The sequence below is a fragment of the Ensifer sp. Root31 genome, assembly GCF_001424825.1.
GTDB classification, from domain to species: domain Bacteria; phylum Pseudomonadota; class Alphaproteobacteria; order Rhizobiales; family Rhizobiaceae; genus Ensifer; species Ensifer canadensis.
The window spans coordinates 1-57,671 of the sequence record NZ_LMCO01000065.1 but is presented as its reverse complement, the minus strand read 5'-3'; the positions used below and the strand labels follow the sequence as shown (position 1 = coordinate 57,671).

At 61.8% G+C, this 57,671-nt stretch carries 46 protein-coding genes and 1 pseudogene (1 of these 47 running past the window's edge); 21 read left to right on the top strand and 26 right to left on the bottom strand.

The features are described from left to right. The 10 genes from hutI to ASD00_RS33225 form a co-directional block, all read right to left on the bottom strand. Positions 1 to 394, bottom strand: the 5' portion of a protein-coding gene (hutI, locus tag ASD00_RS33270; RefSeq protein ID WP_057211229.1) for an imidazolonepropionase. The gene continues 851 nt to the left of window position 1, outside the view; the window shows 394 of its 1,245 coding nt (coding positions 1-394); the start codon lies at positions 392 to 394; its stop codon lies beyond the left edge, outside the window. Positions 395 to 587: 193 nt separating this feature from the next. Next, positions 588 to 1,175 (bottom strand): phosphonate metabolism protein/1,5-bisphosphokinase (PRPP-forming) PhnN, encoded by a 588-nt coding sequence (gene phnN / locus ASD00_RS33265; RefSeq protein ID WP_057211228.1) that lies wholly within the window; start codon positions 1,173 to 1,175, stop codon positions 588 to 590. Beyond that, positions 1,172 to 2,311, bottom strand: a complete 1,140-nt coding sequence (locus ASD00_RS33260; RefSeq protein ID WP_025428669.1) for an alpha-D-ribose 1-methylphosphonate 5-triphosphate diphosphatase — start codon at positions 2,309 to 2,311, stop codon at positions 1,172 to 1,174. Before ASD00_RS33260 ends, phnN begins: the two co-directional genes overlap by 4 nt. A gap of 1 nt (position 2,312) precedes the next feature. Next, positions 2,313 to 3,020, bottom strand: a complete 708-nt coding sequence (locus ASD00_RS33255) for a DUF1045 domain-containing protein (RefSeq protein ID WP_025428670.1) — start codon at positions 3,018 to 3,020, stop codon at positions 2,313 to 2,315. 126 nt (positions 3,021 to 3,146) lie between these two features. Beyond that, positions 3,147 to 4,664 carry a phosphonate ABC transporter, permease protein PhnE gene (phnE, locus tag ASD00_RS33250; RefSeq protein WP_025428671.1) on the bottom strand — a complete coding sequence of 506 codons (1,518 nt, stop codon included), beginning with the start codon at positions 4,662 to 4,664 and terminating at the stop codon, positions 3,147 to 3,149. Positions 4,665 to 4,673: 9 nt separating this feature from the next. Further along, entirely contained in the window at positions 4,674 to 5,636 is a 963-nt protein-coding gene (phnE, locus tag ASD00_RS33245) for a phosphonate ABC transporter, permease protein PhnE (protein ID WP_025428672.1), read from the bottom strand. A gap of 107 nt (positions 5,637 to 5,743) precedes the next feature. Beyond that, a complete protein-coding gene (gene phnD, locus ASD00_RS33240) occupies positions 5,744 to 6,649 on the bottom strand; it encodes a phosphonate ABC transporter substrate-binding protein (RefSeq protein ID WP_025428673.1) in 906 nt (301 codons plus the stop codon). An 86-nt stretch (positions 6,650 to 6,735) separates the two neighbouring features. Continuing rightward, positions 6,736 to 7,578, bottom strand: coding sequence for a phosphonate ABC transporter ATP-binding protein (gene phnC, locus ASD00_RS33235; protein WP_025428674.1), 843 nt, complete (start codon positions 7,576 to 7,578; stop codon positions 6,736 to 6,738). A 168-nt stretch (positions 7,579 to 7,746) separates the two neighbouring features. Continuing rightward, the gene (locus ASD00_RS33230) at positions 7,747 to 8,874 is read right to left on the bottom strand and encodes an FAD-binding oxidoreductase (protein ID WP_057211226.1); all 1,128 of its coding nucleotides are present in this window, start codon (positions 8,872 to 8,874) and stop codon (positions 7,747 to 7,749) included. A gap of 80 nt (positions 8,875 to 8,954) precedes the next feature. Next, entirely contained in the window at positions 8,955 to 9,911 is a 957-nt protein-coding gene (locus ASD00_RS33225) for a LysR family transcriptional regulator (protein WP_025428676.1), read from the bottom strand. A 300-nt stretch (positions 9,912 to 10,211) separates the two neighbouring features. Here ASD00_RS33225 and ASD00_RS33220 point away from each other — a divergent pair, with 300 nt between their 5' ends. Continuing rightward, entirely contained in the window at positions 10,212 to 11,399 is a 1,188-nt protein-coding gene (locus tag ASD00_RS33220; RefSeq protein WP_025428677.1) for an acyl-CoA dehydrogenase, read from the top strand. 10 nt (positions 11,400 to 11,409) lie between these two features. Continuing rightward, entirely contained in the window at positions 11,410 to 12,603 is a 1,194-nt protein-coding gene (locus tag ASD00_RS33215) for a CaiB/BaiF CoA-transferase family protein (RefSeq protein ID WP_025428678.1), read from the top strand. Between the two features lie 59 nt (positions 12,604 to 12,662). On the opposite strand, the gene htpG is transcribed toward ASD00_RS33215, so the two are convergent. From htpG to ASD00_RS33200, 3 genes are all read right to left on the bottom strand, one after another. Continuing rightward, entirely contained in the window at positions 12,663 to 14,552 is a 1,890-nt protein-coding gene (gene htpG / locus ASD00_RS33210) for a molecular chaperone HtpG (protein ID WP_057211223.1), read from the bottom strand. 178 nt (positions 14,553 to 14,730) lie between these two features. Then, positions 14,731 to 16,206, bottom strand: coding sequence for an NAD-dependent succinate-semialdehyde dehydrogenase (locus tag ASD00_RS33205; RefSeq protein ID WP_025428680.1), 1,476 nt, complete (start codon positions 16,204 to 16,206; stop codon positions 14,731 to 14,733). A 137-nt stretch (positions 16,207 to 16,343) separates the two neighbouring features. After that, positions 16,344 to 17,612: a 4-aminobutyrate--2-oxoglutarate transaminase gene (locus ASD00_RS33200; RefSeq protein ID WP_057211377.1), complete on the bottom strand. Its 1,269-nt coding sequence runs from the start codon at positions 17,610 to 17,612 to the stop codon at positions 16,344 to 16,346. Between the two features lie 230 nt (positions 17,613 to 17,842). Between ASD00_RS33200 and ASD00_RS33195 the strand changes: the two genes are divergently transcribed. From ASD00_RS33195 to ASD00_RS33175, 5 genes are all read left to right on the top strand, one after another. Then, positions 17,843 to 18,655: a cupin domain-containing protein gene (locus tag ASD00_RS33195; protein WP_025428682.1), complete on the top strand. Its 813-nt coding sequence runs from the start codon at positions 17,843 to 17,845 to the stop codon at positions 18,653 to 18,655. 321 nt (positions 18,656 to 18,976) lie between these two features. Next, positions 18,977 to 20,176: an acyltransferase gene (locus tag ASD00_RS33190; RefSeq protein WP_025428683.1), complete on the top strand. Its 1,200-nt coding sequence runs from the start codon at positions 18,977 to 18,979 to the stop codon at positions 20,174 to 20,176. 15 nt (positions 20,177 to 20,191) lie between these two features. Then, positions 20,192 to 21,295 carry a glycosyltransferase family A protein gene (locus ASD00_RS33185; protein ID WP_025428684.1) on the top strand — a complete coding sequence of 368 codons (1,104 nt, stop codon included), beginning with the start codon at positions 20,192 to 20,194 and terminating at the stop codon, positions 21,293 to 21,295. 1 nt (position 21,296) lies between these two features. Beyond that, positions 21,297 to 22,325: a glycosyltransferase family A protein gene (locus ASD00_RS33180; RefSeq protein WP_025428685.1), complete on the top strand. Its 1,029-nt coding sequence runs from the start codon at positions 21,297 to 21,299 to the stop codon at positions 22,323 to 22,325. An 11-nt stretch (positions 22,326 to 22,336) separates the two neighbouring features. Continuing rightward, positions 22,337 to 24,130: an ABC transporter ATP-binding protein gene (locus ASD00_RS33175; protein WP_025428686.1), complete on the top strand. Its 1,794-nt coding sequence runs from the start codon at positions 22,337 to 22,339 to the stop codon at positions 24,128 to 24,130. A gap of 202 nt (positions 24,131 to 24,332) precedes the next feature. Here ASD00_RS33175 and fba read toward each other — a convergent pair whose 3' ends face one another. Continuing rightward, on the bottom strand, positions 24,333 to 25,376 hold the full coding sequence (fba, locus tag ASD00_RS33170; RefSeq protein ID WP_057211221.1) for a class II fructose-bisphosphate aldolase: 1,044 nt from the start codon (positions 25,374 to 25,376) through the stop codon (positions 24,333 to 24,335). A gap of 752 nt (positions 25,377 to 26,128) precedes the next feature. On the opposite strand from fba, the gene ASD00_RS33160 reads away from it, so the two are divergent. From ASD00_RS33160 to ASD00_RS33145, 4 genes are read left to right on the top strand one after another with little or no spacing between them, the layout of a single operon-like run. After that, a complete protein-coding gene (locus tag ASD00_RS33160) occupies positions 26,129 to 27,727 on the top strand; it encodes a peptide ABC transporter substrate-binding protein (RefSeq protein ID WP_025428689.1) in 1,599 nt (532 codons plus the stop codon). Positions 27,728 to 27,781: 54 nt separating this feature from the next. After that, positions 27,782 to 28,705, top strand: coding sequence for an oligopeptide ABC transporter permease OppB (gene oppB, locus ASD00_RS33155; protein ID WP_025428690.1), 924 nt, complete (start codon positions 27,782 to 27,784; stop codon positions 28,703 to 28,705). Next, positions 28,698 to 29,828 (top strand): ABC transporter permease subunit, encoded by a 1,131-nt coding sequence (locus ASD00_RS33150; RefSeq protein WP_025428691.1) that lies wholly within the window; start codon positions 28,698 to 28,700, stop codon positions 29,826 to 29,828. The genes oppB and ASD00_RS33150 overlap by 8 nt, the downstream gene beginning before the upstream one ends. 1 nt (position 29,829) lies before the next feature. Then, positions 29,830 to 31,431 (top strand): ABC transporter ATP-binding protein, encoded by a 1,602-nt coding sequence (locus ASD00_RS33145; protein WP_025428692.1) that lies wholly within the window; start codon positions 29,830 to 29,832, stop codon positions 31,429 to 31,431. Positions 31,432 to 31,576: 145 nt separating this feature from the next. Here ASD00_RS33145 and ASD00_RS33140 read toward each other — a convergent pair whose 3' ends face one another. Then, positions 31,577 to 32,944 carry a sigma-54 dependent transcriptional regulator gene (locus ASD00_RS33140; RefSeq protein WP_025428693.1) on the bottom strand — a complete coding sequence of 456 codons (1,368 nt, stop codon included), beginning with the start codon at positions 32,942 to 32,944 and terminating at the stop codon, positions 31,577 to 31,579. Then, the gene (locus ASD00_RS33135) at positions 32,941 to 34,767 is read right to left on the bottom strand and encodes a sensor histidine kinase (RefSeq protein ID WP_025428694.1); all 1,827 of its coding nucleotides are present in this window, start codon (positions 34,765 to 34,767) and stop codon (positions 32,941 to 32,943) included. Before ASD00_RS33135 ends, ASD00_RS33140 begins: the two co-directional genes overlap by 4 nt. A 250-nt stretch (positions 34,768 to 35,017) precedes the next feature. On the opposite strand from ASD00_RS33135, the gene ASD00_RS33130 reads away from it, so the two are divergent. After that, positions 35,018 to 35,950 carry a VOC family protein gene (locus ASD00_RS33130; RefSeq protein WP_025428695.1) on the top strand — a complete coding sequence of 311 codons (933 nt, stop codon included), beginning with the start codon at positions 35,018 to 35,020 and terminating at the stop codon, positions 35,948 to 35,950. A 74-nt stretch (positions 35,951 to 36,024) separates the two neighbouring features. Continuing rightward, complete coding sequence (locus ASD00_RS33125; RefSeq protein WP_025428696.1) at positions 36,025 to 36,627, top strand: alpha/beta hydrolase; 603 nt, start codon at positions 36,025 to 36,027, stop codon at positions 36,625 to 36,627. 3 nt (positions 36,628 to 36,630) lie between these two features. Here ASD00_RS33125 and ASD00_RS33120 read toward each other — a convergent pair whose 3' ends face one another. From ASD00_RS33120 to ASD00_RS33085, 8 genes are all read right to left on the bottom strand, one after another. After that, the gene (locus ASD00_RS33120; RefSeq protein WP_025428697.1) at positions 36,631 to 37,743 is read right to left on the bottom strand and encodes an ABC transporter permease; all 1,113 of its coding nucleotides are present in this window, start codon (positions 37,741 to 37,743) and stop codon (positions 36,631 to 36,633) included. Position 37,744: 1 nt separating this feature from the next. After that, positions 37,745 to 38,893, bottom strand: a complete 1,149-nt coding sequence (locus ASD00_RS33115) for an ABC transporter permease (protein WP_025428698.1) — start codon at positions 38,891 to 38,893, stop codon at positions 37,745 to 37,747. Continuing rightward, a complete protein-coding gene (locus ASD00_RS33110; RefSeq protein ID WP_025428699.1) occupies positions 38,890 to 40,626 on the bottom strand; it encodes an ATP-binding cassette domain-containing protein in 1,737 nt (578 codons plus the stop codon). The genes ASD00_RS33115 and ASD00_RS33110 overlap by 4 nt, the downstream gene beginning before the upstream one ends. Next, a complete protein-coding gene (gene hlyD / locus ASD00_RS33105; RefSeq protein ID WP_025428700.1) occupies positions 40,623 to 41,633 on the bottom strand; it encodes a secretion protein HlyD in 1,011 nt (336 codons plus the stop codon). Before hlyD ends, ASD00_RS33110 begins: the two co-directional genes overlap by 4 nt. Next, entirely contained in the window at positions 41,630 to 42,331 is a 702-nt protein-coding gene (locus tag ASD00_RS33100; RefSeq protein WP_107027242.1) for a CerR family C-terminal domain-containing protein, read from the bottom strand. The genes hlyD and ASD00_RS33100 overlap by 4 nt, the downstream gene beginning before the upstream one ends. 141 nt (positions 42,332 to 42,472) lie before the next feature. Further along, on the bottom strand, positions 42,473 to 43,636 hold the full coding sequence (locus ASD00_RS33095; protein ID WP_057211219.1) for an HPP family protein: 1,164 nt from the start codon (positions 43,634 to 43,636) through the stop codon (positions 42,473 to 42,475). Positions 43,637 to 43,796: 160 nt separating this feature from the next. Continuing rightward, on the bottom strand, positions 43,797 to 45,161 hold the full coding sequence (locus ASD00_RS33090; protein WP_025428703.1) for a HAMP domain-containing sensor histidine kinase: 1,365 nt from the start codon (positions 45,159 to 45,161) through the stop codon (positions 43,797 to 43,799). Continuing rightward, positions 45,158 to 45,832 carry a response regulator transcription factor gene (locus ASD00_RS33085; RefSeq protein ID WP_025428704.1) on the bottom strand — a complete coding sequence of 225 codons (675 nt, stop codon included), beginning with the start codon at positions 45,830 to 45,832 and terminating at the stop codon, positions 45,158 to 45,160. The genes ASD00_RS33090 and ASD00_RS33085 overlap by 4 nt, the downstream gene beginning before the upstream one ends. Positions 45,833 to 46,110: 278 nt before the next feature. Between ASD00_RS33085 and ASD00_RS33080 the strand changes: the two genes are divergently transcribed. The 4 genes from ASD00_RS33080 to ASD00_RS33065 all read left to right on the top strand — a co-directional run bounded on the left by ASD00_RS33080 (position 46,111) and on the right by ASD00_RS33065 (position 50,069). Beyond that, complete coding sequence (locus ASD00_RS33080; RefSeq protein WP_025428705.1) at positions 46,111 to 47,841, top strand: phosphoethanolamine--lipid A transferase; 1,731 nt, start codon at positions 46,111 to 46,113, stop codon at positions 47,839 to 47,841. Positions 47,842 to 48,023: 182 nt separating this feature from the next. Next, complete coding sequence (locus ASD00_RS33075; RefSeq protein WP_025428706.1) at positions 48,024 to 48,401, top strand: hypothetical protein; 378 nt, start codon at positions 48,024 to 48,026, stop codon at positions 48,399 to 48,401. A gap of 197 nt (positions 48,402 to 48,598) precedes the next feature. Next, positions 48,599 to 49,267, top strand: coding sequence for a metallophosphoesterase family protein (locus tag ASD00_RS33070; protein ID WP_025428707.1), 669 nt, complete (start codon positions 48,599 to 48,601; stop codon positions 49,265 to 49,267). A gap of 127 nt (positions 49,268 to 49,394) precedes the next feature. Further along, a complete protein-coding gene (locus ASD00_RS33065) occupies positions 49,395 to 50,069 on the top strand; it encodes an HAD family hydrolase (RefSeq protein ID WP_057211217.1) in 675 nt (224 codons plus the stop codon). Positions 50,070 to 50,269: 200 nt separating this feature from the next. Here the strand turns inward: ASD00_RS33065 and ASD00_RS33060 are convergent, their stop codons facing one another. After that, the gene (locus ASD00_RS33060) at positions 50,270 to 51,859 is read right to left on the bottom strand and encodes an ABC transporter substrate-binding protein (protein WP_057211215.1); all 1,590 of its coding nucleotides are present in this window, start codon (positions 51,857 to 51,859) and stop codon (positions 50,270 to 50,272) included. A gap of 748 nt (positions 51,860 to 52,607) precedes the next feature. Here ASD00_RS33060 and ASD00_RS33055 point away from each other — a divergent pair. From ASD00_RS33055 to ASD00_RS33040, 4 genes are all read left to right on the top strand, one after another. Then, positions 52,608 to 53,636 carry an amino acid ABC transporter substrate-binding protein gene (locus ASD00_RS33055; protein WP_057211213.1) on the top strand — a complete coding sequence of 343 codons (1,029 nt, stop codon included), beginning with the start codon at positions 52,608 to 52,610 and terminating at the stop codon, positions 53,634 to 53,636. 74 nt (positions 53,637 to 53,710) lie between these two features. After that, positions 53,711 to 54,859, top strand: a complete 1,149-nt coding sequence (locus ASD00_RS33050) for an ABC transporter permease subunit (RefSeq protein ID WP_057211210.1) — start codon at positions 53,711 to 53,713, stop codon at positions 54,857 to 54,859. A gap of 3 nt (positions 54,860 to 54,862) precedes the next feature. Next, positions 54,863 to 55,969, top strand: a complete 1,107-nt coding sequence (locus tag ASD00_RS33045; protein WP_198956823.1) for an amino acid ABC transporter permease — start codon at positions 54,863 to 54,865, stop codon at positions 55,967 to 55,969. Continuing rightward, positions 55,962 to 57,404, top strand: coding sequence for an amidohydrolase family protein (locus ASD00_RS33040; protein ID WP_057211208.1), 1,443 nt, complete (start codon positions 55,962 to 55,964; stop codon positions 57,402 to 57,404). The genes ASD00_RS33045 and ASD00_RS33040 overlap by 8 nt, the downstream gene beginning before the upstream one ends. A gap of 64 nt (positions 57,405 to 57,468) precedes the next feature. Here the strand turns inward: ASD00_RS33040 and ASD00_RS42185 are convergent. After that, positions 57,469 to 57,671 (bottom strand): annotated as a pseudogene (locus ASD00_RS42185) (sulfate ABC transporter ATP-binding protein); the annotation flags it as partial.

Sequence of the window (57,671 nt, the reverse complement as noted above, 5' to 3'; positions counted from 1 at the left end):
GCAGAGCGCTTTTCACGAGCGCGTCGACTGAGAGTGCATTGGTTGCCTTGACCGAGGAGACGATACCGCCACCGGCGCGGGCGATTTCCTCATAGGACGCACCTTCGAGCCGCATCTGGAACTCGCGAGCGCGGTTGCCGCCGTGGACGAGGTGCGTATGGCAATCGATGAAGGCGGGCGTCATCACCCGGCCGTTGCAATTCGTTGCTTCAAGTGTGCGGGATAGATCGGCGGGAAGGTCGCTCTCGGCGCCGGCAAAGGCAATGTGTCCGTCGACGACAGCCACTGCGCCCTTTTCCACCATGCCGAGGCCGTCTTGATCGGGTCGCAACGTCGCAAGGCGAAGATTGCGCCAGATGCCGGACGCGTTTGCGTTGGTCGAAAATTGACTCATCAGCCGATCCCCTCTCGTTGGATATAATGTATATACATAATAATCGTCTCGACAAGAGGAAAATTGACTTTCTGAAGGAAAAGGGAAGGAGACGGCGCACGGAATTGCCGCCGGGCGATGGCATTCAAATGCAAAAGACCCCGGAGCGGTTGCTCCAGGGTCTTAAAAAACGGCGCCTGGGAAAACGCGACACTTAGGCCGGATGGGCGGCACTCATGCGCAATCGCTCGACGAGGTCGACGAAGTGACGCCCGGCACTCTCAAGGCGACCGCTGTTGTCGATGATCGTGACATCCGGTCCCGATGTGACGTCGGGCACCTGTCGCGAGAGCCGGCGCAACACGTCCTCTTCGCTTTCGCGTCCGCGCTCGGCAAGACGCTTGGCGAGCGCGGCGGGCTCGGCCGTGATGACCGCGACGGCGATGTTGCCGAAGGCGGCGCGGAACGCCGGCAGGGCGCTTCGGCTGCCGTTGACGATTGCCGTGGTGCCGTGTTCGACATTGCGGCGAACGTCTTCGGGAATGCCGTATTTCAGGCCGTGCGCGTCCCAGGACACAGCGAAGGCGCCTGCCTGCTCCATGTCGACGAATTCGGCGACTGAAACGCTTTCATGCACCTCGCCTCCGGCGTCCGACGGCCGCGTGATCACGCGGCGAACGAAGTGGACATCGGAGCAGTCGCAGAAGTGTCGGGCGGCAAAGCCCATGACGCTATCCTTGCCGGCCCCGCTCGGGCCGACGACGACGACAAGCGCGCCACGCCTAAGTTCGAGCTGGCTCATGCGACACGCCGACCTTCGCGCCAGACCGAACGCACCACTGGAATACCTTCCTGCCTGTGGACACGCGCGATGTCGGCGCGCAAGCCGACGGCAATCCGGCCACGATCGTCGAGGCCGACGGTGCGGGCAGGGGTGGTGCTGACCATGGCGATCGCCTTCGGCAGGTCGATGGCTTCAAGCTCATCGGCGAGCACGAACGGCGCGTGGATCAGGCTGAAGGGCACATAATCGGACGAAAGCACGTCGAGCACGCCGCGGTCGGCAAGGTCACGGGCGGCGATATTGCCCGAATGCGACTTGCCGCGCACGATGTTGGGCGCGCCCATCAGCACACTAAGACCGGCGCGATGGGAGGCTTCCGCCGCTTCGAAGCTGGTCGGGAACTCGGCGAGCTTGATGCCGTAGCTGATAGATTCGTCGACATGGGCGATCGTGGCGTCGTCGTGGCTGGCGATGGTAATGCCGCGCTCAGCACAGGCCTTGGCGAGCGCATCGCGGTGCGGGCCGGCATACTTCGCCGAAAGCGCCTGCTGACGTTCAACGAATTTTCCGAATTCGGCGTCCGACAGGCCGCGCTTGGATTTGTAGTAGAGCGTGTACTGGTCCATCGTCTGGAACTGGCGCTGCCCCGGCGCGTGGTCCATCAGCGAGACGAGCTTGACCTGCGGATCGTTCTGGAAGTCCTCGTAGTGATCGAGCACGTCCGATGTCGAAACCTCGCAGCGCAGGTGGATCAGATGGTCGGCGCGCAGGCGGCCTTCCTGCTTGGCCTGGGCCAGCGCGTCCGCCATGCTGCGCATTTCGCCCTTCTGGAAACCGCCGTCTTCGTCCGAACCAAGGCGCAGGCAGTCGAATACGGTGGTGATGCCAGACGTGACGACCTGTGCGTCGTGTGCCTGGATCGCGGCGATCTTCAACCAGCGAACGCCGGGCCGCGGCGAGTAATGTGCCTCAAGGTGGTCGGTGTGCAGCTCGATGAGGCCAGGCAGAAGGTAGTCGCCTTCGAAGTCTTCACCAGTGTTGGTCGTGCCATGAGAGATATCGGCGATCTTGCCGTCGCGGATCAGCACCGAGCCGTCGAGGATACTGTCCTCGAGAACGATGCGGGCATTGGTCAGGACTTGTTCTTTGCTCATCTCATGCGATCTTTCGTTGTGTCGCGCCGCGGAGCGGCAGCAGGGAATGGACCAGGAACGGTGCGCCACGGTGCGGCTCGACGAAGAGCGCAACTGACGTGACGTGAAGCGGCTTGCCGATGTGATCAGCAAAGGTGCTCTCAAGCACGGTCCGCATTGGTTTCGCTGTCTCGCCGGGTACCGGCCCGGTCAGCGTCAGGTGAAACTGAAATTCTTCGAAAACATAGGGGTATCCCCACTTTCTCAAGTATTCCCTCTGCCGCTCCGGAAGCTTGTCCGGGTTGCGTCGCGCCATGTCCACGTCCGACAACGGCGCCCGAAACGGCTCGAAGGTTTGCACGGCCTGCGCCGCGAATTCCTGCAACGCCTCGCAGTGGGTCGCGGAAACCAGCGCGAAGAACGGGCCAAGCTGAAGGAGCGTGAGTTGAGGGATCTCGAAGGGTTCAACATTGTCGGCAAACGTTTCGAAGGCTGCGACCAGCTCGGCTTCGCTGCGGTCTTCGGCAAGTGTGAAGGGGGCCTTGAGAGTGCCGTGAAAGCCGTAGCGTCGCGGGTCGGCAGTCAGTGCATGTCGCGTGGCGGCATCAAGGCTGCCTAACGCTGAAAGTTCATTGGTCTCGCCGGTAAAGGCATCACGGCCGAGCCAACGGGCCGCCGTCTGCGACAGCCGGTCGTCTGCCGGCGGCGCGAAGTAGATTGCATAACGCACGGTCTTCACTTTCTTGTATCGACCGGCCCGCCGGAACGGCGGGTCGATTGTTCGCGGGATGCGATGCGCAGCTAGCCGATTTCCATGACAACATCATGATGGCCGCGGTGCAAAAAATTCTTCTCGTCAATGAGCCTTCTGCCCCATCAGTCGCGAGCGGCAGGCGTTCGAGATGCTGTCGAAAATAAACACGACCAGCAAGATGAGAAGCACCATATAAGCGACATTTTCCCAATCGGAGTTGGTACGCATCGCTTCCCAGAGTTTCAGGCCGATGCCACCGGCGCCGACAGCGCCGATGATCGTTGCCGAACGCGTGTTGGATTCCCAGAAATAGAGCGCCTGGCTGGCGAATACCGGCAGGACCTGCGGCAGGACGCCGAAGCGTTGCACGGCAAGCGGGGTGGCGCCGACGGATTTTACGCCTTCGCGCTGCTTGTCGTCGATGTTCTCCAAAGCCTCGGAGTAGAGCTTGCCCAAGGTGCCGGTGTCGGTGAAGAAAATTGCGGACATGCCGGCAAGCGGTCCCGGGCCAAAGGCGCGCGTGAAGAACAATGCCCAGATGAACATGTCCACCGAACGCAGGAAATCGAAGAAGCGCTTGGCGAGCTGGTTCGTCAGGAAATTCGGGGTGATGTTGCGCGCCGCCAGGAAGCAGAGCGGGAACGCGACCAGCGAGGCAAAAAGCGTGCCGACGAAGGCCATGACCACGGTCTGCAGCAGTTTGGTCCACACATCCAGATGCTGCCATTCGGCGTTGTAGAGGATGTTGTTCCAGGCAAGCGACAGGTTCGAGCGCGTGGGTTCGATGCGCTCGCCGCTCGTGATCAACGAAAATATATCGCCATAGCCCTTGCCGAAGAACGGTGAGTGGACGTCGAAGAGGAAATTGGCCCAGCCGAAGAAGCGATTGCGGATCGAGATGTCGTCACCTTCGACGTCGGCCCAACCAGTTGCACCAAAGGCGAGCGTGATCTTCTCGCCCGGGCGTTTCTGCGTGGCCCAGGCGGGGAGGGCACCCTGAGGGGTTACCGTGTCCTGGCCATCGACGGCCATCGTCAGCGTCTCGCCACGATGGGTTGCCTTGACGAGTCCGTCGGCAATTTCGATCTTCGTCGACCTGTCATAGGTGATGACGGCCCTGGTGATGATTTCCTCGGTCCGCATTTCGACGCGGTTCTGCTCACTTGGCGTATTGGCCGCGCCGAGCGCTGAACCCGGCGCCATGAAGCTGAAGGATGACGTCGTCTTGGGCTTTGCAGTCTGTGCGGTTGCAGCGGGTAATTCGACTTTTCGGGTCACGGTTTCCTTGTCGAGTTCCACCCATGCCGGATTCGGATTTGGCCCAAGCGGCGAGTTGCGCTGGTAATCGAGCGTCATCGTCTTGTCGCGGGCGATCTTGATCTCGGGCCGAACCTCGTAGGAGACCCAATCCGCGAGATAGGTCCCGGCAATGCCCCAATTGGCGTTGCCCAGAACATGCCCGATCGAAAAGAACCACCAGCTGAAGATGAGGTAAGCGACGAGGCCGACACTGATGACAATCGTGCGCAGGCGCTTGTTCGAGGAGCCCTGCAGCAAGTGCGGGTGACGCGATGCGATCGCATCCATTTCGAGAGCGCTTAATCTGGTCGTGGAGGTCATGATGCGCACCTACTGGGCAAGCTGGAAGGCCTGGTCGCCGACGAGGCGACGGCGCAGCCATGCGGAAAACTGGTCGACGGCGAAGATCGTTGCAAACAGCAGGATGACGATCGCCAGTGTCTTTGCCTGATGGCCCTGGCCGATCGACAGACGCAGCAACTCGCCGATCCCGCCGCCGCCAACTGCGCCGATGATGGTCGAGGCGCGTACGTTGATCTCGAGGCGAAGCAGGAAATAGCTGGCGAAGTTGGGCAGCACCTGCGGCACCATGCCGAACCAGACGCGTTCGATCCAGTTGCCACCGGCGGCGCGCAGGCCCTCGTCCGGTTTCATGTCGGCGTTCTCGACCACCTCGAAGAACAGCTTGCCGAGTGCGCCGACCGTGTGGATCGAAACCGCGGCGATCGCGGGTATCGGCCCGAGCGAGAGGATTGCCAGGAAGAAGCCGGCGATGACCACTTCGGGAAAGGCGCGTAGGATCTCCATCAGCCGGCGCACGACACCACGAACCCACGGATTGGGCATCAGGTTGCGGGCGGCAAGGAAACAGAAGATGAAGCCGAAGAACGTGCCGATGACGGTGGAGAAGATCGCGATGTTCACGGTCTCCAGCATCTTGTGCACATACTCAGGAATGTAGAAGCTCTCGGTCAGGTAGAGCCGACCCTCGGGATAATTGTACTTGAAGCTGCCGTCGTCGTAGGGCGAAGGCAGATCGAACATGGCGCGGAAGATTTCCAGGCCATCACGCGGCGCGAGATCGCCGACGAAATCGAAGAAGTGCGGCAGGCGGTCGAAGAATTTGCCGGCATTGGAATCGTTGGCAAACCAGAGCGAGCCGGAAAGGGCGAGCACCAGCACGGCGAAGCCGAGCCAGGAGTAAAGCCGGCGACGCGAGTTCAACTCCTGCCAGTGGCGCTCGACCAGCGCGCCGTTTTCACTCAGATGCCTCGGGAGCATGGAAGTTGCCATGAATGTTCCGGCAATGCCGGCCTCTGTCGACAGGCGCTCCAGGCGCCCCAGCAAAAAGGCGAACGCTGGCCGTTTTGGCGGCCAGCGTCCTTGAATGATCAGGAAAATCAGCCGCCGATCGTTGCCTTGCGGGCGTCGATGATCGGCTTGTAGAAGTCGGCGTTGACTTCGGTGAAGCCAGTGAAATCGCCACCCTGGATGGCGGAGAAGCAGGCGGCATCGGTCTTCGGCAGGTCGAGCATGAACTGCTTGAACTTGGCCTTCATGTCATCGTTCATCGTCGAACGGACGACGATCGGGCCGTTCGGGATCAACGGCGACTTCCAGAGTTCGACCAGGTCATTCATGTCGAGGATGCCCTTGTCGACCATCTTCTTCAGGTTGCCCGAAGTGTAGCCGTCCTTGAATTCGCCGACGCCCGAACCGAAGGTCGTGCCGGCATCGAACGTGCCCTTGACGACTTCGAGAACCAGGTTTTCGTGACCGCCGCCGAAGCCGGTTTCACCGAAGAATTCCTTGACCGGCGCGCCGATCGATTCCGGCAGGGTGACGAGCGGGATGAGGTAGCCAGAGGTCGAGTCCGGATCGGCAAAGCCGAGCTTCTTGCCCTTCAGGTCTTCGAGCTTGGTGATGCCGGAGTCCTTGCGGGCGACCATGATCGAGTGGTAGCCGGTCGAACCGTCGGTCTGGACGGTCGTCAGGATCGGCTCGACCGCGTCGGCCTTGGCGAGGTAGATCTTGGCAAAGCCCGAAGCGCCGAGTTCGGCGTAGTCGAGCGTGCCGCCGAGCAGGCCCTGGATGACGCCGTCATAGTCGGCGGCCGGGAACAGCGAAACCTTTTCGACGCCGATTGCAGCCGGCAGCTTGTCGACGATACACTGGAAGTTGCGCAGGCGGTCGGCTTCGTTTTCGCCGCCGATGATACCGACGCGGAATTCCTTGAGGTCTTCGGCCTGAGCGTGGCCGACGAGGGCGAGCAGGGCGACAGCGCCCAGAAGAGCTTTCTTCAGCATAAGGTTCTCCCGTTTCTCCGGCTTTGCCGGATGATATTCGGTTTCAAAGAGGTGCCCTTGACGTGGGCCTTCGATCCTGGCGGGCGTCAGATGCCGGCCAGTGCCAGCGGCTGGAGGCCGGCAGATGCCGTTTGTTCCTGCGGAATGGCCGCCGGAATGTTGATGCTTGTCGAGGTCATCGATTCCTCGATGCCCGTATCGGCGCCGTAGATCTCGGCGACGGCGGCCGCCGTCAGGTCCTTCGGCTGGCCGTCGAAGACGACGCGGCCGTGCGCCATACCGATGATCCGCTCGCAGTAGTTGCGCGCCGTGTCGAGCGTGTGGAGATTGGTGATTACGGTGATGCCGTCGCGCTCGTTGATGTCGCGCAGCGCGTCCATGACGATCTTGGCGTTGAGCGGGTCGAGCGAGGCGATTGGCTCGTCAGCGAGCAGAACCTTCGGCTGCTGCATCAATGCGCGGGCGATGGCCACGCGCTGCTGCTGGCCGCCGGAAAGCGTGCCCGCCGCCTGCAGCGCCGTCTGCTCGATGCCGAGGCGCTCCAGCGCGCCGATCGCCATGATGCGCTCTTCGCGGGTAAACATGTTGAGGATGCTCAGAACCGTCGAACGATGGTTCAGGCGACCCAGCAGCACATTGGTCAGAACGTCGAGGCGCGGCACCAGATTGAACTGCTGGAAGATCATCGCGCAGTCGCGCTGCCAGTTGCGCAGTGCGGCACCGCGCAGTGACGAGACTTCCGTGCCGGCGAACTCGATCGAGCCGGACGACAGGTCGACCAGGCGATTGATCATGCGAAGCAGCGTCGACTTGCCAGCGCCGGAGCGGCCGATCACGCCGACCATCTGGCCCTGGGGAATGTCGAAGGTAACCGAGCTCACGGCTGTCTTCTTGCCGAACTGGCGGGTTACATTCTTCAACTGAAACATTTCTAGCAGGTCCTCTTTCGGGGAGACCGGTCATCGGTATGACACCTGCCATATCGGCGCTTCATGAAAGCGAAATGTCAGTTTCTTGTAGTTTATGTTACAGTTCACAGCCTCGCCGACATCCTTAACGGAATGTGACAATCGCAGCGGGATGGAGGTGCGTTGTCGCTACCTCAGGAAGCGCTCGGGGTTGAAACCGACTGGGTCAAGGCCGTTTGCGGCGAAGCTTTCGGGCGCCGGTAGGCCAATCAGCAGGTTTGCGGCAAGCGCGCCTAGTGCCGGCGACGTCAGAATGCCGTAGCCGCCCTGGCCGGCAAGCCAGAAGAAATCCGGACGATCCTTGGCGTGACCGATCACCGGCAGCTTGTCCGGTGAAAAGCTGCGCAAGCCAGCCCAGCTCTTGAAGATGCGGCGGACCGGGACGGTCGTCGCCTCTTCCACGTAGTGGGCGCCCCAGGCGACATCGATCTCCTCGGGCTGCACGTCCGTCGGTTCGCACGGCGTGGCGTCGGCAGGAGAGGCAAGCAGCCGCCCGCCTTCGGGCTTCATATAGAAGTCCTCGTCGATCTCGTTGATCTCGGGCATTGTCAGGGCATCGATCTCCGCGGGAAGGTCCACCGTGATCGCGCTGCGGCGATGCGGCACGATGCCGACCGGCGTCACGCCGAAGAGGCTTGCGACCGGGTCGGCCCAGCCGCCAGCCGCATTGACGATGACCTGGGCATGGATCTCGCCGGCATTCGTCGAAAGCACCCAGCCATTTGCCTCGCGGCGCGGAGCCACGATGTCGCTGCGCTCAATCACCTCGGCGCCATGGCGACGTGCGCCGCGCAGGTAACCCTGCAGCAGGTTCTCGACCTCGATGTCCCAGAAATTCGGGTCATAAAATGCGGCCGCCACATAGTCGCGCCGAAGAATCGGTACGCGGGTGATTGCTTCGTCGACAGTCAGCCTTCGCAGGTCGGGATTGACAGCGCTTTCCTCGGCTAACACCGCCTCAAGCCGTGCCACTTTCTCCGCATTGGCGATCATGACGCCGCCACGCTGCTTCAACAGCGGTACGTCGGAAAAGCCTTCGGGAGGCTGATCGAAGAAAGTCTTGGAGATCGCCGCGAGCTTGCACACTTCAGGGGCGTTGTACCGCAGAACGAATTCGGCGGCGGAGCGCCCGGTGCTGTGATAACCGAGCCCGTCTTCCCGCTCGATGACGGCAACGGAGCGGTGCGGTGCCAGAAAAAAGGCCAGCGAAAGGCCGGCAATGCCGCCACCAACGATTGCCACATCAAATTCACGCATGTCCCGACCCCGCTCCTGATTTGGTGGGACCATAGGCAGCGCGTGTTACGCGTTCAAATTTATAACGGGAAATGTCGCTATCAATTCTGCTGATGATCAAGGCAGTGATCAAGCGGCGCGGTATCGGCCACATGCGCAAGGAAGGCGGCCTCGGCCGGATTGAGAATCGAGTTCGGGTTGGAGATGCGAAACACATCCGTCGTTGGCAGGTTGTGGTAGGGCGGCAGTTGCCAAAGTCGTCCGCCGGCGACGGCGGGCGCTGCCAGATGATCCGGCAGCATGCCGATGCCGACGTTGGAGGCGATCAGCCGCATCACTTCCTCGACATTGCAGGAGACGGCCCGAACCTGCTGGCCAAACGAGCCAATGGCGCGCACTGCCGTCACGGAGTTCATATGCTGTCCGCCGAGCACATCGGCGATGAAGGCGATGTAGGCATTGCCGCGAAGATCGTTGAAATCAACACCCTCGACACCGAACAGGGGATGCTCGCGGCCGCAGTAAAGCGCATAGCGCTCACGCACGTGGAAGCTCTTGTTCAGCCAGGCGGGGATGTTGCCGTCGCAAAGACCCATCGTCGCGATGTTGCGTTCGACTGCGCTCAGAACGTCCACAGTCGTGGCGACCGTCACCGAAATCGTTACCTTCGGATGCTGGATAAAGAAGCTCTCGAGCTTCCGGTCCCAGGCCGGGTTGTGGGCATGGCTGACGACATGAATGTTGAGGTGGCCGGTGATTTCCTCGCCCGCCGTTTCAAGGACGTTGGGAAGCCGGATGACGGCCGCGAAGATGTCGCGGCACTGCGCGTGCAATCGGGCGCCGGCATCGGTCAGGTCGAAGCGGCCCGGGCGGCGGTCGATGAGCTTTTGCCCAACGGTCTGTTCGAGCCGCTTGAGAGCCATGCTGACGGCCGGCTGCTGCAGCAGGAGCCTGTTGGCCGCAGCGGTGATGCTGCCTTCCTCCACCACGACGACGAATGTGCGCAGCAAGTTCCAGTCGAGATTGTGAGCAAAGCGTTCTAAGCGGTCGTTGGCCATTGGCGGGTACGAGCATGGACCTTTAGCGTGGCACTGGCGCGGCGCGGTGACGACGAGCGCCGCCAAGTGAACCCGACCCTTGTCGCCATATTTCGACGGATTTGCAACATGAACGGCACCTGGCGACCGGTGGCACGCCCAATGTGTAGCGCGCAAGGAGTCCGGCGGCACTTCACAGCCGATTGTGTGGCGCTCAGCGAGGCCATTCCGCAGACGCATGAGGCGGTGCCTCAATTTCGTTTGAAAGCCTTGGTTCTGCTTGCCATAACCGCAAGTGGAAAAATCCGATGGGAGAGAAACATGGCCGGCAAGACGCAATTTCAATGGGACGACGCGTTCCTCCTCGAAGATCAGTTGACCGAGGACGAGCGCATGATCCGCGACACGGCACGAGCCTATGCACAGGATCGCCTACAGCCGCGGGTCATCGCTGCCTATCGCGAAGAATCGACTGATCCCGAAATCTTCCGGGAAATGGGCGAACTTGGTCTGCTCGGCGCGACCGTATCGGAGACCTACGGCGGTGTCGGCGCTTCCTATGTCGCCTATGGTCTTGTCGCCCGCGAAGTCGAGCGCGTCGATTCCGGCTACCGATCGATGATGAGCGTGCAATCCTCGCTGGTCATCTACCCGATCTACGCCTACGGCTCGGAGGAGCAGAAGCAGAAGTATCTGCCGAAGCTGATCAGCGGCGAATGGATCGGCTGCTTCGGCCTGACGGAGCCTGACGCCGGTTCCGACCCCGGCGGCATGAAGACCCGTGCCATCAAGACGGAGAACGGCTACCGTCTCGTCGGCTCGAAGATGTGGATCTCCAATGCGCCGATCGCCGATGTCTTTGTCGTCTGGGCAAAGTCCGAAGCCCATGGCAATGCCATTCGCGGCTTCGTGCTCGACAAGGGCATGAAGCGCCTCTCGGCGCCGAAGATTGCCGGCAAGCTGTCGCTGCGCGCCTCGATCACCGGCGAAATCGTCATGGACAATGTCGAGGTCGGCGAAGATGCGCTGCTGCCGAATGTCGAGGGGCTCAAGGGCCCGTTCGGCTGCCTCAACCGCGCCCGCTACGGCATTTCCTGGGGTGCGCTTGGCGCGGCCGAGTTCTGCTGGCACGCCGCTCGTCAATACGGTCTCGACCGCAAGCAGTTCAACCGCCCGCTCGCTCAGACGCAGCTCTTCCAGAAGAAGCTCGCAGACATGCAGACGGAGATCTCGCTCGGACTTCAGGGTTCGCTGCGCGTCGGTCGCCTGATGGATGAAGGCCGCATGGCGCCGGAAATGATCTCGATCGTCAAGCGCAACAATTGCGGCAAGGCACTCGACATCGCCCGCATGGCCCGCGACATGCACGGCGGCAATGGCATCTCCGAGGAATACCAGGTGATGCGCCACATGGTGAACCTCGAGACGGTCAACACCTATGAGGGCACGCACGACGTTCATGCGCTGATCCTCGGCCGCGCCCAGACCGGCCTCCAGGCCTTCTTCTGAGCGGCCGATCATGGAAGCGCCACTGAAGGGTATTCGCGTTCTTGAGCTTGCCCGCATTCTCGCCGGTCCCTGGATCGGCCAGACGCTCGCCGATCTCGGCGCCGACGTCATCAAGGTGGAGAGCCCGGCGGGTGACGACACCCGCACCTGGGGCCCCCCATTCGTCGCCGGCGAGGAGGGGGAGAAGCTCGACGCGGCCTATTTCCACGCCTGCAATCGCGGCAAGCGCTCGGTGGTGCTCGATTTCACCACCGAGGAAGGGCAGGAGGCGGTGCGCCGGCTGGTGGCACAATCCGACGTCCTGCTGGAAAACTTCAAGGTCGGCGGCCTCGAGAAATATGGTCTCGACTACGCGAGCCTGAAGAAGGTCAATCCGCGCCTGATCTATTGCTCGGTCACGGGCTTCGGTCAGGATGGACCCTATGCGCATCGCGCCGGTTACGATTACATCGTCCAGGGCATGAGCGGGATCATGGATCTGACCGGCGAGCCGGATCGTGAGCCGCAGAAGATCGGCGTCGCCTTTGCCGATATTTTCACCGGGCTTTATGGCGTCATCGCCGTCCAGGCGGCATTGGCGCAGCGCGAGCGAACCGGTAAGGGCCAGCAGATCGACATGGCCTTGCTTGATTGCATGACCGGCGTGCTCGCCAATCAGGCGCTCAATTTTCTCGTCTCGGGAAAGGCGCCGCGCCGCCTTGGCAACGCCCACCCGAACATCGCACCCTACCAGGTGTTCCCGACGGCGGACGGGCACCTGATCGTCGCCGTCGGCAACGACCGCCAGTTCGTCAAGTTCTGCAACCTGCTTGGCCGCGGCGATCTGGCAACGGACGAGCGCTATCTGACCAATGCCTCCCGCGTCCAGAATCGCGAGAGCCTGACACCGGCGCTTAGCGCCGAAACGGCAAGGTACGAACGGGACGCGCTTTTGACATTGCTGGAAGAGGCAGGCGTGCCGGGCGGTCCGATCAACACGGTCGCCGACGTCTTTGCCGATCCGCAGGTCGTGCATCGGCAGATGCAGATCGACACACCGCATTCCGGTGCGGCCAGCGGGACCTCGCCGGGCGTCCGTACGCCGATCCGTTTTTCCGATGCCTCGCTGGTGCTCGACCGCGGTGTTCCGCGTCTCGGCGAGCATACGGCGGAGGTATTGGCGGAGATCGGCATGGAAGCGGCGCCCGAAAAAGCGAAAGGGTGAGAGGGATTTCTCCCTCTCACCCTTTCATCGCTGCAATTACAGGTGCTTGAACCGGTGCGTTAAACCTTGAGCGCCCGGTTGAAGACGCGTGACAGGCGCTCGGCGAATGCGCGTGGATCCTGCGGCTTGTCGCCATCGAGGACGCGCGCCTGGTCGAGCAGAAGCTGAACGGCGTCAGTCCGAAACGCGCTGTCATCGGCCGGGCAGGCGGCGATTGCGGCAATCAGCGCATGGCCGGGATTGATCTCTAGGATCGGCTTTGCCGCTCCGTCGAGGCGGCCGGCGCCCTGCAGCATCTTTTCGAGCTGGCGATCGGGGCCATTCTCGGGCGCGACCAGGCATACGGCGCTTTCCGTCAGGCGATCGGACGTGCGAACTTCCGACACGGCTTCCCCGAGTGTTTCCTTGGCGAAGGCGACGAAATCCGTCACCGCCTGGCTTGCCTCTGGTGCGCTGTCGGGACTGCCTTCCGGCTTTGCGACACTGCCCAGATCGGCCGAGCCCTGCGTGATCGACTTCATCGGCTTGCCTTCGAAGTCCGGCGCCGAGGTCACCCAGAAGCTGTCGACCGGATCCGTCAGCAACAGCACTTCGATGCCGCGGGCGCGGAAGCCTTCAAGTTGCGGCGATGCCTTGAGCTGGGCGAGGTTGTCACCCGTCAGGTAGTAGATCGCCGACTGGCCGTCCTTCATGTCCTTGACGTAGTCGGCAAGGCTGCGGTGACCGTCTTCCGAGGTGGTCGTGCGGAAGCGGGAAAGCGAGATCAGCTGGGTGCGGCGTTCGAAGTCCTCGTAAATGCCTTCCTTCAGCACGCTGCCGAAGTTTTCCCAGATCTTGTCGAAGGCCCCGCGATCGCTCTCCGCCAGCTTTTCGATCGCCGTCAGCATGCGGTTGGTCAATCCCTTGCGGATGCTCGACAGCAGCGGGCTTTCCTGGATCATCTCGCGCGAGACGTTGAGCGGAAGGTCCGAGGTGTCGACCAGACCCCGCACGAAGCGCAGGTAACGCGGCAGCAATTCCGCCTCGTCGGTGATAAAGACGCGCTTGACGTAGAGCTTCATCCGGCCCTTGCGGTCCTGATCGAAGAGGTCGAAGGGCTTGGAGCCGGGCACGAAGGCAAGTGCCGTATATTCGTGCCGGCCCTCGGCGCGGAAATGCACCGTCAATGCCGGATCGTCGTACTGGCCCGAAACGCCCCGATAGAAGTCGGCGTAGTCTTCCTTGGAAATCTCGCTCTTCTGCTTGGTCCAGAGCGCCGTGCCGTCGCCGACGGAAACCGGTTCGGCACCGGGCTTCTCGACGATCGAGATCGGAACCGGAACGTGGCCGGACTGGTCCTTGACGATGCGCTCGACCGTCCAGCGCGAGGTGTAGGTCTTGGCATCTTCCATAAGATGCAGGGTGATGCGCGTGCCGCGTGCCGGCGCGTCAGCAAGATCGGCGGCTGCGACCGTGTAGCTGCCCTTGCCGTCCGACGACCAGTGCCAGGCGTGGTCCGAACCGGCGCGGCGCGAGACGACGTCGACATTGTCGGCGACCATGAAGGCGGAGTAGAAGCCGACGCCGAACTGGCCGATGAGCTGCGCGCCTTCCTTGCCCTGTGCGGCCTCGATGCGCTCCATGAAGGCGCGCGTGCCTGAACGGGCGATGGTGCCGAGCGCCTCGACGAGTTCGTCGCGGCTCATGCCGATGCCATTGTCCTCGACGATGAGGCGGTTGTTTTCCTCATCGAGCGTCAGCTTGATGCTGGGGTTCGTATCGCCTGCCAGCAGTTCCGGCGAGACGATCGCCTCGTAACGCAACTTCTCGCAGGCGTCCGCGGCGTTCGAAATCAGTTCGCGGAGGAAGACGTTCTTGTCGGAATAGACCGAGTGCACCATGAGATGGAGCAGCCTGGCTACATCGGCTTCAAAGACATGTTTCTCGACGGACATTTCAGCTTCGCTCATCGCGGTGGCAACTCCTATGGTTCCTTGGTTCCTGCCCCAATTGGCAAGCCCGCCGATCAATTTCAAGTGCTGTTTATGACAGGCCGGGTACCGGCAGGCATTGCGCCCGCCGCAGTCCACAAACATTGCGATCAGCGGCGAGGCGAGAGGTTCAAGCAGTTCACGTGGAAGGCAACGCTCAGATGTTGCCCATGCAGAGATACTTCATCTCCAGATAGTCTTCGAGCCCGTGACGGGAGCCCTCGCGGCCGATGCCGGATTGCTTGATGCCGCCGAAGGGGGCGGCCTCCGAAGACATGCGGCCGGTGTTGATGCCGACCATGCCGTATTCGAGTGCCTCGGCCACATGCCAGACGCGCTTGAGGTTCTCGGCATAGAAGTAGGCGGCGAGGCCATAGATCGTATCATTTGCCTCGGCGATCACCTGTTCGGCGGTCTCGAAGCGGATGATCGGGGCAATCGGGCCGAATGTCTCTTCCTGGGCGATGCGCATGTCGGTCGAAATGCCGGTCAGCACCGTCGGTTCGAAGAAGGTTCCTGACGTGCCGATGCGATGACCGCCGCTGCGCACCTCGGCGCCCTTGGACACGGCATCGGCGACATGGGCTTCGATCTTCTCGATCGCGTGCCGGTCGATCATCGGCCCGATCGTGACGCCGGCGGAAAAGCCGTCCCCGACCGAGAGTTCGGCCACGCGTGCGACGAATTTCTCGGCGAATGCGTCATGCACCGCCGATTGCACATAGATGCGGTTTGCCGAAACACAGGTCTGGCCGGCATTGCGGAACTTCGCCTGGACGGCGCCATCGACCGCCTCGTCGATATCGGCATCGTCGAAGACGATGAAGGGCGCGTTGCCGCCGAGTTCCAGGCTGACCTTCTTGATCTGGTCGGAGCACTGGCGCATCAGCAGGCGCCCGACTTCCGTCGAGCCGGTAAAGCTGATCTTGCGAACCTTGGGGTTACTGCAGAGTTCCCGCCCGATCGCAGCACCTTCCGAGGCGTAGAGCAGATTGACGACGCCGGCCGGGAAACCCGCCTTCTCGGCGAGGACGAACAGGGCTCCGGCAACGAGCGGCGTCTGTTCGGCAGGTTTCAGGACAATGGCGCAGCCGGCGGCGAGTGCTGGAGCGATCTTGCGGGCGACCATCGAGGCCGGGAAGTTCCACGGGGTAATCGTGCCGACGACGCCAACGGGTTGCTTGATGACCAGCATGCGGCGGTCATTGGCCGGAGCCGGAAAGGTCTCGCCGTAGATGCGCTTGGCTTCCTCGGCATACCATTCGACATAGGCGGCCGCGTGCAGCACTTCGCCTTTCGATTCTCCGACCGGCTTGCCCATTTCGGCGGTCAGGATGGCGGCGAGATCGTCGGCATGGGCGATGATCAGGTCGTGCCAACGTCGAAGCACGGCACTTCTATCCTTGGCGGGCTTTGCCGCCCAAAGGGTTTGCGCGGCGGCTGCCGCGTCGATCGCCGCACTCGCCTGTTCGATGCCCATATCCGGCAACGACGCCAGAAGCTCGCCGGTAGACGGATTGAAGACGTCGAAGGCCTCGCCCGTCCAGCTCCCGGCGAAATGCGCTATGCGGTCCAAGGCGGAAAACAGTTCGCCGTCGCGCAAGTGTTTGGTCAAAGCCGGCGTCAGGGTCATGATGGGCGTCCTCCAGCGATGCCTGTCGCACGCCGACCGACCCGCTTCCTGTTTGTTCTTGCGGGTGTCGTTCCTCCCGACACCCGGAGCCATTTCATCGGCCCGGACAACCGCGTTAGCGGTCGCCCGGCAAAGCGTCAACCGCGTGCTTCGAGGATCGATGCCTCAAGGATGTCGAGCGCCTCGGCAAAGACGTTGTCCTGGATGGTGATCGGCGCGAGGAAACGGATGACGTTGCCGTGCACGCCGCAGGTCAGCAGGATCAGACCCTTGTCGAGCGCAATCAGGCGCACCTTGTTGGCAAAGTCGGCGCTCGGCAGATTAGTCTTCACATCGTTGAATTCCACGGCGTTCATGAAGCCGGGGCCGCGGATGTCGACGATCTCGGGCGCCTGTTCGCGGATTGCGGCGAGGCGCTGCTTCAGACGACCGCCGAGCAGTTCGGCACGTTCGCAGAGGTTCTCTTCCGCGATGACGTCGAGTACGGCATGCGCGGCGGCGATGCCGAGCGGGTTGCCGCCATAGGTGCCGCCAAGGCCGCCCGGCGCCGGTGCGTCCATGATCTCGGCACGGCCGGTGACGGCAGCGAGCGGGAAGCCGCCGGCAAGGCTCTTTGCCATCGTCATCAGGTCGGGCGCGACCTCATGATGGTCCATGGCAAACATCTTGCCCGTCCGGGCAAAGCCGGTCTGAACTTCGTCGGCAATCAAGAGGATGCCGTGCTGGTCGCAGATTTCGCGCAGCGCCTTCATGAAGGTCGGCGGAGCCGGGTAGAAACCGCCTTCGCCCTGCACCGGCTCGATGATGATTGCGGCCACGCGACCCGGATCGACATCGGCGGCAAAGAGCTTCTTCAGCGCCGCCAGCGACTGGTCGACGGTGACGCCGTGCAGCTCGATCGGGAAGGGGGCGTGGAAGACGTCGCCCGGCATGGCGCCGAAGCCGACCTTGTACGGGACCACCTTGCCGGTGAGCGCCATGCCCATGAAGGTCCGGCCATGGAAGCCGCCGCCGAACGCGATCACGGCCTGGCGGCCAGTCGCCGCGCGGGCGATCTTCACTGCATTTTCAACGGCTTCCGCGCCGGTCGTGACGAAGATCGTCTTCTTGGCGAAGTCGCCGGGCGCAAGCGCATTGAGGCGTTCGGCGAGATGCACATAGGTCTCGTAGGGCACGACCTGATGGCAGGTGTGGGTGAAGCGATCGAGCTGCGCCTTGACGGCGGCGATCACCTTCGGGTGGCGGTGGCCGGTGTTGACGACTGCAATGCCCGAGGCAAAGTCGATGTAGCGGTTGCCTTCCTTGTCCCAGATTTCGGCGTTCTCCGCACGGTCGGCGTAGATCTGCGTGGTCATGCCGACGCCGCGGGAAATGGCAGCGTTCTTACGATCGGTGAGGCTAGTCATGGCGCGTGTCCTGTTGCTGGCGGAGGCAATATATTGCATTTTTTCTGCAAGATTGTCTGGGAAGTGGTACATCTTTCAAAATGGAATGCAAATCAAATTTGGTGATCGAGAGAACACCGGCGCTGATGACGCATTCTTGTAAAAGGTCATGCCCGGCAGGTAAGTTCGCCAACGCGCAGGCGCGGCGCAGATTCGCGCCGGCACCCGCGATCGAAACAGGGAAACAGAAAATGGGCGGCGTGCGCTACAAGGTTGCCGAGGCTGCACGGCTGGCGGGTGTATCCGCCTCGACGCTCCGATTGTGGGAAACCCAAGGACTGGTCGTGCCCGAGCGCTCACCGACGGGCCACCGGCAATACACCGAAGGCGATCTCGCCCGGCTGAAACGCATTTCCTGGTTCCGGGTCGAGCGCGGTCTCAATCCCGCGGCCATCAGGGAAGCGCTCGAAGCGGAAGCGGCCGGGGACGACGACGCGCCCGCACCGGGCGAAAGCGGTCTCGACAATCAGGTCGGTCGCAAGCTGCGCAGTCTGCGGCATGCCGCCGGCCAGACTCTCGAACAGGTCGCAGGCGACGTCGGCATTGCCGCTTCTGTCCTCTCGACGCTCGAGAGAACCTCGCAGGGCGTGTCTGTCGCTGTTCTGCACAACATCGCCGAATATTTCGGGTCGACGGTATCGAGCCTGTCGGGCGAAGAGGAGACCGATGGTCGAGCCGTTGTCCGTGCGGGAGAATGGCGCACCTGGCCGAAGACGACGCCCGGTGTCACCGTGCAGCTTTTGGCCGACGGTCGCAACCAGATGGATTGCCATCGCTTCGTGCTGGAGCCGGGTGCTTCGAGCGAAGGCGCCTATCGGCATGAAGGCGAGGAATTCGTCTATGTGCTTTCGGGGCGTGTCGAGTTCATTCTCGACAGCGATCAGTTTTACGACCTGAGCGCCGGCGATTCGCTCTACTTCGAAAGCAAACGCCGCCATGCCTGGTCCAACCGGCATGACGGCGAAACGGTTCTTCTCTGGATCAACACGCCGCCGACGTTCTAACCCTCGGGCTGACTGGACGACGCTCGTTTCTGAAACGAAACAAGCGCTTGCGGTGCGGTTCTGCAGCGGCGACCGAATTTGCAGGCGTGGCGTCAGCCGCCAGCCGCCGGTATATGCGCGCGCTTGCCAATCAAGCGGTCAAAGTTTGGCCCTATTCGGCCCTAAGGTTTTGGGGGCCGCCCTCAACGTGTCTTGCGACCGACCGAACCCTTCGCGCTTCTTCGAAGCAAATGGCAACCTCGCGGCAAAAATCGTAGCTGACCACGGAGTTGGCTCCACAGGAAGTTGACCGCAGCGGTCGGAACTCCGAGGGGACGTTTAATGCTGACTATGCGCGACCGGCAACTGGACGGATTGAGAGCCGTTGCCGTTTCGATGGTGCTGTACGCGCATTTCTTTGCCGCCGACGATTCCCATTGGGGGCATCTCGGCGTGCGGCTATTCTTCGTGCTCAGCGGCTTTCTGATAACGCGCCTGCTCCTCGACGCGCGTTCCGCGGCTCAGTTCGAAGCAGCGACGACCCTCAGGTCGTTCTATATTCGCCGTGCCCTGCGCATCTTCCCACCCTATTTCGGCATGCTTGGCTTCGTGTGGCTGGTCAACCTGGAAGGCTCCAGGGAAGGCTGGGCATGGCACGCGCTTTATCTCTCGAATTTTTGGTACGCGCTAAAGGATGCGTGGACGCCGTGGGTGCTCTGCCACACCTGGAGCCTGAGCATTGAAGAACAATTCTACATCGTCTGGCCGCTCCTCATTCTGCTGACGCCGCGCCACTGGATCGGGCGGCTCTGCGTCGGCGTCATCGCCTGCTCGCTGGCATACCGATTTTATTGGCCGCTCACGGGGGAGCCCTCGCTTGCACGAGACCTGCTGCCTCCGGCATCGATGGATGCGCTGGCGGCTGGTGCCCTCTTGGCTGTTCACCGATCGACGGCCACGGCCTGGCCGCGGTGGATGACAGTCAGTTGGCTGCCGTTTTCCATATTATCCCTCGTGCTGCTTTGGGGTCGATCGATGCCGGTGGGGCCGGCACTTGATTGGATCGTTTGGATCGGTCTCGAAGTTTTGCCTCTCGTCCCGCTTGTAATGTTGGTCGGCACCGCTTCCGCCGGGTTTCGTGGCGATTTCGGCAGGTTGCTGGAACTCCCGCCGCTAACGGCGCTTGGGCGTGTCAGCTATGGCGTCTACCTGTTTCATCCGGTCGTGCTGGCGCTGGTCGTCAAGGCGCAGGGGTGGATACCGGTCAACGTTTCGGAACAGGGCGTTGGGCGCTTGGTCGTCGCAGGTGCCGCCACTTTGGTCGTGGCGGCGTTCTCCTGGCTGGCGTTAGAGAGGCCGCTCAACGGCTTGAAGCGGCACTTTCCCTATCTTCGTGCCAACGGTCGGCCAAGTGCACCATCCGCGAGTGCTGGAAGCACTGTCGACTGGTTTCAGGGGCGAGGGGACGAGCGGCCGCATCCGGCTTATCGTGCGGACGCCGCTGGCCGGGCAAACGCGCTTCAAGCCTCAGATCTGCAATAGTGTTCGAGATTGTTCATGACCGTTCCGTTGGTTTCCGTCCTGCTGCCCGTTTACAACGCCGAGTCCTATCTCGCCGCGGCGCTTGAGAGCATTCTGAGGCAGGATTACCAGCGGCTGGAGATCATCGCCATCGACGATGGTTCGCGTGATCGCTCACTGGAAATCATGCGGCGTTATCAAAAGGCCGATGACCGCGTCACTATCATCTCCCGCGAGAACCGCGGTTTGATCGCGAGCTTGAACGAAGGTCTCGCTCTGGCAAAGGGCGATCTCATCGCACGGATGGATGCCGACGACATTTCCTATCCGTCACGGCTGTCGCGGCAGGTGTCGCTGTTCATGCAACAGCCACAGCTCGCGCTGTGCGGCACCGGCATCGATACGCTCATCGGCGATCGTATCGTCCGTGGCACGCCCAATCCAATCTATCGGCCGGAGAACCTGAAGGCGCTGTCGATGTTCTTCACGATCTTCATGCACTCGACCGTCGTCTACAACAGGCATGTCATACCGGAGGATATGCTCACCTATGACGCGCTTTATGTGCATGCGGAGGATTTCGATCTCTTCCGGCGCGTCACCGACCGTTTTCCGGCGATGATGATCGACGAGGCCATGGTCGCCTATCGTATCCATGGCAACAGCGTGACGAACAAGCACAAGCGCCAAATGCGCCGCACCCACTTGAAGATTGTTGCTGAAAACCTCGAGCGCGAACGTCTTTGCGACAATCCCCAGGCGCTCAATGACATCGGCCTTGCCGTCACGGCCGAGACGATCGGAAATGCTGCGAACTGCATTCTGGCGCTCGAAGACAGGATTTCCGGGTACCCGCAGCAAAGCCGCGCCGGCCATGACGAAGGCGCCTTGAACCTATTCTATTTCCTCTACCAGCTTGTCAGCGACGAGCGGCGGCCGCAGCTCACCCATGAGTTTCTGACGCAGACGGGCAAATGGGGACTTATCCGGCGCCGGGAGCGATACGGCCTCATCGCAGGCGTTCATGCGCCCTGGTGCAGCAGCATGTCGCTGGCTGCGATGAGGCGCATGGATGCCCTGTCGCGATACCTGCAGTCCGTCCCGGCAGCGAACGTCCTTCCTCGTCATGGCCCGGTTTAATATGACAGTCGAACGCCCGGCATGGGCGGCAAAGGGATGCGCGAACGCGACGGAGACGCCGTGGGTGCCGACGTCGGCCGCGCGCGAAGAGACCTTCGCAAGCTTCATCGTCTGCACGCGCAACCGCGTCGAGGCGCTCGATGCCTGTATCCGATCGATCGAGGCGGCGTGCCGCTTCCATGCCGGAGATCGATGCGAGCTTGTCGTGGTGGATAACGGCTCCACGGACGGCACGCCCGATTGCATCAGCCGTATTGCGGCCGCGTCACCCATGGCGATCACGCATGCCGTCGAGACCCGACCGGGCCTGGCTGTCGCCCGAAATACGGCAATGGCACATGCGCGCGGCAGGATCCTGATCTTCATTGATGATGACTGCGAAGTCGACGTCGGCTATCTGCGCGATCTGGAACACCACTGTGCAGGCGGCGGGGGCGGGGTCATCCGCGGCGGCCGTGTCGAGCTCGGCAACCCCGCCGACTTGCCGTTCACCATCAAACGGTCGAACGTGCGCGAACGGCTGACGCATGAGGTTCATCCAGGCGGCTTCGTGTTGGGTTGCAACATGACGATGCATCGTGAGGTCGCATTGCGCGTCGGTCCCTTCGACGAACGGTTTGGCGCCGGCGCGCCGTTGCTGTCGGCAGAGGACACCGATTATCTCGTGCGCGCTGATCGGCTTGGCATCCCCGTCGAATATGTCCCCGACATGGTCGTCTTCCATCATCACGGCCGTCGCGCACGGGCGGCAATCGAGACGCTTCATTGCAACTACAGCTTCGGCAATGGTGCGCTTTGCCTGAAGCACCTGCGCACCGCGCCGTGGCTGCTGCGGCATTTCTGTTGGACCGTCAGGTCGGCGTTCGGGGAAATCTTCGGCGGCGCCCGGTTCGACCCCGTCTTGCACCTGTCGCACTGGCCGATCGTTTTCATGAACCTGCTCGGTGCCCTCAAGTTCGTGGGCCTGTTCGTCGCGGAGCGGTCGCCAGGTCCGGTCGAGCAACGGGCCGAAGAGCAACTCCATCGCTGAGGACGGTCGCCATGTTCAGAATCTTCTTGCCGGGCCTGCAGCTATTGCGCGATGCGCTGGGCGGGCAAATGCGTCTGCTTCCGGCCGTGGTAATTCTCGGCCTTTTCAGCGCAGCACTCGAGGGCGTCGGTATCGGCCTCATCATCCCCATGCTCGGCATCATTGCCGGCGATCAGGATCCAGCGGCATTGAACGGCGTCTCCTCGCTGTTCCAACAGGTCGGATCGGGGCTGGACGACGGCGAGCGGCTGATTGTCATCGCCGGCGCGGCCTTTGCCTTGATCGCGCTCAAGAACGTCCTCGCCTTTGCCAACAGCGTGCTCGCGACCTTCATCTACGGCAAGGCAGGACACTCGATCCGCAGCGCCCTGTCGGCTCAGCTCCTGCGGGTCGGCTATCCTTTCTTCATGAAGGAGAATCCGGGGCGGCTGCTCAACATCATTTCAAATGAGTCCTGGCGGGCCTCCGATGCAATCCAGACCGTCCTTGCGGCGCTCGTGAATGGCTCGGCTGCCATCATTCTCCTGGCATTCCTCCTACTTCTGTCCTGGCAGATGACGTTGTTCGTCGCGCTCGGCCTCGTTCTCGTCCAGCTCGTGCACTACGTCCTGTCCGCAACCCTCAAGGGGCCGAGCCGCGAAGTTACCTCCTTCAACAGCGAGCTTGCGGCTCGAATGCTCCATCTTGTTCATGCCGGTCGTTTGATACGGATATTCGGCCAGGAGGCGCGGGAGAAGGCCGTGTTCGATACGGCGTCGGATGCGGTCAGACGCGCCGGGTTCTCGCTACAGGCCCGTCAGGGCGTGCTGCCGCCACTCACCGAGACGCTCCACTCCGCCCTCTTCCTGGCTGTGGTTGTCGCCGCCTGGTCTGGCGGCGTCAGCTTTCCCGTCATCGTTGCCTTCGTGGTCCTGCTCTATCGCTTGCAGCCGCACGTGCGTGCGCTGCAATTGTCCTGGAGCCAGATCCAGGGCTGGAGCGGCTCATTGGAGGAGGTGCGGTGGCTGTTGGACGCATCCGACAAGCCAAAGCCACCTGAGGGGAGGGAGCCATTCGATTGTCTGCGACAGCAGCTGAGATTTGATCGGGTGACCTTCCGATATCCGAGTTCTGGCTCGCGTGCCGTGGTGCTGCATGCCGCGACATTCAATATCCGTGGCGGCCGCTCGACGGCGGTCATCGGCCGGTCCGGTGCCGGGAAAACCACGATCGTCAATCTGTTATGCCGCTTCGTCGAACCGGACGAGGGGCAGATCCTCGTCGATGGTATCCCCCTGAACCGGATAGACCCGGTTCAGTGGCGGAACCAGATCGCGCTCGCCAGCCAGGACCTCGAATTGGTGGATGGTACGATCCTCGAGAACATCACCTATGGCCGGGAGGCGACGACCGCAGAAGTGGAGCACGCGGCCAGGATGGCCGAAGCACACGGCTTCATCGAAAGCCTGCCGCAGGGCTATCAAACCGTCGTCGGATACAGAGGCGCCAGCCTCTCGGCGGGGCAGCGGCAGCGGGTTGCCCTGGCCAGAGCCCTCGTGCGCGACCCCGAGATCCTGATCCTGGACGAAGCCACCAACGCGGTCGACGGCCTGTCCGAAGCGGCCATCGTCGAGACGCTGAAATCGAGGGCCGGGCACCGCACGACCATCGTCATCAGTCATCACCGCAGCACGATTTCATTTTGCGACGAGGTCGTCATCCTCGGCGGTGGCCGGGTGAAAAGCCAGACGCCTTTCGCTGACGTGGCCACCTTGAGCATGGATCAGCTTTACGAGCACGAAGCGGCGGGCGAGCGCCGCGCCTGAATGAGCGCTGGGGCCGAGTGAGTACTTGGATATCGCGTGGCCTGGCGTCCGCTCGCCGAACCAGCCATCGCGATCGAAACGAAATCGGCGCGCGGCCGCTTGATCACGGGCCGCGCGCCGACTGTTGTCTGTCGCCAAGCGCTCGAACAGGGCACCCCCGTTCCCGTCGTTCCATTGGGAAGAGGGGCGGCCGGTTCGCGGATCAGGCGGCTGCGTAGCGCTTTGCCATCTCCGGCAAGCGCAGGGTGCGGATCTTCGATGCCTTGCCGGCGGTGCGGAAGGCTTCGAAACGCTCCCTGCAAACCTCGGTCATGAGAGCCGTTGCTGGCTTTAGGTAGGTGCGCGGGTCGAAATTCTCCGGGTTTTCAGCGAAGTTCTTGCGGATCGTTCCGGTCATGGCCAGACGCAGGTCGGTGTCGATGTTGACCTTGCGCACGCCGAGCGGGATCGCCTTCTGGATTTCCGACACCGGAACGCCCCAGGTCGGCTTCATCTTGCCGCCATAGGTGTTGAACAGGTCCTGCAGATCCTTCGGGACCGAGGACGAGCCATGCATGACGAGGTGGGTGTTCGGCAGGCGCTTGTTGATCTTGGCGATCGTTTCGATCGACAGGATGTCGCCATCTGGCTCGCGGGTGAACTTGTAGGCGCCGTGGCTGGTGCCGATGGCAACGGCCAGCGCATCGACGCCGGTCTTGGTGACGAAGTCGAAGGCCTGTTCCGGATCGGTCAGCAGCTCCTCGCGCGACAGCTTGCCTTCGAAGCCGTGGCCGTCTTCCTTGTCGCCAGCGCCGGTTTCCAGGTTGCCGAGGCAGCCAAGTTCGCCTTCGACGGAAACGCCGGCCGCATGGGCGATCTTCACGACTTCGGCGGTGACCGCGACATTGTATTCATAGCTGGCGACGGTCTTGCCGTCTTTCTCCAGCGAGCCGTCCATCATGACGGAAGTAAAGCCATTGGTGATCGCCGAAATGCAGGTCGACGGCTGGTCGCCGTGATCGAGATGCAGACAAACGGGAATGTGCGGATATTCTTCCGCCGCACCAAGGATGAGATGGCGCAGGAACGCATCGCCCGCATAGGAGCGAGCACCGCGGCTTGCCTGCAGGATGACGGGAGAATCAGTGGCGTCAGCCGCGCGCATGACGGCCTGAATGTATTCGAGATTGTTCACATTGAACGCCGGCAGCGCGTAGTCGTTCTCCGCCGCATGGTCGAGCAGTTGCCGCAATGTGATCAATGCCATTCGATATCTCCCTTTAGTGTTTCGGCGCAGCCTGGTGCGCCACGAAAATTGGTCCGGCGAAGCGCCGCACGTGCTTGCATCGACGCAATGTCGATGGCCGGATTGTCGTGCGGCGTGACAACGCGTGCGAAATGGTCGCGCCCACCGAAGTCTGGCGCACAATAGTTCATCAAAGTGGTTTGGCAACGGTCAAGAGGGCCCCTGCGAGGGGTGCCGAAGCCGCTTCAATCGATTTTACTGTGGACTGGATGCAACACAGCGGATCTAACCGTTTCGCTTTCTAGTGGTGCGCCGCGGATGAGCGGGTAGGGAAAGGTCAATACCACTTTTCCGTGTGTCGATGGTGGGTTGCACCGAGACAGAAAACACTTATAGGGAAACACAGTGTCGCTGCTGAGTGAACGCTTTGCAAGAAGATTGCGGCAAAGGCTCTGTTTCTTTCCGCACATTACGTAAACTGCGCCTTGAATTCACGAAATTTGCATCAGGGCCGATTCTTGCCGTTCTGGGGACAGAGCGGCGCCAGCATCTAAAACGTTGCAGTAGAAACGCGTGGATTGCCGCCCGGTTGTCACACCTGCGTCGCAAAAACGACGAAAAGGACCGCAAACGAAATACAACCTGTGATTTCGTAAAATTACAACTCTATAGATAAAGATGCAGCAGGTTGCAGAATCCGCCTTGCGTTCGAGAAAGATTTGCACTTCTCTCCTGCGATCACAAACCCAAAAAAGGGGAAGGAGAGAAACAAAATGGCATCACTGAAACTCAACCTAAGCGCCGCCGCGCTGATCGGCTCGTTGCTCATCGGAGCAAGCCCGGCTCTTGCCGAAGCTGTCCTGCATCGTGGCAACGCCGGTGAGCCGCAGACGCTGGACCAGGCCCATACGTCGATCAACATCGAAGAGTTCATCCTCAAGGATCTCTACGAAGGCCTGACGATCTATGACGCCTCGGGCAAGATCGTCCCGGGTGCAGCCGAAACGTGGGAGCTTTCGGACGACGGTACGGTCTATACCTTCAAGCTGCGCGCTGACGCGAAGTGGTCCGACGGTTCACCGTTGACTGCAGAAGATTTCGTCTTCTCGTTCCGCCGTGTCGAAGACCCGAAGGTCGCGGCCGGCTACGCCAACATTCTCTTCCCGATCAAGAACGCCGAAAAGGTCAACAAGGGTGAACTGCCGACCGACCAGCTCGGCATGAAGGCTGTCGACGACAAGACGCTCGAAATCACGCTTGAGCGCCCGACCCCGTTCTTCCTCGAGCTGCTGGCGCACCAGACGGCACTTCCGGTCAGCAAGGCAAGCGTCGAAAAGAATGGCGCGGACTTCGTCAAGCCGGGCGTCATGGTTTCGAACGGTGCATTCACGCTCGCCGCGCACGTTCCGAACGACAGCCTGACCGCCGTCAAGAACCCCAACTACTGGGATGCCGCCAACGTCAAGCTCGACAAGGTCATCTTCTACCCGATCGACGACCAGGCCGCCTCGGTTCGCCGCTTCGAAGCGAAGGAAATGGATCTCGCCTACAACTTCTCGGCCGATCAGCTCGATCGTCTGCGCAAGTCCCATGGCGAACAGGTTCATGTTTCGCCGACGCTCGCGACCTACTACTACGCCTTCGATACCCGCCAGGAGCCCTATAGCGACGTTCGCGTTCGTCAGGCCCTGTCGATGGCAGTCGATCGCGACTTCCTCGCCAAGGAAATCTACGCCGGCTCGCAGCTGCCGGCCTACTCGATGGTGCCCCCGGGCATCGAGAGCTACGGTGATCCGTCCAAGGCCGAGTTCGGCACCCTGTCGCAGCTCGATCGCGAAGACAAGGCACTGGCTCTGATGAAGGAAGCCGGTTACGGCGAAGGTGGCAAGCCGCTCGAAATCGAGCTGCGCTACAACACCAACCCGAACCACGAGCGTGTTGCAACGGCCGTTGCCGACATGTGGAAGAACACCTTCGGCGCCAAGGTGTCGCTGGTGAACCTCGACGTGTCCTCGCACTATGCCTACCTGCAGGAAGGCGGCAAGTTCAACGTTGCGCGCGCCGGCTGGGTTGCCGACTACGCCGACGCCGAGAACTTCCTCGCTCTCAGCCTTAGCTCCAACAAGACCTTCAACTACGGCCACTTCGAAAACGCTGAATTCGACGCGCTGATGAAGAAGTCTTACGAGGAGCAGGATCCGGCAGCTCGCTCCAAGCTGCTGCATGAAGCTGAAGCTCTGCTGATGAAGGAACAGCCGATCGCTCCGCTTCTGACCCAGGCCGACCTGTGGCTGGTTTCCGACCGCGTCAAGGGCTGGCAGGACAACTCGCCGAACCAGCACTTGAGCCGGTTCCTGAGCGTCGCCGAATAACGAACAGGGACGACGCGCGGTGAAAATGCCGCGCGTCGCCTCCGGAGCACGTCAATGATTTCCTTCATCCTTCGCCGATTGGCGAGTGCGGTGCCGACCTTGTTTATTGTCGTCACCATTTCCTTTTTCCTGATGCGGTTTGCCCCTGGCGGCCCCTTCAACCTCGAGCGTCCTCTTCCGCCACAAACAATGGCGAACCTGATGGCGACCTATCAGCTCGATCAGCCCCTGTGGCGACAATACGTTCACTATCTCAGCAATGCGGTGACCGGCGACTTTGGCCCGAGCTATATCTACAAGGATAACAACGTCGCGCAGTTGATCGGCAAGGGCTTGCCCTATTCGATGGAGCTCGGCCTGTACGCACTGCTGTTTGCCGTGATCGGCGGCGTTACCGCCGGTACGATCGCTGCACTCCGGCAAAACAGCATCCTCGACTTCACGATCATGTCGGTCTCGACGCTCGGCGTCACCGTACCGAATTTCGTCGTTGGTCCTGTCTTGACGCTGGTCTTCGCCATCGTCCTGGCCTGGCTGCCGGCCGGCGGTTGGGGTGACGGTTCGTTGCGCTTCCTGATCCTGCCGATGATCGCGCTCGCACTGCCGCAGCTCGCGGTCTTCGCGCGGCTTACCCGCGGTTCGATGATCGAGGCGCTGCACACCGACCATATCCGAACGGCCAAGGCCTACGGCCTTCCGGCAAGGACAGTCGTCATCACCCACGCCATGCGCGGCGCGATGCTGCCGGTTGTCTCCTACCTCGCACCTTGCGCGGCGGCATTGCTCACCGGTTCGGCTGTGGTCGAGACGATCTTTACCATTCCGGGCGTCGGCCGCTACTTCGTCCTCGGGGCGATCAACCGCGACTATACGCTGGTGATGGGCACGGTCATTCTCGTCGCCATCTTCGTTATCGTTTTCAATCTTTTGGTCGACATTCTCTACGGCCTGCTCGATCCGAGGGTTCGCCATGACTGATGTCGTCCAGACGCCGGCGGTAACGCCGGAAACCAAGGGGCGCAGCCTCTTCCAGCTGGCGGCCATGCGCTTCAAGCGCAACCGCGCTGCCATGGCCGGCTGCGTCATGCTGGCCCTCATCGCAGTATTCTCGTTCCTCGGGCCACTGTTTTCGCCGCATACCTACGACCAGGTGTTCCCGTCCTACGTGAATATCGGACCAAGCCTCGAGCCGCGCCCTGACACGTCCACCCTGCAAGGGGTGATGGAAGGGATCGCAACACGCGCCCGCGTCACGCTCAAGGAGTTCAACATCGACGGTGAGACCTTCACCGCGACGATCACCTCAGAGCAGCCGATCGATGCCCGCGCGACGCGCTACTTCGATCGTGCCAACGAGTTCCGTGACACTCAGGTCGTGGCAACGGAGGACGAGGGTCGTACTCTCAAGGTGACCGGTCAGGTGAACCGCGAGTATTTCCCGTTCGGCACCGATTCGAACGGCCGCGATCTGCTGGTGCGCGTCATGCTCGGCGGCCAGATCTCGATTGCCGTCGGTCTCTTGGCAAGTCTCGTGTCGCTCGGCATCGGCGTCGTCTACGGCGCGACGTCGGGTTACATCGGCGGCCGCGTCGACAACGTCATGATGCGACTGGTGGAGATCATGTATTCTCTGCCGTTCGTCTTCCTCGTTGTCGTGCTCGTGGTCTTCTTCGGACGCTCGTTCATCCTGATCTTCCTGGTGATCGGCGCGGTCGAATGGCTGGATATGGCCCGTATCGTGCGCGGCCAGACGCTGGCGCTGAAACGGCGGGAGTTTGTCGGTGCAGCCCAGGCGCTCGGCCTGACGGACTGGCAGATCATCCGCCGGCACATCATTCCGAACACCATCGGTCCTGTCATCGTTTTCGTCACCGTCGTCGTGCCGAAGGTGATCCTGCTCGAGAGCTTCCTCTCCTTCCTCGGCCTTGGCGTTCAGGCGCCGCTGACGAGCTGGGGAGCGTTGATTTCGGAAGGTGCCAACAACATCCAGTCGGCGCCCTGGCTGCTGATCTTCCCGGCCATCTTCTTTGTTCTGACGCTGTTCTCGTTGAACTTCGTCGGCGACGGCCTGCGCGATGCGCTCGACCCGAAGGACCGCTGACATGGCTGACACAAACGAAACCATCCTGGCCGTTCGCGGCCTCAAGGTGAACTTCTCGACGCCTGACGGGACGGTCGAAGCGGTCAAGGGTATCGATCTCGACGTGCGTACCGGCGAGACTCTTGCTGTTGTCGGCGAGTCCGGCTCGGGCAAAAGCCAGACCATGATGGGCATCATGGGACTGCTCGCCAAGAACGGCACCGTTACCGGTTCTGCCCGCTATCGCGGTCAGGAGCTGGTGGGTCTTTCGCCCAAGGCGCTCAACGGCGTGCGCGGTTCCAAGATCACGATGATCTTCCAGGAGCCGATGACCTCGCTCGACCCGCTCTACACGATCGGCCGGCAGATCGCCGAACCGATCGTGCACCACCGCGGCGGCACGTTCAAGCAGGCGCGCAAGCGCGTGCTGGAACTGCTCGAACTGGTCGGCATCCCCGAGCCGGGTCGACGCATCGACAGCTATCCGCACGAGCTTTCGGGCGGCCAGCGTCAACGCGTGATGATTGCGATGGCGCTCGCCAACGAGCCTGACCTTTTGATCGCCGACGAGCCGACGACAGCGCTTGACGTGACGATCCAGGCTCAGATCCTCGATCTCCTGAAGTCGTTGCAGAAGCGCTTCGGCATGGCGATCGTGCTGATCACGCACGATCTCGGCATCGTCAAACACTTTGCCGAACGCGTCGCGGTAATGCGCCGCGGCGAAGTGGTGGAGCAGGGAACGACCGCAGACATCTTCGAGCGGCCGCAGGCCGACTATACGAAGATGCTGCTCGCGGCAGAGCCGAGCGGCCGCAAGGCACCTCCGGCGGACAGCGCACCGATCATCCTTGAAGGTCGGGACGTCTGTGTCGACTACGCGATCGGCGGTGGGTTTTTCACCCGCGGCAATGCCGTCTTCCGCGCGGTCGACAAGGTCAACCTGCGGCTTCGCGAGGGCCAGACGATCGGCGTTGTCGGTGAATCCGGCTCCGGCAAGTCGACGCTTGGGCGTGCTTTGCTGCGGCTTTTGCCGAGCAGCGGCTATTACCGCTTCGGCACGACCGACATCTCCGGCTTCGACCGCGGCCAGATGCGCCCGCTACGGCGTGCGCTGCAATTGGTGTTCCAGGATCCCTATGGCTCGCTGTCTCCGCGCAGGACCGTCGGTGAAATCATCACGGAAGGCCTGCACGTGCACGAGCCCTCGCTTAGCCGTGCCGATCGCGACCGTCGTGCCATCGAAGCGTTGAAGGAGGTCGGGCTCGATCCGGCCTCGCGCAACCGCTATCCGCACGAGTTTTCGGGTGGTCAGCGGCAGCGCATCGCGATCGCGCGTGCCATGATCCTGAAGCCGAAGGTGGTTATTCTCGACGAGCCGACATCGGCGCTCGACCGCTCCGTCCAGGGCCAGGTTATCGAGCTGCTGCGCGATCTGCAGCGCTCGCACGGCCTGTCCTACATCTTCATCAGCCACGATCTGTCGGTGGTGAAGGCAATGTCGGACTACGTGATCGTGATGAAGAACGGCAAGATCGTCGAGGAAGCCGATACCGACGGGATCTTCACTGCACCGAAGGAGCCTTACACCAAGACGCTCATCGGTGCGGCCTTCAACGTTTAAGGCGGAACCCTTACCAGGGCTTTGCAGGGGCGCGGCATCCGCGCCCCTGTTCTCGTTTTGGGTTGGGCGCAGCAGTGTCGCGGGTACGCGGTATTGCGGGGACACCATGCGCATGACGTCCGGCGTCGCCGCGTGGTCGCCGACGTTACCGCCCGTCGCTTTCGCCAGACATGTCCGTCGCAACGAGCTTCTTGTCGAGGCCAAATTTCTGCATCTTCTCGTAGAGCGTTTTCCGTGAGATGCCGAGCGACTCGTATACGGGCTTCAGGGCGCCGCCGTAGGTGGCTATGGCATTGGCAATCAGCCCCTTCTCAAACGCTGCGACCTTGTCGGCCAAACGGCCGCTGTTCGGCTCGGACGAGTTGATTTCGTTCGAGGCCGTATCCAGCCCAAGAACCAGCCTTTCGGCGGCGTTACGCAATTCGCGCACGTTGCCCGGCCAGTTGCGTTCCGCCATCTCGGCCAGCAGGTTCTGCGATACCTCGACTTCATCGCGGCCGTAACGAGCCGCGGATTCCCGTACGAGCTGCAGGAACAAGAGCGGAATGTCGGCACGACGCTGCGTCAGCGGCGGCACGCGCAGCGTCGCGACATTGAGGCGATAGAGAAGGTCGGGCCGGAAGCGGCCGGCGGCCACCTCCTGCTCGAGATCGACCTTGTTGGTAGCGATGAAGCGTACATCCAGCGGCACCACCTCGTTGGAGCCGAGCCGCGTGATCACGCGCTCCTGCAGGACGCGCAGAAACTTGGCCTGCAGATCGATCGGCATCGAGCCGATCTCGTCGAGCAGGATGGTGCCGCCGCGCCCATGTTCGAACTTGCCGTAGCGTGGACGGATCGCGCCGGGAAACGCGCCTGGCTCATGTCCGAAAAGCTCGCTCTCGATCAGGTTTTCGGGCAGGGCTGCACAGTTGATGGCGATGAAGGGATTGTTTGCCCGGCCGCTCAGATCGTGCAGGGTGCGGGCCACGACCTCCTTGCCGACGCCGGTGTCGCCGATGATCAAGGTGTCGGCATCAGAGGCGCCGATTGCGCGGACCCGATAGCGCAGATCGACCATGACCTGACTGCGGCCGGGCAGGCGTTGTTCAATGTCGTCGCGCTTGCCGGCCACCGCCTTGAGCCGCCGGTTTTCGAGTACCAGTGCGCGCCAGTCGAGCGCGCGGCGAATGGTGCCGGCAAGCATCTGTGCGGTGAAGGGCTTTTCGACGAAATCATAGGCGCCTTCGCGCATGGCACGCACGGCCAGTTGAACGTCGCCATGGCCGGTGACAAGGATCACCGGCACCTCGACGTCGATCTCGCGGATGCGCTGCAGGAATGTCATCCCGTCCATGCCCGGCATCCGGATGTCGCTGATGACGACACCGGGAAAGCTGAAGCCGATGAACTCCAGGGCGTGTTCTGCGCTCGCGAAGGTATCGACGCGGAAGCCGGCGAGTTCCAGCGCCTGCGCACTCGAATGGCGCAACTCCTCTTCGTCATCGACAAGCAGGACGCGGCTCTCGATCATTCGGCGGCCTCCTGGCCCTGCTCATTGGCGACGGGAAGTTCGATGCGGAATTCCGCACCGCCTTCGGCAAGGTTCGTGGCAGTCAGGCTGCCGCCGAAGTCCTTGACGATGTTGTAGGAAATGGACAGGCCAAGGCCTAGTCCCTTGCCGACGCCTTTGGTCGAAAAGAATGGGTCGTAGATGCGCTCGGCGATCGCCGCAGGTACGCCGGGACCGCGGTCGCTGACCGCGAGCACGACCTTGTCGCCGTCGCTCCAGGCGCGAAGCCGGATGTGGCGATCGTCCAGCCCCTCGACCGCATCGGCTGCGTTGGAGATGACATTGACCAGCACCTGTTGCAGACGGACAGAACCGGCGCGCACTACCAGCGGCGCTGGACCAAGGTCGATGTCGATGTCGGCCGCAGCCGCCTTCAGCCTGACGGCGACGATCTCCATCGTGTCGCGCACGACATCCTCGATCAACACCGGCCCCAGCTTCTCGTTGGGCTTGCGCGCAAAATTGCGCAGATGCCGGCTGATTGCCGCCATGCGGTCGACCAGGCCGGAGATGCGCCGGATGTTGTCACTCGCCTCTTCGGCCCGCCCACGCTCGATCAGCAAGGCTGCGCTGTCGGCATAGGTTTTTGCCGCCGCCAGTGGCTGGTTGAATTCGTGCGAAAGCGCCGCTGACATCTGGCCGAGGCCGGCGAGCTTACCCGCCTGGATGAGGTCCGCCTGGGTCCGACGCAATTGTTGCTCGGTCTGGCGCCGTTCGGCGACTTCTTCCTCGATCTGCACGTTGACGCGCGCAAGGTCCGCGGTGCGTTCGTCGACGCGTCGCTCGAGTTCGGCCTGGGCTTCCGCCTGCATCGAGATGCGCTCGTTGAGGCGGGAGCGGCGCTGCCAGAGAATGGCGGCGGCAAGGCCGGTGAGGCATAGAAGCAGAAGGGCAGCGATGACGGTGGTCAGCGCCTGGGTGCGGACGGATGCCGTGTCGGTCAGCACATTCACAGTCCAGTCGGCATCGGCCATGTATTGCGACAGTAGCAGGTACTCCCGGCTAGTGTCGCTGGACGCGATCGTCATCAGGTCGTGATCAGTGAGGCTGGTGCGCGCGACAGGCAGTGCGCGCAAGGTGGCATTGGCATAGCGCCTTGATGTCTCCGTGCGTGCAAGCCGCTCCGGGGTCAGCGGCAGGACTGACGCATAGAGCCATTCCGGCGTGCCGGACATGAAAATGATGCCCTCCGGGTCGGAAACGAAGATCTTGTATTCGCCTCCCTGCCAGGATGCCTCGATGCTCTCGATATCCACCTTGAAGACGATGACGCCGCGAATGTCGTCACCCACGCGGATTGGCGAGCCGAAATAGTAGCCGCGTTTCAACGATGTCGTGCCGAGTGCGTAGAAGCGGGATTGCTGCCCGCGCAGGGCTTCCTGAAAATAGGGGCGATAGCTGAAATTCTGCCCGACGAAGCTCGTCGGACCGTCATAGTTGCTGGCAGCAATCGTGTCGCCGTCCGGCGTGATCACATAGATATCGGATGAGTTGAGAAGTGCATTGATATCTTTGAGATAGGCGTTCACGGCCTCTCTCAGCCGGCGGTCGCGCGGTCGTGTCGCAAGTTCACGGATGTCGTCGTGGTCGGCGATCAAAGCGGGCAGAGCCTGGTAGCGGTTGAGGTGACCATCGAGGGCCGCCACTGCGAGCCTGAGCGCCGTATTTGCCTGCGCCGATGCTTCATCGAGATAGCTGCGCGTGGCCACAGCATTGCCTTGCCAGGCAAGCGCGGCAACCGCCAGCGGCAGCAGGATGACAGCAACAACCAGGCGGTATTTCACGGAATGTCTGGGCTCCTCCTCCCGCACGTTCCCGACAGCCACAATGTGGCCGATGCCGATCTTAAGCAGCAGCCGATCCACCCACAAGGCACGGATCGTCTGCTCGCTATTCGTTCAACGATTTTCTCCAGTCGTCAACGGTATGTTGACAATGCGTTTGGTCGCGGCCGTCTTTCGCAACGATCCGGATGGGCGCATCTATGCGTCATGACAAAGCCCGGTCTTGGCGGGCAGAGAAAGGATCACGGCAATGCTCAATCAGATCAAGGGCCTGCACCACGTTACATCGATGGCGGACGACGCGTTCACCAACAATCAGTTCTTCACGAAGACACTGGGCATGCGTCGCGTCAAGAAGACGGTGAACTTCGATTCCCCCGACGTCTATCATCTCTACTATGGTGATGAAGCCGGCACGCCCGGCACGGTGATGACCTATTTTCCTTTCCCGCAGATGCCGCGCGGACGTGCCGGCACGGGCGAAGTCGGGACCACCGTCTTTTCCGTTCCCGAGGGCGCACTCGGCTTCTGGCGCGAGCGGCTGTCGAGCCTCGGCGTCAGCGGGCTCAAGGATGAAGAGACCTTCGGTGAAAAGCGTTTGAACTTTGCAGGCCCTGATGGTGACGGCTTTGCGCTGGTCGAAGTGCGCGACGATCCGCGGTCGCCTTGGACGGATGGCGGCGTTTCGCAAGACCATGCAATCCACGGCTTCCATTCGGCCGCAATGCGGCTGCGCGACGAAGGGGCGACAGCGGAACTTCTGAAGTTCATGGGCTACGAGGAGCTGGACCGTAAGGACGGCGTCACCCGCCTGATTATGCCTGATGGCAACGGCGCGGGCCTGATCGACCTTGAGACCATGCCGAACCTCAACCGTGCCGCTCAGGGGGCGGGTTCCGTTCATCACATCGCCTTTGCCGTCGACAATCGCGAAAAGCAGCTCGAAGTCCGCAAGGCGCTGATGGACACCGGCTACCAGGTCACCCCGGTGATCGACCGCGATTACTTCTGGGCCATCTACTTCCGCACGCCGGGCGGGGTCTTGTTCGAGATCGCCACCAACGAGCCGGGCTTCAACCGTGATGAGGATCTGGCCCATCTCGGCGAGGCGCTGAAGCTGCCGCAACAGCACAAGCACCTGCGCCCGGTTCTCGAAAACCATCTGCAGAAGCTGGAAGCCTAAATCTATTGGCTGAAGCGCACGGCGGCGGGCGACGCCGCCGATGCCACATCCGGCAAGCAATAAGGAGACTTTCCATGGCAGATCACGGCTACGTCCATAAACTGAAGGCCGGCGAGCCCGGCAATCCGATCTTCTTCGTCTTCCACGGCACGGGCGGCGACGAAAACCAGTTCTTCACCTTCGGAACCCAGCTGATGCCGGAAGCGACGATCATTTCGCCGCGTGGCGACGTGTCGGAGCATGGCGCTGCCCGCTTCTTCAAGCGGACAGGCGAGGGCGTCTACGACATGGCGGACCTATCCCGTGCAACCAAAAAGATGGCCGAATTCGTCAGGGCCGTCGCAGGCGAACACCAGGCATCCGAGGTCATTGGGCTCGGCTATTCGAACGGCGCGAACATTCTTGCCAACGTGCTGATCGAGAACGGCCTATTCGACAAGGCTATCCTGATGCATCCGCTAATCCCGTTCCGCCCCAGAGACAATGCAGCGCTCGCGGGGCGTCAAGTTCTGATCACGGCCGGGGAGCGCGATCCGATTTGCCCGGCGCCTCAGACGCAGGCATTGGCGGACTATTTCAAGGCGCAGGGCACCGCCACCGAGATCGAATGGCATGCCGGTGGGCACGACATCCGCCAGAATGAAATCTCTGCGATCGAGCGTTTCATCAAGGGTTGATATTCATTCCAGCCGGCGGCGGAACAGCCATGAAGCGGCCGAGAGCGTGACAAGGGCGATGACGCAGAGCGGAATCGTCTGGCGCACGACCTCGGCCAGCGGGATGTCCTTGAGGAATACGCCCTTCACGATCACCAGGAAGTAACGCAGCGGATTGACGAGCGTGACCGGCTGCAGCCAGGCGGGCATGTTCTCGATCGGCGTGGCGAAGCCGGAGAGCAGCATTGCCGGCACCATGAACAGGAAGGCGCCGAGGATTGCCTGCTGCTGTGTCATCGACAATGCGGAAATGAACAGGCCGAGCCCGACAACGGCGGCGAGATAGAACACTGCGCTGCCGTAGAGCAGGAACAGCGAGCCACGCAGCGGCACGCCGAAGATGAAGACGGCGGCGAGAATATAGACGGTGATGTGGAACAACCCGATCATCATCGGCGGGATCAGCTTGCCGATCAGGATCTCGTGGGTGCGCAACGGCGACACCATCAACTGGTCGAAGGTGCCAAGCTCCCGTTCGCGCGCTATCGAGAGCGCCGTGACGATCAACCCGATCAACAGCGCAATGCTGGCAACCAGATTGGGCACCATGAACCATTGATAGGTGAGGTTGGGATTGAACCAGTTTCGGGCCACGACCGTGATCGCCTCGGACGACACGCGCTTGCCGGCCGGCGTATCGGCGGCGAGCGTGCCGACGATGCGTCCGAGATAGCCGGAGACGATCTGGGACGCATTCGACCGACGCCCGTCGAGAATAATCTGGACCTTGGCGGGCTGGCCAGCTTCTATGTCGCGCGAGAAGGTTGGGCCGATCTCCAGGGCGGCAATAGTGCGTTGCCTGTCGATGGCGTCGCGAACTTCATGCTGATCATCGGTGAACGCGATGCTTCGAAACGTCGGGGAGCCGTCGATCCGTTCGACCAGTTCTTGTCCCCAATGGCCGTTGTCGCGATTGAGAACCATGACGTCGACATTGGTCACCTCGAGCGTAGCCGCATAGGAAAACACCAGAAGCTGCACGATCGGCGGTCCGATCAGGATTGCGCGGCCCTTGGGGTCGCGCAGCACTGCCAGCAGTTCCTTGACGATCAGCGCCTTGAGCCGGGTCCACCACATGTCAACCAATCCTCTTGCGGGTGCTTCGGGCCGCGAGCGCGAAAAACACGCAGCCGATCAGCAGCATGACGGCGATCGCCTGCAGGAACATCGGCCAGATGTCGCCTGCCAGAAACACCGTTTGCAGGCTCGGAATGAGATAACGGGCTGGCACGATGAAGGTGATCCATTGGATGACAGTCGGCATCGAGTTGATCTCGAACAGGAATCCGGACAGCAGAAAGGCCGGCAAGAAGGCCGAGATCAGCGCAAGCTGCGAGGCCAGGAACTGGTTCTTGGTGGCCGCGGAAATCAGAAGACCCTGGCCGAGCGCCGGCATCAGGAACGTCGCCGAAAGCGCGTACAGGGCTGCAACGGAGCCGCGGAACGGGACGCCGAAAAGGAAGACCGCGAGAAGTACACAGAGCGTCATCGACGCCAGCCCGAGCAGAAAATAGGGCAACAGCTTGCCGGCGAGCAGCTCCGCTGCCGATACGGGCGTTGCCATCATCGCCTCCATCGTGCCGCGCTCCCACTCGCGCGCGACGACCAGTGAGGTCAAAAGCGTGCCGACGAGGGTCATGACGATGGCGATCGAGCCGGGCACGAGGAAGTTCCGGCTCGTCAGCTCCGGGTTGAACCAGAACCGTTGCTCCGCGGAGATTGCCGGCGGCCGGCCGGCATCCTCCTCGAGCCGTTGGCGCTCCCAGTTGGCGACTGTAGCCTGGGCATAGTTCTGCACGAAGTTGGCGGTGTTCGGATCCGAGCCATCGACGAGAACCTGTAATGCCGGGTGTCGTCCGGCGGCATGATCGGCGGCAAAGCGGGCAGGGATGATGACGATCCCACGGATACGCCCGAGCACGAGATCGTCTTCGAAATCGCGACGGTCACGGCCGAGACTGACGGAGAAGTAGCGCGATGCCTGAAAGCCTGCGGCGAGATCGCGCGTCAGGGGCATCTCCTGCTCCACCACCAGGCCGATGCGCGTTTGCGTGGTATCGAGCGATACGCCGTAGCCGAACAGGAACAAGAGGATCAGTGGCAGGACGAAGGCGATGAGGATGCTGCTCGGATCGCGGACGATCTGGTAGCTCTCCTTGCGCACAAGTGCTGCAAAGCGGCGTCCGCGTCCGGTCGTCGGCGTTTCGATTTGTGCCGACGTATTCATGCCGCGGCCTGTTTTTCTTCAGACCCCTGCACCAGGGCGATAAAGGCGTCTTCCATCGTCGGGTCGGGGTTGGCCGCATCGGCCACCTGCTTCTTCAGGTCGTCCGGCGAGCCGAGCGCGATCGAGCGCCCGCGATAGATGAGCGAGATCCGATCACAATACTCTGCCTCGTCCATGAAGTGGGTGGTGACCAGCACCGTCACGCCCTTTTCGACGAGGCCATTGATGTGGGTCCAGAACTCGCGACGGGTGATTGGATCGACGCCCGAGGTAGGCTCGTCAAGGAACAGCGCTTCCGGTTCGTGCAAAACGGCGCAGGCAAGGGCAAGGCGTTGCTTGAGGCCGAGCGGCAGGTCCTTGGCGGACATGTCGAGCAGACGGCCGAAACCGAAAATCTCGACCATCAATCGCGTCCGCTCCCGCTTGCGCTCGCCGGACAGGCCATAGACACCGGCAAAGAAATTCAGGTTCTGCGCGACGCTGAGATCGCCGTAGAGCGAGAATTTTTGAGCCATGTAGCCAAGGCGGTTGCGCGCTTCGGCGGCGTCGCGGCGCAGGTCGAAGCCGGCGACGCGTCCTTCGCCGGCGCTCGGCTTCAACAGTCCACAGAGCATCTTGAACGTCGTCGATTTTCCGGCGCCATTGGGCCCGAGAAGTCCAAAAATCTGGCCACGTGGAATCTCGAAGGTGATGTCGTCGGCAGCGGTGAAATCGCCAAAGCGCTTTGTCAGGCCATGGGCCTCGATCACTGGCCTGCCGTTCTCGTTCCTAAACGGCGTCTGCGCCTCGGCCAGTTTCGAGCGACCGCCCGGACCGCCGCCGAGCATGTCGATGAATGCATCTTCGAAACGCGGCGGCGTCACCGTCGCTTGCGGCGCGGCGTCGTTCCTCTCTGGCGATGCCGATGGCGGGGCTACCCCTGATGCCATGACAAGGCGGATAGCTTCCCCCTGGATGACACCGTCGACGACGCCGTCTTCGTCGAGATATCGCGCAAGCACCTCGCGGCGGCGTCCCGTGATGCCGGAAATCTTGAAGACACGATCGGCGACGCGCCCCGTCAACTCGGCGGGCGCGCCGGCAAAAAGCAGCTTGCCCTCGTTCAGCAGCAACACCCCGTCGCAGGCCTCCGCCTCGTCGAGATAGGCCGTGGACCAGACAACGCCGATGCCGGAGGCCGTCAGGTTTTCGACCATCTTCCAGAGGTCACGTCGGGAAATCGGGTCAACGCCGACGCCCGGCTCATCGAGCAGCAGCAGGCGTGGTTTGCGGAGCAACGCGCAGGCAAGCCCGAGCTTCTGCTTCATGCCACCGGAAAGCTTGCCCGCCAAGCGCGACGTAAAGCGCTTGAGGTCGGTGAATTCGAGCAACTCGTCGTATGTCGCAGTGCGTTCGGCGAGCGGAAGGCCGCGCAGGTCCGCATAGAGATCGAGGTTTTCCTGCACGCTCAGATCTTCATAAAGGCCGAAGCGCTGCGGCATATAGCCTATGGACGCCTGAATGCTGGCGGGATCCTTCGCGGTGTCGAAGCCCAGCACGTCCACCGTGCCCTCGTCGGGCAGCATCAGGCCGGTCATCAACCGGATCAGGGTGGTTTTTCCCGCACCGTCGGGGCCGACCAGGCCGGTGATGCGACCGCCGAGAATTTCCCCGTCGATATGATCGAGCGCGGGCGCGCGCTCGCCAAAGCGCTTTACCACGCCGGAGATCCGAACGAAGGGTTCGTCGGTCATGGCACGCGCCCTTCAGCCGGTGGCAGACGTACGGTGACGGGCATGCCCTGGCGCAGATCCTCTCCCGGTTTGGTTACCACGATACGCAGGCGGTAGACGAGATCGGTGCGCAGTTCCGGCGTTTCGACCGACTTCGGCGTGAATTCGGCAACCGGAGAAATAAAGCCTACCGTTGCCTCATAGGGCCGGTCCGGGGCCGTATCCGAGACGATCTCGACTTTCATGCCGGGATGCACACGGCCAAGGTCGGGTTCGGCGACGTAGGCGCGAACCCAGACGGGCTCATTCAGCGAAAGCACATAGGCGGTATCTGCTGGCGCAATCATCGCGCCGGGCTCGCGTACACGGGAAAGCACGATGCCGTCGCTCGGCGCCAGCAACTGCGTATCGGAAAGCGAAGTGCGCGCGCTGGCAAGCTTGGCTTCGGCAGCCTGCACCTGTGCGGTGGCAGCCGCGATGTCTTCGACCCGACTTCCTTCCTCAAGCAGTGCAAGTGCTTCGCGGGCGGAGGTGGCGCGAGCGGCCGCCGCGGCGCGAGCGGCGCTTGCTTCGTCGAGATTCGCTTGCGAAATCGTGCCATTCGGCCGCAATTGTCGGGCGCGCTTATAGGCGAGCTCGGCATTCTGGAGATCGGCGAGACGCTCCTCGTGGGCGGCGCGCGCCTGAGCGATCTCGGTCTTGCGTGCACCGGCTTTCAGCTTTTCAAGATTGGCGCGCAGCGCACCGAGGTCCGCCTCGGCCGCGTCGACCGCCTGTTGAAAAGGCGTGGCGTCGAGGCTGCCGAGGATATCGCCCGTCTTGACTGGATCTCCTTCGTCGACAGCAAGCTTGTCGATGCGCCCGCTCACGCGAAAGCCGAGAGACACCTGCCTGATATCGACATTGCCGTAAAGCACTGAGGCCGAGCGCTGTTCGGTCCATCCAAGCCGCAAGGGTAGCTCGAACCACCAGCCGGCAGCGACTGCTCCGGCGAGGAGGACGACCGGGATGAGTACTTTCCGGTTCATGGGCGGCGCTCCCCATTCTCTCCGAGCGCTTCGACGAGGCCGGCGGCATGGCGCTGCAGCATCTCCAGTTCGGCGGGGCCGACGGCCTCCCACCGCATCTGCCGTAGCAGTGCGGCATGCGCCATGCGGAAGACGAGGATGCTGCCGACGAAAGACAGCGTCTTCAGCCGGACCTGCTCCGATGCCGGGTCCTCACCAAGGATCGCGCCGACCAGTCGGCCGGCAATGCCGATCATCGGCCCCATGATGTTTTCGTAAACCCGTGCGAAGGCTTCCGTCGGCTCCATCTGCTCGCGGATGATGAACCGGGCCCAGCTCTCGGACTGCCGGCTGACGAACAGGCCGACCATGCGCTGGGCCATCTGCGTCAGCAAGGCGCGTGCCTCCGTTGGGCTCATGGCGCCACCTTCCGCATCAAGCCGTGCAAGGCGTTCCAAGATCACGGTTCGCAGATCGGCGACATGCCCGCCGATGATCGCCGCCAGATGCTCGGCTGCGGCGATGTAGAGGCCTTCCTTGCCGCCGAAGTAGTAGGGGATCGCCTGCAGGTTGACGCCGGCCGCATCTGCGAGTTTTCGAGTACTTGCCCCGTCAAAGCCATAGCGTCCAAAGACGTCGATCGAGGTCGAAAGCAGCTTCTCTTTGGTGAGGTCGCCGCGATCGGGTTTTGGTGTGGGCTGGGAGTTTTTGTTTTTCATCACGTGCGCACATTGCGGCATTCGAGTGATTAAGTCAATCGAATGAATGTGCATAAAAGCAAGCCGACGGATCGCGCGCCATTTTTCTAGAAGATGGCTTGGCAGTGTCGCCCTCGAAAGGCCCAACGCTAAAGTGCGAGACTACGCGACGTCGCGCTCGTCATTTTCCAGCCTTCGCTGGAAAAGGGCGGCGATCAGATCGGATTGCGTGATGATGCCGACCAATCGGTTGTCGGCGTCGACAACAGGCATGTGGTGCAGGCCCATGTCAGCCATCGGCGGGACGAGCTTGGCGATCATCGTTTCCGGCAGTGCCGATTGGACGCGACGCGTCATGATCTCGGAAACCAGCCGTGGTGGCTTCGGGCCGAATCCGATGACGTTGCCGAGGCGCTGCCTGAGGCCGCCGTGCTGTGCCAGCATCGTATGCTTGATGAAGTCGGTCTGGGTGACGATGCCGACGAGGCCTTCTTTTTCCGTGACCACCGGCAGGGCCTTGATGTCGTGCTCGAGCAATGTCTGCCAGGCTTTGCGCAGTGAGGTTTCCGGCGTCGCCGTCGCCACGTCGCGTGACATGACTTCGCCGCAGGTGATTTCGCCCGAGCGCCGATTGAACGCGCGGATCTGCGCCTGATGAATGAGCGCATCGAGTTCGTCCGGGCTGATATCGACAACTTCGCCATATTGCGCCAGCACCGCCTGCAAATCTTCCGGCACGATGCCGAGACGCTGCATCGGCGGCGGGTCATCGGTGCGGTGCGTGTTGCCGGCGGGCGCTAGGTGCGGATAACGGCGGCCGGTGGCGTTGTTGAACAACAGCGCGACGACGAGGATGAGCGCGGAATTGATCGCGACCGGCGACAACACGAACCAGTAGCCGGCCTCATGGATCGATGTGCCGCCAAGCACGGCGGTCAGGGCGACCGCGCCGCTCGGCGGATGAAGGCAGCCGAGCAACAGCATGATGGCGATCGCAAGTCCAACGGCAACGGCCGCCGCGACCACCGGTTCCGGAATGAGAAGCGCGCAGGTGACGCCGATCAGCGACGACACGATGTTGCCGCCGAGGATGGACCAGGGCTGTGCCAGCGGACTGGACGGCGCGGCGAACAGCAGGACCGCGGAAGCGCCCATCGGCGCGATCAGCAGGGGCAGATTGGCATCGGCACCAAGTGCCAGAGTGCTGACGAGGCCGGTCAGGAGAATGCCGACAAGCGCGCCAAGCGACGCGCGCAGCCGCTCCATATGGCTGACGGGGACGAGCGATGGGATGAAACGCTTGAGATAGGCACTGGCCTTCGACATGGCAACTCGCGGGCGGCAGAATGACTAATTGCCCAGCCCAATAGCACATGACGGAGAATTGGGCAGGAAATCCACATCCAAAAAAACGCGACGGATTAAAATATATGCACGGCGCCTGCGTCGGAAGCATCGCGGGCCTGGGCCTCCCGCGTATCGGTCGTCAGGTCTGCGACCCATCCGATCGGGCGGCAGAGAAGTCGATGGTAATCTTCGTGCCTTGATCCGATGCGGTCTCGAAGGCGATCGGGGCGGCATGCAGCTCACTGATGCGCTGGACGATTTTCAAGCCGAGGCCGAGCTGTCCCGTACGCTTGATATAGCCGAGATCTTCGTGATGTTCCGGAAGATCGACGAGCCCCTTGCCGTTGTCCTCGACGCTGACGATCGCGCCAGGGCCGCAGGTCAGCACAATGCGGGTGCCCGGCGGATTATGCTTGACCGCGTTCTCGATCAGGTTGCGCAGCATGTTTTCGACGAGCGCCGGGATAACCGTGACCGCAGGCGTTCCTTCGTCGACGAATTCCAGCGATTTGTCGTGATCAAAGACAAATGGCGCGATCGCCTCTGCGAGGCTCGCACCGATCTGCGAGAGGCTGGCCGATTGATAGGCCGAAGGGTCGACGGCATCGGCCCGGGCAAGCGAGGTCAGCTGCTCGAGAATATGCGTGAGGGCATCGAGGTCACGTTCGGCATTGCGGGCGCGAGGGTCGTTGATGTGGCTGAGTTCCATTTTTGCGATCGAAACGGGGGTGCGGATCTCGTGCGCTATGGAGGAGGAGAACAGTTTCTGGGATTGGACCAGGTCGGCGACCCGCGCCAGCATGCGGTTGACGGCACTGACCAGGCGAGCGATCTCCTCGGGCATGCGGGTGAGTGGCAGCCGAGCACCGCTATCGCGGGGATCCAACCGATCTGCCGCCGCAGCCGCCATGGCCACCGGTTTCAATGCGCTGCGGATCGACCAGATCGTCGCGCCGATGACGAGGCAGAACATCAAGGTCATCGGCACGATCATGGAATCGAACATCTCGTGCAGCAGTGCGCCGTACATGAAGCCGTTCGGGTCCCTCAGGATCGCCAGTTCGACCAGGACAGTCGCCCCGGCACGCTCGAAGGTTTGTCCGCCGGCGACGCTGAACGGTTTGCCTGGTTGAATTTCGCGTTTCCAAAAATTCGGCGCGTCGATGCTCATTGGAAGAAAATGCTCGGCGCATTCCGTCGTGCAGTTTGAATAGAGCGGCGTACCCGTCTCCGTTCGGACCCTGAGGAAGATCGAGCCATCGCGATCATGGCGGTCGATATAGCGTTCCCTCAGTTCGCGATCCGGTTCGAAACTTACAACGCCGTCGCGGACGTGGATGGCACGCGAAAGAGCCTCCGTCTCCTGTTGCAGCATGAGAACGCTGAGCTTGTCGTCGTCGAACCAGTAATCTGCAAAGACGACGCCGATCTGGATTGCCATGGCGAGTAGCGAGAACGCCACGATGCGGCGGGCAACGATGCCGATCAGCGACGAGTGCTTCATAAGGCCCGCCTGAGCAGATAGCCGATCCCGCGTACGGTCTCGATCTGGATGCCGGTCTCGTAGACCTGCAGCCGTTTGCGCACCCTGGAAACGGCCAACTCCAGCGCATTGGGGCTAATCTCCTGGCCATATTCCGAAAGTGCGGTTTCCAGCCTGCGCTTCGGAACGACCCGGCCGACCTCGCGCATCAGGATTTCGATCAGCGAGCGTTCTCGCGGCGGTAGCGGTACAACAATGCCGTCACATGTCAGGTCCGCGGTTGCAGGGTCGTAGCGTAGGGCGCCTGCCTCGAGAACCGGCTGCACCGCTTGCGGATTGCGCCGCAACATCGCTCGGCAACGCGACAAGAGCTCCCGGTGATGAAAGGGCTTGACCAGATAGTCGTCGGCGCCGGCATCCAGTCCGGCAATGCGCTCATCGACCGATCCTCGCGCCGTGATGATCAAGACGGGCAGCCCCGGATATTCCTGGCGAACGCGGCGCAGCAGTGTCAGGCCGTCGCCATCCGGCAGGCCGAGGTCAAGCAGAATCAGGTCGTGTTCCTGAGCCGCGATTGCCGCTTCAGCGTCCGAAACGCTCGAAACGGCGTCGAGCCGCCAGCCCGCATCGCGCATGGTCTCTCCGACCAGTTCTACCAGTCGCGGACTGTCTTCAACCAGGAGCAGGCGCATCGAGTCGTCTCGGCATGACCATTCTTCGTTCGACCATATGGGCTTTCTCAAGGGCTGCCAACTCCCCCGCGCACGCCAACCAAAGCGGGTGCCGCAGAGGTAATGAGCAATCTTGACGGGGTTTCGACAGCTTATGGGGCGTATCTCGACAGAGCAGGGGCAGGCTGTAGTCGAACCGGCGAGCCCGCATGACGTGGCCTCCGCCTCTACTGGATGCCCGCGACAGCATCGGCCGTAAAGCAAAATCGGCCCGGCAGTCGCAGCAGGAGAAGACTGTTTTGATGGTCACGAAAATCCGCCGGCCAGAGCTCGGCAGCATTACGCTCAGTGCAATCGTCAGCGTTTATTTGCTCGCTATCACCAACAATTCCTTCTGGACGCACGCTGCGATCTACTTCGATCACTCGCGACTGTCGCTTTTGTCCTTCGGCGCCGCAATGACGCTCGCAACCTTCGCGGGTATGATGCTGGTGTCGGCCAAGTACATCATGAAGCCGGTGTTGATCTTTCTCATAGTCGCTTCCGCGGCGGCTGCCTATTTCATCGATTACTTCGGAGTAATCATCGACAAGGACATGATCGGCAACGCTGCCGTGACGACGCAGGCCGAGGCGAGCCATCTGTTGACCGGCAGCTTGGTGCTGCATCTGTTTCTCTATGCTGTCGTTCCTTCACTGTTCGTGGTCTGGGTCAAGGTACGCCACCAGCGGGTCCTGCCCAAGACAGCAACCACTCTTGCCATTGTCATTCCCTGCGTGCTCGTCAGCGGCGGGCTGATCTATTCGGATTTTGCAAGCGTTGCCTATGTCATTCGCGAGCACAAGGATCTGATGAAGCGCTTCAATCCCACCGGGCCGGTTTCCGCTGCGTTAAAATACGCATCCTCGACCTATAAGGAGCGCAATATTGCCGTGCAGCCGTTAGGCACTGACGCCCGGCAGGGTGCGCGTGTCGCCGCGGCGGGCAAGCCGGTTGTCGTGGTCGTCGTTGCCGGTGAAACCGCCAGGGCGATGAACTTCTCGCTCAACGGTTATGGCAGGGAAACCAATCCGGAGCTCAAATCTCTCGGCGCGATCAACTATACCGACACGACGAGCTGCGGCACGGCAACGGCGATCTCGCTTCCCTGCATGTTCTCGGTCTATCCGCGCAACGAGTATACGGAGTGGAAGGCCCGCTCGACCGAAAACCTCGTGAACGTTCTGACCCGCGCCGGCGTTTCTGTGTCCTGGTGGGACAATAATACCGGCAGCAAGGGCATTGCCGACCTCATCAGCTTCGCCAGCATGACGAACCAGAAGAACAGCCCGCTGTGCAACAATGGCGAATGCCTTGACGAGATTTTCCTCGGCGAACTGGACAAGAAGCTGACGGCGACCAAGTCGAACAGCGTTATCGTGCTGCACCAGCTCGGCAGCCATGGCCCATCCTACTATCTGCGTTATCCGGAAAAGTTCCGGAAGTTCAAACCGGATTGCCGCACAGCTGAGCTGATGAAATGCTCAGTCGAAGAAATCACCAACGCCTACGACAATAGCATCCTCTACACGGACCATGTGCTGGCAAGCGTTTCCCGCCTCTTGGAGAAGCATCAGAACGACATCTCTGGCGCGATGATCTACATGTCCGACCACGGCGAATCCCTTGGCGAGAACGGTATCTATCTGCACGGCGCGCCCTATGCGATCGCGCCGCGCGAGCAGACTCAGGTTCCCTTCGTCACATGGTTCTCGAAACCGTATCAGGCGGCAATGGGCGTCGACACAAGCTGCCTTGCCAAGGAGACGGATCAGCCGAAATCGCACGATAACCTGTTTCACACCGTGCTTGGCATGATGGATGTCGAGACGAAGGTCTACAATCGCGAGCTTGATGCCTTCGCCAACTGCACCCGGCAGGATCCGCCCGGCAAATCGAACGGTTCCGCCTTCCAGGCCGCCGATACGGCAAAAGACCTGCCGGCGCCGATTGTCCCGGCAACGATCATGCCGGGTGCGAAGGCGCTCTAAACGATCGGTCCGACCGCGGATCCGGTACAAATCTGATCGACCGGTGGAACAAAGCAACCATCTGCGCACTTCCCTGAATGGACACTCGTTTGCGCCACAGTGCGGCAATGCAAACGAAGGGTGGCAAAGACGCCAGCGCCAATCGGCGCCGGCGATCCATGCTTTTGCAGAGGGAGAGACTGATGCAGGTCGTCGGAATACAGGTTTCCGCTGAACGCGCCGGCAAGGCCGGCTTCACGGTCGAGTTCGTTGGCGCCGAGGGCGAGGTCGTCACGGTGACATGTCCGCAGGATGCGGAAGGATCGCTGAACAGGTTGAATGCGGTGACGAGGGCAAAGGACATTCTGTCCGCCGCGCTCGGAGCCGATGAAAAATTGCAGGATACGCCAGATCCGCGCGCAAGTGCCGCCGCGCTGCGCCCGATGCCCAATGCGCGGACTGCACATGACCGTAAAACCATGGAAGAACAACTCGACGAAGGTCTCGAAGATACCTTCCCGGCAAGCGATCCGGTCTCCATTGCCAGCTCGGCGATTGCCAAGGGAAACTCCCGCCGTTAATCAGTGGGTTCTCAGTGGTTCAAATCGAGCCCAAGATGGCGCACCATCCTTGACCGGCGCCTTGGCTGCTTTTTCGGCTTGATCATCGCTGGCCTTGCCGTGTTTCTGCCATCCATGCAGTCTATCGGCGCTCGCATCCAAGCGCCGAACATCCGTTGCGGCGTCAACCCTTTCGTCGAGTACCGGAGGACTGGCGCATGAGCGCGCAGCATCTGACCTTTGCCGTCGGCGATATCCACGGCTGTCTGACCGAGCTTCAAGCGCTCCTGAGGCAGATCGAAACCTATGCGCCCGAGGGCAGGGTGATCTTTCTTGGTGACCTGATCGACCGCGGCCCGGATAGCCGAGGCGTGATTGAATTGATCATGGCAGGGCCGCAGAAGCAGGGCTGGTCCTGGCTGACGCTCAAGGGCAATCACGAGGAAATGCTGCTCGGCGCACGCAGCGGCGAGAGCGATGTCGACTGGTGGCTGCTTAACGGCGGCAAAGAGACACTGGCATCCTACGATCACACTATTCCCGCAGCGCATTTGAAGTGGCTGATGCAGCTTCCCTCCATTATCGTCGAACCGTTTCGCATCTTCGTCCATGCGGGCGTCGATGAAACCATGCCGCTGGAGCGCCAGGGCGAGGAAATCTTCCTGTGGATCAGGCGGCCCGACAATCACTCCGGCGATTATTGGGGCAAACACCTTTGCCATGGCCACACGCCGAGCCGCTCCAATCCACGCACCGTCGGCAACCGGACCAATGTGGATTCGGCTGCCGTGTTTGGCGGCAGTCTGTCCTGCGCGATTTTTGACGATGACGTTCCGGGTGGCCCGATCGGTTTTCTGAGCACCGGGCGTGGCGCTGACCATTCGTAACTCACCGTTGCCGAAGATGATCACGGGCACACCGAATTGCGTTGTGCCCCTGATCTCCAGGCTGTAGGTGTGCCGGGACTGTCGGGCGGGCTTTCTCGCCCATCATTGCAGCTTCAGGGGATCACCGTTGGATACCGCGCCTTCATCTCTCTTTGCCAAGAACTTCGCCGCTCTCCTGTTCGATATGGATGGCACGCTGCTCAACTCGATGGCCGTCGTCGAACGCGTCTGGGGCGCCTGGGCTGTCCGGAACGGGCTCGACCCCGTCGAAATGATGAAAACGGTACATGGCGTTCGCGCCGTGGATACGATCCGCACGCTCGAACTGCCGGGCGTTGATCCGGAGCATGAGGCGCACGAACTCGCGCTCGCCGAAATCGCCGACGTCGAAGGCATCATCGAGATCGAGGGCGCTGTCGCCTTCCTCAATTCACTGCCGCCGGAGAAGTGGGCGATCGTCACATCGGCGCCGCTCGACCTTGCCGTTCGTCGCCTCGCGGCCGCAGGTATTCCCACGCCGAAGCTGATGATCACCGGCGAAGACGTGTCGGTCGGCAAGCCCCATCCCGAGGGCTATCTTTTGGCCGCCGAAAAACTTGGCGTGCGGCCGGAAGACTGCATCGTTTTCGAAGACGCTCCGGCCGGAATTCTCGCGGGCAAGGCCGCCGGCGCCGAAGTCATCGTGATCACCGGCGCGCACTCTGCCGCGGCAGACACGCCGCACCTGACGCTCGCCCGCTACAATGATATCGAGGCAGGCATTGCCGATGACGGCCTGCTGTCGCTGCGCCACCGTCGCTAGAGCGTTTCCGATTTAGACGGAACCGGACAAACGCTCTATCTGTTTGTTTTTACGCATTTCCTGACGGAAAGCGGCATCGCACTTTTCCTGGAAATGCGCTGAGCGCTGCCCTTGAAAGACGCGGGCCGCCATGGCGGTGCCTGCTCGCGACGTTGATGAAAGCCGGAGAGCCTGATCAGGGCCTCCGGCCGTCTCTTGGTTCAGGCCGTGACCCAGCACTTCGTCAAGGCATGGCCGCCCATCAGTTCGCCGTTCGGATCGTCGACCCACCCGCCGACCTTGTCGTTGGTGGCGTCGATATAGTTGTTGAACATCGGCACGATGACGCCGCCTTCGTCGCGCAGCATCATTGCGGCCTGGCGATAGATCGCCTTGCGCTTGGCCTCGTCGAGTTCGCCGCGGGCGGCGAAGATCAACTTGTCGAAGTCATCGCGCTGGAAACGCGTGTCGTTCCATTCGGCCTTCGACAGATAGGCAATCGAATAGACCTGATCCTGCGTCGGTCGGCCGGTCCAATAGGACATGCTGAAAGGCTGCTTGTTCCAGACATCCGACCAGTAGCCGTCGCCCGGTTCGCGCTTCAGGTCGATGGTGATGCCGCATTTGGCAGCGCTCATCTGGAAAAGCTGGGCGGCATCGACGGCGCCGGGGAAGGCGACGTCGGACGTGCGCAGCAGCACGGAGCCGTCGTGGCCGGATTTCTTGTAGTGGAACTTCGCCTTGTCAGGGTCGAAGACACGCTGCTCGATGTCGTTGTCGAAGAGCGGATAGCCATTGATCATCGGCGTATCGTTGCCGACGGTGCCATAACCGCCGAGAACCTTTGCCACCATCTCCTCGCGGTCGACGGCATATTTCAACGCCAGCCGCAGGTCGTTGTTGTCGAACGGCGCGGTGTTGCAATGGGCAATGAACACGTAATGCCCCTTGCCCGGCACATTTCGGATGACCACGCCGGGAAGGCGCTTGATCAGTTCGACAAGCTTCGGCTCGATGCGGTTGATCATATGCATCTGGCCGCTTTGCAGCGCCGCGGTGCGCGCGGTCGAATCGTTGATGACGACGATTTCGATCTGGTCGGCATGACCGCGTTCGGCCGATCCCCAATAGCCTTCGTGGCGCTCAGCGACGTGTTTTACGCCCGCCTCGTTCACGACAACCTTGTAAGGACCGGTGCCAATGCCGGCGGTCGGATCGTCCTTGCCGCCGTTCGGCTGGATCATCAGGTGGTAGTCGCTGACGATATAGGGCATGTCCGCATTGGGCTGCCGCAAGGTGATCACGACATTGTCGCCGTCAGCCTTGATCGTCTCGAACTCCTGCACAAAGGGCAGGGCCGCCGATTTCGAGTCTGCATCGCCGTGGCGCTCGAGCGTTGCCACCACGTCAGCCGGCGTCAAAGGCTTGCCATTGTGGAAGGTGACGTCCTTGCGGATCTTGAAGCTCCAGGTTTTTGCGTCGCTGGAGGCCTCGTAGGACTCGGCCAGGCGGTACTCGATCTCGCCGGTCGGTGCGACTTCCAGCAGTTGCTCGCCCCAGCAGCGACCGAGCGTGTATGGCACCTGGCTCGCCCATGTCGCAGGGTCGAGGCTGTTGGTCGATTCGCCGCCGACCAGGCCCGCCCGCAGCGTCCCGCCCTTGACTGGCCCCGCCGCACGGGCGGCACTGCCAAGCAATGTCTGCGCAGACGCGATCGTCACCCCGAGCGCCGCTGCCCTCCCCAAAAATTCCCGTCGTGACAGGCGGCCCGCTGCAACCTGTCGGCTCATGTATTCCAGTTCTGTTGGCATCGCTTACTCCCTCCCTCGCAAGACGCGCCCGGCATACCGGCAACGTTGCAGGATAGTGTGGGAGAAGAGACGTCTGAGATTCTCACCCGACGACAGTTCATGCCGCAGATGATGAACACAACGTCGTATTCGGCTCTGCCTTAATCCTTAAGTCCATCCGTCGCAGACGCGCGAAGCGGGCTAAGATCAACAAGCAGCGTGAGACCACCTCACGCACGAACCGTGTCTGCGCCGGGGTCCCGTCAGTTCGGCAAGCAGGATGTGATATTCGCCGGCAAGGCGGATGGAGAGCGGCCGCGGTCGGAGACACACGCACTCCTGTCGGCACTGAGATCGACGAAACCTTCGGCATTCAGGCGCACGAATGCACCGCGAACGCTGGTGCGACTGACCTTGAAATGATCGGCGATCGTGTCTTCGGATTGCTTGGTGCAGGGCTTCAGCGCGTGCTCCAGGACGGCCTGCGCAACAACCGATAGACGGACTCGCTGCGACTTGATCTCTCAGACAACGCTGTCCCCCCAAGCAAGCCGGGCGGGTCTGCAATACATGCCCCATAACCTCGATAGTGTCTCCAAACTATACGCGTCAATATTGTATACAGTAATGTTGCCATTCGTATCCGGCTATCGTATGCAATTGGTGACACGGCGGGTTGATCCGCTGTGTGCCTAGGCGGGAGGAGGCATGCGACGTGGATCGCATGACCCGCAGAGGCGGAGATTGTCGAAGTCAACGGGAGGGGAAAATGAAGAAAAGAATTCTGCAACTTTGCGCCACCGCAGCAGGCATCGTGGTCGGCCTCACGGCGTTCACCGCCAGCGCCGCCACCACGCTTGAGACAGTCAAGGCGCGCGGCAAGCTGATCTGCGGTGTCTCGATGAGCACGCCCGGGTTTGCGACGGCTGACGCCAAGGGCCACATGCAGGGTTTCGATGTGGACGTGTGCCGTGCCGTTGCGTCGGCTGTTTTCGGCGACCCGGAAAAAGTCGATTTCGTTCTGACGAACATCAACACCCGGTTCCAGGCTCTGCAGTCAGGCGAAATCGACATGCTGTCGCGCCAGACCACCCATACCTTCTCGCGCGAAGTCTCGCTCGGTCTCGATTTCGGCCCGACGGTATTCTATGACGGCCAGGGGTTGATGGTGCCGAAGTCGCTCGGTGTCAACAGCGCCAAGGAGCTGACGGACGCAGCGATCTGCACACTGCCCGGCACGACGACGGCCCAGAACCTCAGCGATTTCTTCCGCACGATCGGCGGCAAGTTCGAACTGGTTGTTTTCGAAAGCCCGGATGAAAACCGCAACGCCTTCTTCTCGGGCCGTTGCGAGGCGATCTCGTCCGACCGGTCTGACCTGGCGTCGATCCGTGCGGTTGCCAACAATCCGGACGACTATGTCGTCCTTCCCGAGACCATCTCCAAGGAGCCGCTCGCTCCGTCGGTCCGGCAGAACGATTCCAACTGGCGCGATATCGTTTCCTGGTCCGTCTGGATGCTGATGGCGGCCGAAGAGCGCGGCATCACCCAGGCCAATGTCGACGAAATGACGAAGAGCGAGGATCCGGAAATCCAGCGCATGCTCGGTGTCAACGAAGAGCTCGGCAAGATGCTCAACCTCGACAACAAGTGGGGCTACAACATCGTCAAGGGCGTCGGCAATTACGGCGAAGTGTTCGAGCGCAACCTCGGCACCAAGACCGCGCTTGGCCTGACCCGTGGGCCGAACACCCGTTGGAGCGAGGGCGGTCTGCTCTACGCACCGCCGTTCCGTTGATATTCGTCGGCCCGCGCCCTGGCGCGGGCCTTTTTCGTCTTCGACGTTCCCCTTTGCCCGGCAGACGTGTCGCCATGTCCCTGTTTTATGACGCGCGCATCCGCGCCTTCCTCTATCAAACGATCGCGATCGGCGCTGTTGTCTTCGTCGCCTGGGCGATGTTCAGCACCGCGAGCGCCAACCTTGCCAAGCAGGATATTGCCACCGGCTTCGGCTTCCTGGCGCGTCAGGCAGGTTTCGTCATCACCGAGACTGCGATCGCCTACGAGCCGACCGACACATTCGGCCGTGCCATCCTTGTCGGCATCGCCAATACCGTGAAGGTTTCGGCACTCGCCGTCTTCTTCGGTACGATCCTCGGTGTGCTCGTCGGCATCGGCAGGCTGTCGCACAATCCGGTCCTGTCGCGCCTGATGCTTGCCTATGTCGAAGCGCTGCGCAATGTGCCGCTGCTCCTCTATCTGCTGCTCTGGTATTCGCTGATCATCTCCGTTTTCCCGCCGGTAAAGCAGGCGATCGAGATGCTGCCGGGCGTGTTCCTGTCAAATAGCGGTCTGGTCATGCCGGCCATGCGATGGGCGAGCGGCTTTGAATCGCTCCTCATCGCCCTGTTCGTCGGCGCCGCTGCCGCTGTTGCGATCGAGCGCGTCCTTGCGCGTCGTCGGATTGCCACGGGCAAGGAGATGCCCGTTGCCACCATAGCGGCGCTTGCCTTCCTGCTGCCGCTGGCGGCAACACTGCTGTTCGCCGACATCTCGGTCTCGATGGATGTCCCCGAACTCGGCCGGTTCCGCCTGACCGGCGGCTATCACGTGCGCCCGGAATTCGTGGCACTGCTGATCGGCCTGACGTTGAGCGCTTCGGCAAATGTCGCCGAGATCGTGCGCGCCGGCATTCAAGCCGTCAGCAAGGGACAATGGGAGGCCGCGACGGCCCTCGGCCTGCCGCGCTCGCGCACGCTGAAACTCGTCATCCTGCCGCAGGCGCTGCGTATTATCGTGCCGCCGTTGACCAACACCTATCTCACGGTCTTCAAGAACAGCTCGCTCGCGATTGCCATCGGCTATCCGGATCTGGTGATGGTTTCCAACACCATCATGAACCAGACCGGCCAGGCCATCGAAGCCATTGCCATCTTCATGGCCGTCTATCTCGGCCTGTCCATCCTGATCTCGCTGGTGATGAACTGGTACAACGCGCGCGTTGCGCTGAGGGAGCGCTGAGCCATGGCCCAGTTCGAAGGCTTCGTTGCCGACCCGATCCTGATGGCGCCCGCCGCCCGCCCGATGGTGCGCAACCGTACCTGGCTTTCCGCCTATTTCGGAACGCCGGGCAACGCACTGATCACCATCCTTTGCCTCGGCACGATCTTCGGCCTTGCCAAGCTCGCGATCGGTTGGCTGTTCGTCGACGCGATCTTTTCCGGCACGCCGGCGGAGTGCAAGGTTTCAAGCGGCGCCTGCTGGCCGTTCCTGTCGACCAAGCTGCGCTATGTCTTCTTCGGCTTCTATCCCTTCGACGAGCAGTGGCGACCGCTCACGGCGATGCTGCTGTTTCTCGGCGCTTGCGGCGTGTCGATGGTGCCGCGCACTTGGGGCCGGGCGCTTGCGGTCACATGGATCGTGGTGATCCTGCCGACGCTTTACGCGCTGATGGCCGGTGGCCTGTTCGGGTTGACCGTCGTGCCGACCACCCAGTGGGGCGGCCTGCCGCTGTCGTTCATGCTTTCCTTCGTCGGGCTCGCCTGCGCCTTGCCGCTCGGCATTGCACTTGCGCTTGCGCGTGCTTCGAGCCTGCCGGCGATCCGCATTCTCGGCGTCGGCTTCATCGAAATCGTCCGCGGCGTACCGCTGATCAGCATCCTGTTCATGGCGACCGTCATGCTGCCGCTGTTCATGCCCGATGGTGTCACCATCGACAAACTACTGCGGGCCCAGGTGGCGATCATTCTCTTTGCCGCCGCCTACATCGCCGAAATCGTTCGCGGCGGATTGCAGGCCGTTCCCAAGGGGCAGATCGAGGCGGGCCATTCGCTCGGGCTGCATTACTGGCAGATCATGCGCAAGATCGTGCTGCCGCAAGCCCTGAAGAAGGTTATCCCGCCGCTCGTCGGTCTGTTCATCGGCTTTTTCCAGGATACGACCCTGGTGACGATTGTCGGCCTGCTCGATTTTCTCGATACCGTGCGCACCGCCATGCGCGATCCGCAATGGCAGGGCATCGCCGTGCTCGAAGGCTACGTCTTTGCTGCGGTCGTTTACTTCTTTTTCAGCGCATTAATGGGCGCTTATAGCCGTTTCCTCGAGCAATATTTCAGGACCACGCATGACTAGCAATATTCACGTCATCCGCAGGGCGCATACGGTTGTCGGCTTCGACACCGAGACGAAAAGCCATGTCTATCTCAACGACGTCGACGTCGCCTATGACGATACCGGTTTCGTCCATGTCGGAGGACATTATGACGGCGCCTTTGCCAGCGAAACCTCCGGTGCCGACCGGATGGTGATGCCGGGTTTCGTCAATGTGCATTGCCACTCCGGCGAGGAACCGATCTCCAAGGGCATCTTCGAAGACGCGGGTACGGCAGCACTTTGGGGCAACGCCCTCTACGAGTATTCCAACCTGCTGGAAATCGACGATGGCGCGATCGAGGCGTCGTTGACCGTGATGCTCGGCGACCTCATGCGTAGCGGCGTCACCACGCTGCTGGACATTGCCGGGCCGCATGAAAGCTGGCTGCCGACCTTGGCGCGAAGCGGTGCTCGCGCCTTCGTCGCTCCAGGCTTCCGCGAAGCGCAATGGCATGTCGAAGACAGCCATCGCCTTGATTTCATCTGGGACAAGGCTCGAGGCCGCGAGGCTTTCGCCCGGGCGCTTGATGTCCTCGACACTGCCGCAGCCCATCCCTCCGGACGCCTTGGCGGGGTGGTGGCGCCATCGCAGATCGAGACCTGCTCGGCCGAATTGCTGCAAGACGCGGCCGCAGAGGCGCGCAAGCGCGGCATGCCGATCACCATCCACTCCGCCCAGACCATGGCGGAACATGAGGAAATGCTGCGCCGGACTGGCCTGACCGCGGTGCAGTATCTGGAAAGCCTGGGGATCCTCGGCGACAACCTGATCCTTGGCCATTGCATCTTCCTCGACAGCCATTCCTGGACGCGCCAGCGCACCGATATCGATCTCGGCCTGCTGGCAGAGCGGCGCACGACGGTCGCCCATTGCCCGGTGACGTTCTCGCGCAGCGGCATGGCGCTGGAATCGGTCGGGCGCTATCGCCGCGCCGGCGTCAACGTCGCCCTCGGGACTGACAGCTATCCCTTCAACATGCTTGAAGAAATGCGCCAGGCGATGATCTGTGCGAGGCTTTCGGGCAAATCCGTGTTCGACGTATCGACCGCGGATATTCTCGATACGGCAACGCTTGCGGGCGCCCGCGCGCTTGGCCGTGACGATATCGGCCGGATTGCCGTCGGCGCAAAAGCCGACTTTCTCATCGTTGACCTGAAACACCACGCGATGCAGCCGGTTTACGACCCCTTGCGCAATCTGCTGCATTGCGCGGCAGAGCGCGCTATCGAGGAAGTCTATGTCGATGGACAATGCGTCGTGCGCCATGGGCGCGCGACCAAAATCGACTACGACGGAGCCGTGGCGCTGCTACAGGACGCGCAGAATTACGCGTGCCGCAAGGCGCCTGAGAATGATCCCAAGAAGCGGCCAATGCGCGACTTGGCGCCGTTGTCGCTGCCCGTCCCTTCCTAGAACACGACGCGGGCGGTAATCATTGATCCAAAGAGCGCCGGCTAGGGCTGGCGCTCTTGCAAGGTCAGGCTTGCGCGACCAGTCGCGGTTTTTCGGTGGCGGCTTCGTCCCGTTTCGACTTCGCGACGGGCTGCCCCTCCCTGAACAACTTCCACTTTGTCGGGCGGAATGCGACCCTTGCGCGGTCCTGTGTTGTGGTGCGTTCGGGTGGCAGTTCGATTTCGGCATGCGGATGGTTGCGGCCGAGGTCGAGTTCGAGATGGCGGG

What these genes read in the sequence shown, in the direction of transcription:
- phnN (WP_057211228.1), bottom strand. Translation starts at nt 1,175, where the DNA reads ATGAGCCAGCTCGAACTTAGGCGTGGCGCGCTTGTCGTCGTCGTCGGC.
- ASD00_RS33260 (WP_025428669.1), bottom strand. Translation starts at nt 2,311, where the DNA reads ATGAGCAAAGAACAAGTCCTGACCAATGCCCGCATCGTTCTCGAGGAC.
- phnE (WP_025428671.1), bottom strand. Translation starts at nt 4,664, where the DNA reads ATGACCTCCACGACCAGATTAAGCGCTCTCGAAATGGATGCGATCGCA.
- phnE (WP_025428672.1), bottom strand. Translation starts at nt 5,636, where the DNA reads ATGGCAACTTCCATGCTCCCGAGGCATCTGAGTGAAAACGGCGCGCTG.
- phnD (WP_025428673.1), bottom strand. Translation starts at nt 6,649, where the DNA reads ATGCTGAAGAAAGCTCTTCTGGGCGCTGTCGCCCTGCTCGCCCTCGTC.
- phnC (WP_025428674.1), bottom strand. Translation starts at nt 7,578, where the DNA reads ATGTTTCAGTTGAAGAATGTAACCCGCCAGTTCGGCAAGAAGACAGCC.
- ASD00_RS33230 (WP_057211226.1), bottom strand. Translation starts at nt 8,874, where the DNA reads ATGCGTGAATTTGATGTGGCAATCGTTGGTGGCGGCATTGCCGGCCTT.
- ASD00_RS33225 (WP_025428676.1), bottom strand. Translation starts at nt 9,911, where the DNA reads ATGGCCAACGACCGCTTAGAACGCTTTGCTCACAATCTCGACTGGAAC.
- ASD00_RS33220 (WP_025428677.1), top strand. Translation starts at nt 10,212, where the DNA reads ATGGCCGGCAAGACGCAATTTCAATGGGACGACGCGTTCCTCCTCGAA.
- ASD00_RS33215 (WP_025428678.1), top strand. Translation starts at nt 11,410, where the DNA reads ATGGAAGCGCCACTGAAGGGTATTCGCGTTCTTGAGCTTGCCCGCATT.
- htpG (WP_057211223.1), bottom strand. Translation starts at nt 14,552, where the DNA reads ATGAGCGAAGCTGAAATGTCCGTCGAGAAACATGTCTTTGAAGCCGAT.
- ASD00_RS33205 (WP_025428680.1), bottom strand. Translation starts at nt 16,206, where the DNA reads ATGACCCTGACGCCGGCTTTGACCAAACACTTGCGCGACGGCGAACTG.
- ASD00_RS33200 (WP_057211377.1), bottom strand. Translation starts at nt 17,612, where the DNA reads ATGACTAGCCTCACCGATCGTAAGAACGCTGCCATTTCCCGCGGCGTC.
- ASD00_RS33195 (WP_025428682.1), top strand. Translation starts at nt 17,843, where the DNA reads ATGGGCGGCGTGCGCTACAAGGTTGCCGAGGCTGCACGGCTGGCGGGT.
- ASD00_RS33190 (WP_025428683.1), top strand. Translation starts at nt 18,977, where the DNA reads ATGCTGACTATGCGCGACCGGCAACTGGACGGATTGAGAGCCGTTGCC.
- ASD00_RS33185 (WP_025428684.1), top strand. Translation starts at nt 20,192, where the DNA reads ATGACCGTTCCGTTGGTTTCCGTCCTGCTGCCCGTTTACAACGCCGAG.
- ASD00_RS33180 (WP_025428685.1), top strand. Translation starts at nt 21,297, where the DNA reads ATGACAGTCGAACGCCCGGCATGGGCGGCAAAGGGATGCGCGAACGCG.
- ASD00_RS33175 (WP_025428686.1), top strand. Translation starts at nt 22,337, where the DNA reads ATGTTCAGAATCTTCTTGCCGGGCCTGCAGCTATTGCGCGATGCGCTG.
- fba (WP_057211221.1), bottom strand. Translation starts at nt 25,376, where the DNA reads ATGGCATTGATCACATTGCGGCAACTGCTCGACCATGCGGCGGAGAAC.
- ASD00_RS33160 (WP_025428689.1), top strand. Translation starts at nt 26,129, where the DNA reads ATGGCATCACTGAAACTCAACCTAAGCGCCGCCGCGCTGATCGGCTCG.
- oppB (WP_025428690.1), top strand. Translation starts at nt 27,782, where the DNA reads ATGATTTCCTTCATCCTTCGCCGATTGGCGAGTGCGGTGCCGACCTTG.
- ASD00_RS33150 (WP_025428691.1), top strand. Translation starts at nt 28,698, where the DNA reads ATGACTGATGTCGTCCAGACGCCGGCGGTAACGCCGGAAACCAAGGGG.
- ASD00_RS33145 (WP_025428692.1), top strand. Translation starts at nt 29,830, where the DNA reads ATGGCTGACACAAACGAAACCATCCTGGCCGTTCGCGGCCTCAAGGTG.
- ASD00_RS33140 (WP_025428693.1), bottom strand. Translation starts at nt 32,944, where the DNA reads ATGATCGAGAGCCGCGTCCTGCTTGTCGATGACGAAGAGGAGTTGCGC.
- ASD00_RS33130 (WP_025428695.1), top strand. Translation starts at nt 35,018, where the DNA reads ATGCTCAATCAGATCAAGGGCCTGCACCACGTTACATCGATGGCGGAC.
- ASD00_RS33125 (WP_025428696.1), top strand. Translation starts at nt 36,025, where the DNA reads ATGGCAGATCACGGCTACGTCCATAAACTGAAGGCCGGCGAGCCCGGC.
- ASD00_RS33120 (WP_025428697.1), bottom strand. Translation starts at nt 37,743, where the DNA reads ATGTGGTGGACCCGGCTCAAGGCGCTGATCGTCAAGGAACTGCTGGCA.
- ASD00_RS33115 (WP_025428698.1), bottom strand. Translation starts at nt 38,893, where the DNA reads ATGAATACGTCGGCACAAATCGAAACGCCGACGACCGGACGCGGACGC.
- ASD00_RS33110 (WP_025428699.1), bottom strand. Translation starts at nt 40,626, where the DNA reads ATGACCGACGAACCCTTCGTTCGGATCTCCGGCGTGGTAAAGCGCTTT.
- hlyD (WP_025428700.1), bottom strand. Translation starts at nt 41,633, where the DNA reads ATGAACCGGAAAGTACTCATCCCGGTCGTCCTCCTCGCCGGAGCAGTC.
- ASD00_RS33100 (WP_107027242.1), bottom strand. Translation starts at nt 42,331, where the DNA reads ATGAAAAACAAAAACTCCCAGCCCACACCAAAACCCGATCGCGGCGAC.
- ASD00_RS33095 (WP_057211219.1), bottom strand. Translation starts at nt 43,636, where the DNA reads ATGTCGAAGGCCAGTGCCTATCTCAAGCGTTTCATCCCATCGCTCGTC.
- ASD00_RS33090 (WP_025428703.1), bottom strand. Translation starts at nt 45,161, where the DNA reads ATGAAGCACTCGTCGCTGATCGGCATCGTTGCCCGCCGCATCGTGGCG.
- ASD00_RS33085 (WP_025428704.1), bottom strand. Translation starts at nt 45,832, where the DNA reads ATGCGCCTGCTCCTGGTTGAAGACAGTCCGCGACTGGTAGAACTGGTC.
- ASD00_RS33075 (WP_025428706.1), top strand. Translation starts at nt 48,024, where the DNA reads ATGCAGGTCGTCGGAATACAGGTTTCCGCTGAACGCGCCGGCAAGGCC.
- ASD00_RS33070 (WP_025428707.1), top strand. Translation starts at nt 48,599, where the DNA reads ATGAGCGCGCAGCATCTGACCTTTGCCGTCGGCGATATCCACGGCTGT.
- ASD00_RS33060 (WP_057211215.1), bottom strand. Translation starts at nt 51,859, where the DNA reads ATGCCAACAGAACTGGAATACATGAGCCGACAGGTTGCAGCGGGCCGC.
- ASD00_RS33055 (WP_057211213.1), top strand. Translation starts at nt 52,608, where the DNA reads ATGAAGAAAAGAATTCTGCAACTTTGCGCCACCGCAGCAGGCATCGTG.
- ASD00_RS33050 (WP_057211210.1), top strand. Translation starts at nt 53,711, where the DNA reads ATGTCCCTGTTTTATGACGCGCGCATCCGCGCCTTCCTCTATCAAACG.
- ASD00_RS33045 (WP_198956823.1), top strand. Translation starts at nt 54,863, where the DNA reads ATGGCCCAGTTCGAAGGCTTCGTTGCCGACCCGATCCTGATGGCGCCC.
- ASD00_RS33040 (WP_057211208.1), top strand. Translation starts at nt 55,962, where the DNA reads ATGACTAGCAATATTCACGTCATCCGCAGGGCGCATACGGTTGTCGGC.